This is a genomic window from Parapedobacter sp., from assembly GCF_053550995.1.
On sequence record NZ_JBMQOC010000082.1, the window covers coordinates 1 to 57,671 of the forward strand.

Consider the following 57,671-nt stretch of genomic DNA (forward strand, 5'->3'; position numbering starts at 1 on the left):
GACCAACGGCCCACCGCTGTTCCCTTTATTGATAACGGCGTCTGTCTGTATAAACGATTCCACAGCTGTGTTGACGATGGGTTCATCATCCGATTGCGGGTAGCCCCCACGCTGTTGGTACTGCCGTTGCTGCAGTTCGCGGGCGATGATCCCCGTTGAGCGGCCGGTTGCGCTGACGATCCCGGCGGTTACCGTGGATTCCAACCCCAGGGGGTAACCAACGGCCAAGACCCATTCGCCGATGCGGACTTTATCCGAGTCGCCAAATTTGACGAAAGGAAGCCCCTCTTCATTGATCTTTATCAAGGCTAAATCGGTGTTGGGGTCACGGCCGATGATTTTGGCTTCAACAATACGTTTGTCGGTCAATTGCACCTCTATTTTATTCGCGTCTTCCACGACGTGGTTGTTGGTAACGATGTAACCATCTTGAGAGATGATGACGCCCGACCCTGTGGCCTGTACCGGTCGTTGCTGTTGTTGCCGCTGGCGTGGCATACCGAAAAACTCTTCGAATAAATCCATCGGTACGGCACCCGAACTTCTACTACGGCCGGGGTAGGTGGTGGTGATGTGAACAACGGCCGGTGCAACCATGGCCGCTGCCTGGGTAAAGTCGGGGTTTCCTGTCGAAGAAACCACGTTTGGCACTGGGTTGCTGGCGTAATGCAATTGTTGCCGTTCCTCAAATGACATCTTGCTTTCCTGTTTGCTTTCAAACAGTTTATAACCGCCCACAGCAATCAAACCTCCTACCAGTGCGGTTAACAATGTTAATCCTAATTTTTTCATCTGCGTAATTTGTTTTTTAATCTGCCTCATGAAACCTGCATTTACATCGCCTTTCATTGCAAAGTCGCTCACACGGCGGGTTCCATGATAGTTCCTAAATCGTTATAAGTCGAAAAATCTTGCTTCTGCAAAACAGATAGTCAAAGGTAATACCATTTGTCATGCGAAAGCAAATGGAACGGCCTACTTTTCTGTTAAATAATGTTAAAGCGGATTCCGAAGGATACCTGACAGCCCGTGATGAATTATTGAATGGATATACCTACCTTTGACCGGTTAACGGAAATATATGGCAACATACACGTTTTACAAGTATCAAGGAGCAGGCAATGATTTTATTGTCATCGATAACCGTAACCTGTTGTTTGACAGGGATGATATCGATTTGGTTCGCCGGTTGTGCGACCGGCGATTCGGCATTGGTGCCGATGGATTGATGCTATTGCAGAATGTGGATGGATATGATTTTGAAATGGTGTATTTCAACGCCGACGGCAGGGAGGGAAGCATGTGTGGGAATGGTGGGCGTTGTATCGTCGCATTTGCGAAAGACCAGGCGATAATTGACAAAGCAACCGACTTTTTGGCAGTGGATGGACAACACCATGCCGAAATTGACGGCCGCCGGGACTATGTAAGTCTTCAAATGATCGACGTCGACGCGATCGACCGTGATGCGGATGCTTATGTGCTTGATACCGGTTCGCCCCACTACGTGGCAACAGTAGAGGGGTTGGCAAACTTTCCGGTGATTGCCGAGGGGCGCCGCGTGCGTAACAGCGAGCGTTACCAAGCGGAGGGTATTAACGTGAATTTCGTGGAAGCGGAGGGAGCAGGATATTTTGTACGGACCTACGAACGTGGGGTGGAGGATGAAACGCTGGCCTGTGGTACGGGAGCCACGGCGGTAGCTATTGCCATGGCGGCGCACGAGGGAAAGAACGGTACGCTGACCATCCCGATCCGGGTGGCTGGCGGCAATCTTACCATACGCTTCCAAAAAGACGGGGCGCGTTTCACCGATGTATTCCTAGAGGGCCCCGCCAAATATGTATTTAAAGGGGAGATAACGGTGTAGCCTATGACATTGTTACGTTTCGTCCTCTATTTCCACGGATTCTCACTTGTCATCGCGGGGATAGCCGCTGTATTGCCCGCCATCTTCACAGATACCCCGGTTTTGAGCCCCCATTTCTGGTTGCTTTTTGTCGTGGTGTTCGCTACGACGTTGGTTGCCTACATATTGAGCGATCTTGGTATCCGAAAAGGAGGGGAACTGTCTATTCTCAGTCTTATCGGGGGGCTTTTTCTGAAGCTGTTGGCCTGTTTGGTGGCCGTAGCCGTATTGATAATAAAATACCCTGAAAATAAGATGCTTACGGCATTGAATTTTTTTTCATTATATTTCTTGTTCACAACCTTTGAAGTTAGCTGTTTGTTACGTAACTTGCGCGACCAAAATCAGACGTAAAAAATTGGGAATAGATGGATTTTAGGCACTTTTTCGACTCAAAAAAAATCAGCTTCATTGCGATTTTCGCCGTTTTTACAACCTTTTCCGTTGCACAAACTGCCGATTCCACCACCACAGCCGTTGCTTCGGTAAGCCACGAGGCCCACGGCGAAGAAGAATTTAAGCCCACCGAAGTGATTATGGAGCATATCGCCGATGCCCATGACTGGCACATTGTGGGTCATTATTCACTTCCGCTTCCGGTAATTCTTTACACCGATAAGGGGTTTGAGTTTTTCCTGTCTTCCCGGTTTCACCACGGTGAGCACGATTACCAAGGGAAGCACTATACCTACCGGTTAGTGGATAAAAAGAAAATACAGGTAGTGGGTGCGGATGGGGCCGTGGATGAAGCGGCATCGAAAAAGGTATGGGACTTTTCCATTACCAAGAACGTGGCGGCCATCTTCTTGTCGATGTTTTTATTGGTGCTGATTTTCTCTTCCGTAGCCCGTGCCTATAAAAAACGGCAAGGGAAAGCGCCCAAAGGCTTCCAATCGTTCATTGAACCGATTATCCTTTTTGTGCGTGATGACATCGCGCGGCCCAACATCGGGCATCGTTATGCACGGTTTATGCCGCTCCTGCTAACGATTTTCTTTTTCATTTGGATTAATAACCTGTTGGGGTTGATTCCCATTTTCCCGGGGGCGGCCAACGTGACCGGCAATATTGCTGTGACATTCGTGTTGGCATTCATCGTATTGATTGTCGTCAACATCAATGGCAATAGGTACTATTGGAAACACATTTTGGCGCCCGACGTGCCTTGGTGGCTTTATCCCATCATGATTCCCGTCGAACTGGTTGGCGTCATCTCGAAGCCGTTTGCACTGATGATCCGTCTGTTTGCGAACATCACCGCCGGCCACATCGTTATCCTGAGCTTGGTTTCATTGATTTTCGTTTTCAAATCGTTGGCCATCGCGCCGGTTTCATTAGCCTTTGTGTTGTTCATGAACGTTCTGGAGCTGCTCGTCGGTGTTTTGCAAGCATTTATATTTACGTTGCTCACGGCCCTGTTTATCGGCATGGCCGTAGAAGAGCATCATTAACGTGTTTACACTATATATAATATACATTAAATTCAATTTGTTATGGTAGGTTCAATTGCGGCAATCGGTGCCGGGTTAGCAGTTATCGGTGCCGGACTCGGTATCGGACAGGTTGGTGGCAAAGCCATGGAAGGTATTGCACGTCAGCCCGAAGCTGCTTCAAAAATTCAGACTGCGATGATCATTGCAGCGGCCCTTATTGAAGGTGTGGCCCTGTTTGCAGTCGTGGTTTCTTTGATGGGATTGTAAGATCTTACAAAGAGGTTACTGAATAGAGGGCCGGGCAACCGACGGTTGGTCCAATGTCCGGCCTTCATTTAAACGGAATCAAATTTAACATCGTATATGAATTTTGATATTGGTAATCCTAGTATAGGATTGGTTTTTTGGACCTTGGTAGCGTTCTTCCTGCTGTTGTTTCTATTGAAGAAGTTCGCATGGAAACCCATCATGGAAGCCATCGGTGAACGTGAGCAATCGATAGAAAGTGCATTGGCATCCGCTGAAAAGGCGAAAGAAGAGATGGCCCGCCTCACCAATGAAAACGAGCAACTGCTTAAGGATGCGCGTGCGGAACGCGATGTCATCCTAAAGGAAGCAAAGGAGTTGAAAGATCAACTGGTAGCCGACGCAAAGGTGCTTGCACAGGCGGAAGGTGCCAAGCTTATCGATCAGGCGCGGAAGGAAATCGACGACCAGAAGAAACAGGCATTGGCGGAAGTGAAGAACCAAGTGTCAACACTGTCCTTGGATATTGCCCGTAAGGTACTCCAAAAAGAGTTTGAAAACGAACAACGGCAGGAGGCATTGGTGGCCGACCTGTTGAAGGACGTAAAGTTGAATTAACTCATCCGAGGCAAAGAGCAATAACGATATGTCTGAGTTTAAAGTTGCGTCGCGATATGCCAAGTCGCTCATTGACCTAGCCCAGGAACAGGGCACCCTGGAGGTGGTTAAGAAAGATATGGAGCAGTTTATAGACACGCTACGTGCCAACAGTGAACTGCAAGCTGTGCTGAAGAACCCCATCATGAAGCAGGATAAGAAGCGTAATATCCTCGATGCGTTGTTTGGTGGGAAAATCCATCCTTCCATCGTCGCTTTTTTCCATATTATGGTTCGTAAGGGGCGTGCGGGTATCCTGTACGCAACGGCGCGCGAGTTCATCAGCGAATACAACGAAGTAAAAGGTATCGTACATGCGACGGTGGTGTCGGCAGCCAAGCTTTCTGCGAAGAACCTGGATGGATTGCAAAAGGTGATCGCCAGTGAGATTAACGCCGAGGTCCTACTGCGGAACACCGTGGACCCATCATTGATTGGTGGGTTTGTGGTCAAGGTGGGCGACCAGCAGATTGATGCAAGCATCAGCGGCAAGCTGAACAAATTGAGGCGCCATTTTGAAATAGCATAGCGGCATACAGCAAAAAGCAAAATAATAAAGAAACCCCTAATACAAATAAGATGATAGAGGTAAGACCCGATGAAGTGTCGGCAATTTTGAGAGAACAATTGTCGAGCTTTAAATCAGAAGCCGAGCTTGAAGAAGTCGGTACCGTATTGCAGATCGGCGACGGTATTGCACGGATATACGGCTTAACGAAAGTCCAGTCAGGCGAATTGGTAGAATTTGACAACGGATTGCAAGGCATTGTATTGAATCTCGAGGAAGATAACGTGGGTGTGGTATTGCTTGGGAAATCCGATGAGATCAAGGAAGGCGATACCATCAGGCGTACCCGCCGGATTGCCTCTATCAAGGTAGGCGAGGGTATGTTGGGGCGTGTGGTGAATACATTGGGTGAGCCTATCGATGGCAAAGGCCCTATCGTGGGCGATACGTATGAAATGCCTATCGAGCGCAAGGCACCGGGTGTTATCTATCGGCAGCCGGTAAATGAGCCATTGCAAACCGGTATCAAAGCAATCGATGCAATGATCCCGATTGGCCGTGGCCAGCGGGAATTGGTGATTGGCGACCGCCAAACGGGTAAGACTGCGGTATGTATCGATACCATTATCAATCAAAAGGAATTTTATGACGCTGGCGAGCCGGTATTCTGTATATATGTGGCGGTAGGACAAAAAAACTCAACGGTTGCCAATATCGTCCGTACGTTGGAAGAGAGTGGCGCAATGCCGTATACTGTTGTCGTGGCCGCATCCGCTGCGGATCCTGCACCGATGCAGTTTTATGCGCCTATGGCGGGTGCTGCCATCGGTGAGTTTTTCCGCGACACAGGTCGTCCCGCGTTGATTATCTACGACGATTTGTCCAAGCAAGCGGTAGCCTATCGCGAAGTGTCGCTGCTACTGCGCCGTCCGCCGGGACGTGAGGCGTATCCGGGTGACGTATTCTATCTGCACAGCCGCCTGTTGGAGCGTGCGGCGAAAATCAATAGCTCGGATGCCATTGCGCAAAACATGAACGACCTACCCGACTCGATTAAGGGGCTTGTCAAAGGTGGAGGCTCGTTGACCGCGTTGCCGATCATCGAGACCCAGGCCGGCGACGTATCCGCATATATCCCGACCAACGTGATCTCCATTACAGACGGCCAGATATTCTTGGAGTCAAACCTATTCAATGCGGGTGTGCGCCCTGCTATCAACGTGGGTATCTCGGTATCGCGGGTAGGTGGTAATGCCCAAATCAAATCGATGAAGAAGGTAGCCGGTACGTTGAAGCTCGACCAAGCGCAATACCGTGAGTTGGAAGCGTTCTCCAAATTCGGTTCCGATCTTGATGCCGCTACCAAAGCGGTGCTCGACAAAGGCGTGCGCAACGTGGAGATACTGAAACAAGGCCAATTCGCTCCTGTTCCCGTAGAAAAGCAGGTGGCGATTATTTATGCCGGTGTACGGGGACTATTCCGCAATGTGCCTGTGGATAAGGTGAAGGAATTTGAAGCGGAGTACCTGCAACAGCTTGAACAACGCCATCCGGAAGTGTTGAAAGCCTTAAAGGAAGGGAAATACAACGATGAACTGACGGGTGTATTGGAAAAGGTTGCGAAAGAATTGGCAGACAAGTATTAATAATTGAGACGAAAGACACTAGACATGAGACAACAGACATTTCGCGGAAGTATGGTCTGCTGTCTAGCGTCTAATGTCTGATGTCTAGTGTCTAGTGTCTAAAAAATGGCAAACTTAAAAGAAGTAAGGAACCGGATTACATCGGTCACGTCTACGCAGCAGATTACGAAGGCGATGAAGATGGTTTCGGCGGCTAAGCTCAAACGGGCGACGAATGCTATTGTACAATTACGTCCATACGCTGAGAAGCTCAGAGACATTTTAGCTAATGTATCCGCTAGCGTGGAAAGTGGTGCATCTCCCTACACGATAGACCGTAAGCCCAATAAGGTGTTGGTCGTCGTTATTGCTTCCAACCGCGGTTTGGCCGGAGCCTTCAATACCAACGTGATAAAAGCCGCCAACCAACTCATAGCCCAACGGTACAGCGAGCAGTTGCATGCCGGGAACGTGAGCGTAATTGCTATCGGGAAGCGCGCACAAGATTATTACATGAGACGTAGCTATCAGGTGGTGGGTAATCACAATGATCTGTTCCTCGATCTTAATTTCGAGCATACGTCGAAGATTGCCGAAGTAATCATGGAAGGTTTCGCTGGTGGTGAATACGACCGCGTGGAATTGGTATACAACCGTTTCAAGAATGCCGCTGTTCAGCTCTTGACGACCGAACAATTGCTGCCGCTGTTGCCAACAAAGGAAATTTCCACTACAGCGGAAACGGAAGTGGATTATATCATTGAACCCTCGAAAGAGAAGATTGTAGAGGAGTTGATTCCTAAAGCCATCCGGGTACAGTTGTATAAGGCGGTGCTGGATTCGCATGCCTCTGAGCATGGAGCACGGATGACCGCTATGGATAAGGCCACTGATAATGCTGGCGAATTACTCAAGTCGCTGAAACTCTCTTATAACCAAGCACGCCAAGCGGCAATTACGACCGAACTCACGGAGATTGTGAGTGGTGCCGCTGCGCTATCTAACGGTTAGGTATCTACCGATACAAATTGCTTATTAAAAAGGACATTCGATGTCCTTTTTTTGTTCACGCTGTCTATACATGCAAAATACCTATTATTGGGTATATATTTGCGAAAACAAATCCGCTATATTTGTGTTGTTCTTCACGTAGCATGTGATACCGCTCTTTGGCAAGGTTATTGAGTCATTGGAATCGCAACGTGCGTGGGAGATCAAAGATTTTTTTGATCATTTATCTATATTTATTGTAGCAAGTGTGGGGCGACCTTGGTTATTTCCTGCCAAGAGGAGGAGGCTACATTATCCGGCTTACATGAAAGAACTAATACTTCGCTTCAAGACTGTGCCCCGCTGGGCAATATTACTCCTGGATTTACTGATATTAACCTGGTCGTTTTCGTTATCCTACTTTATAGCCAAGCAATTTAATTTCCAAGAGATTGTACGGGGACACTTCTTTATCTATACGGCAATGTATAGCAGCATTGCTTTGCCGGTCTTTTTCCTGATGCGCATACACACGGGTTTGATTCGGTATTCGGATACGCGGGATATGTTGAAGATATTTTCGGCGATGCTGTTCACTTCGGTGGCCTATCTCATGGTTGTTTATTTAATCCTCGGTCCACTTTTGGGTATTCATGATACGCAGCTGGGCTTGGTGATGCTCATCAATTTTTTTATCGCAACCTCGTTGCTCATTATGCTGCGGATTACGGTGAAGAACATCTATTTTATGCTGATGCGGAAAGCGCAGGATGTAGATACCGTGCGGGTGTTGATTTATGGGGCTGACCAAAATGCGGTCATGGCCAAGCAGGCCCTGGAGAACAGTACGGAATCGAAGTTCATCATCATCGGTTTCATAGATACCAACCGCAGTAAACTGAATAGTTATATTGAACGGAAGCGGGTTTACCATGTGAAGGACCTTTCCGCGCTGAAAGATCGGTATGCGATCGATCAGATGATTTTTGTGAAAGACCATTTGGGCGGCCGGGATAAGAAAGTCATCGTAGAACGCTGTTTGCGGCTTGGGATTAAGGTGCTAACCGTCCCTCCCGCTTCGGAATGGGTATCGGGGAGACTGCGATTGCAACAAATCAAGAATCTTCGCATCGAAGACTTATTGCAACGGGCACCTATTAAAATCAACAATGACAAGATATGTGACGACCTTTGCGGCAAGCGTATCTTGATTACGGGCGCTGCCGGTTCCATTGGCTCCGAAATTGTCCGCCAGGTGTTGCGCTACGAACCCCAGGTGCTTGTGCTTTGCGATCAAGCGGAATCGCCCATGCATGAGATCCAATTGGAAATCGAGGAAAAGTTTCCGAGCAGCAACGTGGTGGTGGCGATTGCTGATATCCGTAATTTAGAGCGGATGCATCAGATTTTCAATGATTACCGACCGGAATTGGTCTACCATGCCGCAGCGTATAAACATGTGCCGATGATGGAGCGGAATCCGGGGGAAGCGGTAAGCACCAATATCGGTGGTACGAAGAACATCGCTGATCTGTCGATCCTCTTTGGCGTGAAGAAGTTCGTGATGATATCCACGGATAAAGCGGTGAACCCTACCAACGTAATGGGGGCTTCGAAACGCATTGCCGAGATTTATACCCAAAGCCTGGATGGACAGCAATCGCTGCAATTTGTTGATTCGGCCCACGGTCGGAGTTCGACGGTGAAGGGAACCCGTTTTATAACCACCCGTTTTGGGAATGTTCTCGGATCGAATGGGTCCGTTATTCCCCGTTTCCGGGCGCAGATAGAAAAAGGGGGGCCGCTGACGGTGACCCATCCCGAGATTACACGATATTTCATGACGATACCCGAAGCTGTACAGCTAGTATTGGAGGCCGGTACCATGGGTAAAGGTGGTGAAATCTACGTCTTTGACATGGGCAAGCCGGTTAAGATCGTCGATCTGGCGCGGAAAATGATTCAGCTCGCCGGTTTGAAACCCGAGAAAGATGTCGAAATCATTTACACCGGCTTGCGGAGTGGTGAGAAGCTCTATGAAGAACTCCTGAACGATGGTGAAAAGGTATTGCCTACCCATCACGACAAGATACATATTGCCCGGGTTAACCCGGTCGACTATGAATATGCGAAGCGTATCATTTATGAACTTGTTGCATTGAACGAACGGAAGAACAGCAGTGGTGTCGTCAGGAAGATGAAAGAAATCGTTCCGGAGTTTGTCAGTAAGAATTCACCTTTCGAAGCGTTAGATTCAGTGGGCTAAGCTCGGTATTCACCACCTGATCAGTGCACTTGCCCAAGTAAATCCCGAACCAAAGGCGGCTAGGCAAACGAGGTCGCCGGGTTCTATTTTACCGGCCTCCCATGCCTCACAAAGAGCAATGGGTATCGACGCCGCCGTGGTATTCCCGTATTTTTGAATGTTATTGAAAACCTGGTCATCCGACAATCCCAATAATTTCTGCACATATTGGCTAATCCGCAAGTTGGCTTGGTGGGGTACCAGTAAATCGATGGCCTTTTCAGAAAGGCCGTTGGTAGCCAATGCTTCTTTGATCACTTCCGGGAATTTGACTATTGCCTTCTTGAATACCGCCGGTCCATCCATGTAGGGTAGGGCGGCGCCACTTTCCAACTGCTCTGCCGTAAGAAAAAGTCCGCCCAATTCTTGGTCGGGGAATGGTGCTGGATGGTCCAGCCATTTGTTGGCATGAGCGCCAGGATAGTACATCGCCAGAAGCTCTGCGTCTGAGCCGTCGCTGTGGAGATGGGTACTGAGGATGCCACTATCCCTTTCTTCGGTAGGCTGGAGCACCACGGCTCCGGCACCATCACCAAAGATAACGGATACATTGCGGCTTCGGGTCTCGAAATCCATGGCGAATGAATGTTTTTCGCTACCCACAACCAGGATGTTCTTGTACATGCCTGTTTTGATGAATTGATCGGCCACGGATAATGCGTATACAAATCCCGAACACTGGTTGCGGACATCCAGCGCCCCGACTTCGCGCATACCCATTTCTCGTTGCAGCAAGACCCCGCAACCGGGGAAATAATAGTCGGGGCTCAACGTGGCAAAGACAATGAAATCGATATCCTGGGGGGTTGTGCCAGCCCGTTCCATCGCTGCCTTGGCGGCTTCGACGGCCATGGTGGTCGTCGTTTCGCCGTATCGGTCGGCGAAACGGCGCTCCTGTATGCCTGTCCGCTCCCTAATCCATTCGTCACTCGTTTCCATGAAACGTGTCAAATCGGAGTTGGTATAAACATGGTTCGGAACATACATGCCGATACCTGCTATTTTTGATTGATGCATATGGCGCTATCTAAAACCGGGTTTCTTTGATACAATTGTACGGAAATTTTACAAAAAGACGTAACTTTGCCTATATGACGGTCGAAACGCAGGAAGAAACCTTTACACTAGATCAGATATTGGCCGCTGTTACCCCCGGTCGCCGCCTAATTCTATGGAATGACGAAACCAACACGTTTGATCACGTGATCAATTGCCTGGTAAAGCATCTCCAGTATACGGAAACCGAGGCCGAGGACATCGCGTGGAAGGTCCACAACGAAGGCAAATGCGCGGTGCTGGAAGGCAGTTATACCGAAGTGGAAGTTTATCGGAAAATACTTAAATCAGAAGGCCTCACGGTAAGCGTGGAGTAACAACCGGCGTCTTAAGGTAACAATGTAAGCGATGCAGCCCCCCAGCTGTAATAAAGCGGTTACCATCGATAACAGATTGCAATAAAAGCACAATCTTTGCGGCCGATATTCAGGTACTATTTTATGTTAGAAAACAAACGGATGAACGCTTCACGGAGGATAAGGGGAATTAAATACATTGGCTTATTACTGGTTCTCGCATGGCCCGTTGCATTGTTTGCGCAACAGACATCCGGTAGCATATCGGCCATGGTGATTGATGCGGGGTCTAAGGAGCCGGTTGGGTTTGCTAGTGCCGCGTTGCTTACGCAAACCGGTAAATCGTATGTCGCTGGGATGCAAACCGTTGATGATGGGAAAGTCGTGTTTAACGATGTCGATCCAGGTGTCTATGCCCTTAGGGTCTCGTACGTGGGCTATGATAATTACCTGAAAGAGCAGATAACGGTAGCATCAGGCAAACACGTCGATTTAGGCAATATCCTGCTGCAGGCTTCGGGGGAGGTGCTTGAGGAAGTCGTTGTGGAAGGTACGCCACCGGCCATGGAGCTGGGTATTGACCGTAAGATATTCAATGTTGCCCAAAGCACCCTGAGTGTCGGCGGAACAGCCACCGATCTCTTATCTAATGTCCCTTCCTTGCAAGTGGATATGGATGGTACGGTGAGTCTGCGTGGCTCCAGTAGCGTCCGCATCCTGATCAACGGACGCGAATCGGCGTTGGCTGGCAGTGATGTGTCCCAATTTCTGCAAGCATTGCCGGCAGATGCAGTGGAGCGGATCGAGGTGGTGACAAACCCATCTTCGAAATACGATGCGGAAGGGCAATCGGGTATTATCAATATCGTATTGAAAAAAAACACCTACCTGGGATTCAACGGCTCGGTGAATGCTTCCGGGGGTTCCTATAATAATTACATGGCTGGCCTTAATCTCAACTTCCGTAATCGGAACTTCAACTATTACGGTGGCTATACATTCAACCGCCGGAACATGATGGGTGGGGGGGTGAATAACACCGAGATATTGAGCAATAGCAGTCAAACCAATAATGTGAGCGAAAGTGCCCGGCTGGGTCTCAACCACAGCGTGCAATTGGGTGTGGATTATTACCTTGGCGAGAAGACCCTTATCGGCGTGGCGGGTAACCTGAGCCTGCGTGGAAACAATCGCGACGAGGACTTATTTTACCAATATCTTAACCACCCACAACTATCGGGTAATAGTAGTAGGTACTCCCGTCAGGATGAAGACGATTTAGGCTATGAAATTGCGCTGGATGTGAAGCACGACTTCCAGCGTGAAGGGGAAGAGTTGCTAGCCAACTTCTCATATGGGTATGACGGTGAAGAAGGTGTAAATAGGTTTAATCAGGACTATACCACGCCACCTGAGGAAATGTATGAGCGTATGCGCATCAATGACACCGAGGAAGATGGCCGCAATATCAACGTACAGCTGGATTATGTACGCCCGTTTGGCGACAACCATAAATTCGAGGCAGGTTACCAAACTACCGTACGCAGTAGTTTGGAGCACCAATATTCGCAAGTAGACTCTACCGACGGCCTGCGGCCGGATTATTCGGTGAGCAACGATTTTGACATGACGAGTAGCGTACACGCATTATATGCCAATTACCAGAATAAACTGACAGATAAATTGGGCTATCAGGTAGGCGTCCGCGCTGAGCAGGCCTATCTCGATACGGAACTTGGTTTGCTCACACCGGGTTTGTCCGATGATGAACGTACGACGAGTGGCCGGTTGGATTATTTCCGCTTGTATCCCAGTGTGTTTTTGACGCAGGAATTCGGGAACAAGAACCAGGTGCAGCTTAGTTATACACGTCGCGTAAGCAGGCCGCGCGGATGGCAGGTCAATCCTTTTATCGATGTATCTGACAACCTGAACCACCGGCAAGGGAATCCAAACCTGTTGCCCGAAGATATCCATTCATTCGAATTGGGCTATACGAAGACGTGGCCATCACTGTTGGTTACTTCCTCCGTATACCATCGCATCGTTAACGATGTAACGCAGCCGATTATCCGCGAAGTGGATGAAAATACCGGCGTTACCCTTATGCAGTGGCAGAACATCAGCCGGAATGAATCGACCGGGCTGGAACTTATCTCACGGATAGATCTCTCCAAAAAGTGGGACGTTATGGCCAATGTGAATGCTTACCACACCCGTTTCCAGGGGAGTGAGGAGTTCGATATCGACGGTTCTGAAGGTTTCAGCTGGAATGGGAATGTGATGACGAACTATCGGTTCACCCCCATATTTTCATTGCAGGCCAGGTTTGACTACCGGGCTCCCCGTATCATGGCCCAGGGAAAGATGATCGAAAACTACGTTATTGATGCGGCGCTCAAACTGGATGTGCTAAACCGCAAGGGGAGTATCATGTTTAATGCTCGCGACCTCCTGAACCAACGTAGGTTCGGTGGGTTTACCACGAGCAATGGTGTGTATCGGTACTTCGAGCACCGGTGGATGCGGCGCACCTTCACACTATCATTCAGCTATCGGTTCGGCGACCAAAGCCTCAAACGGGAGGACCGCAAGCGGCGAAACGAAGGCATGCAAGACTTTGGCGGGGGAGAAGGCGAGCAGCAGTACTAAAACAGCTGTTTGAGCGCCGACAGCGTATTGATACTTTGCTTGACGTCCGAAGGTACCTCCACATTGTTGGGATTGAAATAAATGGCATCCATACCCACATTTTGGGCGCCCCTTATGTCGGCATCCAAACTATCGCCAATCATCACGCTATTTGCGATGGTGGTGTCGGCGTTGTCGACCGCATGATGGAATATCTGAGGATGTGGCTTATGGAAGCCTACCACTTCCGATATCACAACCGTATTAAAGTATTTTTTCAGGTCGCACGTGGTGATCTTGGTCTCAGAGGCGTCGCCGAATCCATTGGAGATAAGGTGCAATGTGTATTTCTGCTGCAGATAGGCAAGCGTTTCATGCGCGTGCGGGAAGAGATTGGTTTTCTGCGGGCATAACCGGAGATAGTCTTCCTCAAAAGCTGGCGGAAACCATTTCGGATCGACGCCGAATTCGCGAAAAGTATCGGCAAACCGTGCCACACGGAGCGCTGCCTTGGTAATTTTACCATGATGGTATAACGCCCACAGGCGGTGGTTGTTGCGGTTATACGTATCGATGAACACCGTGGCAGACTCAATGCCCAAGCTGTGGAACCGATAAGTGTCGAACAGCTCCATTAGGGTCTCCGAAGCATTCTTTTCGAAATCCCAAATGGTGTGGTCCAAATCAAAGAAGATGTCGGTTTTGCCCGCGTATTGCATGAGGCAAAGATAGCTATTATACCTGGTCACCCCCGGGAGGGGAGTTTCCTAATATTGTCATAATGTAACCTGCAGTTTGTAACTAACCGATGTAAATCGATACTTTTGTAGTTGCTTTTCAGGAGTTTGCTATGCGGAAACCTTTGGTATTGTTTTATTTCCTTGTTTTTTACGCCACGGCGCAGTTGGTATGGTGGGGGGTATTGCTTATCGAGGCCCAACCCGACCGGAAGGTGATGATCATCGGCGAGGGCATATTTTTTATGCTGATTTTTGTGGTAGGGGCGCTCAAGTTGAAAAAGGCATTCGTGCGTGAGCATAAGATACAGCAACAGCAGCAGAACTTTCTTTTGGCGGTGACCCACGAACTCAAATCTCCCTTGGCTTCCATCAAACTGGCCATCCAGACCATTCTTAAGCGCAGCCTGAGTGACGAACAGCGTAACCAGTTCCTGTCTAACTCGCTAAAGGATATCGAGCGGCTGGATGATTTGGTGGGTAATGTGCTGATTGCCACAAAACTCGAGAACTTGCGCTACAACTTCCCTAAGGAAAATATCGACCTCAGTGAACTCGTAAAGAATGTGGCGGGCCGTTTGCAGATCCATTCGTGCACGACGCAGGTAATCAAAACGGAGCTCGAATCCGGCTTGCAAATCGAGGGAGACCGATTTGCCATCACGAATGTGGTGACTAACCTGATCGAGAATGCCGTGAAATACTCCCCTCCGTGCGCACACGTATCGATAAAGCTTGCCCAGGATAACGGCAATGTCATATTCAGTGTGGCAGACCACGGCATGGGGATTGCAGACAATGAAAAAAAATTGATTTTCAACAAGTTTTATCGTGTAGGGAGTGAAGATACCCGAAAGACCAAAGGAACGGGATTGGGGCTATATATCGTGAAAACGGTGCTTGAGCGTCACCGCGCACATATTTCAGTAAAAGATAATACGCCGTCGGGCAGTATTTTTGAAGTCATGTTTCCGTTAACGAATGCTGTTTTTTTAGCGGCAGCGGAAAACCGAGCTTACGAGCTCACCGACGGTAAAGCGGTAAAGTAACTTTATCTAAGTTTAATAATCATTATGCAACAAACTAAGCAACGCATTCTATTGGTAGAAGATGAGGAGCACTTGTTGGACGCCATCAAGCTCAACCTCGAATTGGAAGGTTACCGCGTGTCTACGGCCACCGATGGAAAAAAGGCATTGAAGATATTCAAGGAAGAGCGGTTCAACTTGGTGATATTGGATGTGATGATTCCTGAGATCGATGGTTTCCAAGTGGCTGAAACCATACGGTTGCAAAATACCGAAGTGCCCATCATGTTCCTTACGGCGAAAAATAGCAGCGAGGATCGTATCACTGGGCTCAAAAAGGGAGCGGATGATTACCTCGTGAAGCCGTTCAACTTGGAAGAGTTGATTCTGCGCGTAGGGATTTTGGTGCGTCGCGGGATGAAGGGAGATGACCTCAAAGAGCTCAATTCGTATCAGATTGGCGACAAAACCATCTACTTCAATTCGTTCGAGTTACACCACGCGGACGGTACGGTGACCTCGCTCACCAAAAAAGAAACGATGTTGCTCAAGCTGCTTATCGAGCGGCGCAATGAGGCGGTATCGCGCGAGCAGATACTGGAAACCGTTTGGAACTATGATGTATACCCGTCTACGCGCACAATCGATAATTTTATCCTAACCTTTCGGAAGTACTTCGAGCCCGACCAGAAACACCCGATATACTTCCATTCTATCCGTGGGGTAGGTTATAAATTTACCGACAATCAACAAGCATCATGATGACTTCCCGAGCACGTGCCATCGTATTGGTACTTGCTTTTTTTGTGCTGGCTTGGGCAATCTACACCGAAGCATACCAAGTTGCCGCGATGGTGGCCGGGGCCATGGGTTACCTGATCTGGAGCCATTACAGGGAAGGTACGGTCTTCATTGCCACCCAAGCGTTCCAGAAAAAAGATTACGAAAAAACACAACGGCTGTTGGCAGACATCAGGAAGCCCGAGTACCTACGTAAAGGGCGGCGCAACTATTACGAGTTTATGAGCGGTAATATAGCCTTGAAAGCGGAGGATTACGATGCCGCCGAGCGGCATTTCCAGATCGCTTCACGGTTGCCATTCCGCCGCCCGAACGACAAAGCCATTATCTTGGTCCACCTGGCCAATATCAATCTACGGAAAAAAGACTACGAGCGGGTACGGGCGTATGTCGAGCTGGCGCGTAAGCTGGAAGTGACCTCCCGCGTAGCACAGATCATCAATAAAATCGAAAACGAAATACCAAAAGAATAAGCGTGACAAACAATTTACAGAACGATTTGCTCATCCGGGCGGCTTTCTCGCAGCCCACTGAGCGGCCACCGGTTTGGATGATGCGGCAAGCAGGCCGGTTTATGAAAGAATATTGGGCGATCAAAAACAGGTATTCTTTCCTGGAGATGTGCAAGACGCCCGAAATAGCGGCCGATGTAACCCTATTGCCGGTGGATTTGCTGGGGGTGGATGCCGCCATTTTGTTTTCAGATATCCTCGTGACGGGTGAGGCTATGGGCGGGCAGTTAAGCTTTGAACAGGGCGTGGGCCCCCGCTTTGCCAACCCGGTCCGCACGCAGGCGGATGCGGAAGCGTTGCGTACCGATGTGCTGGACAAATTGCAATACGTTGGTGATGCTATCGGGGTTATCCAGCAGCGCTTGCAGGGCCGCATTCCCCTCATCGGGTTTGTCGGCGCACCGTTTACGGTGTTGAGTTACCTGGTAGAGGGCGGTTCATCGCGCGATTTTAAGCGCACCAAGCTGCTGCTTAATAACGAACCCGAACTGGCGCATCTCATTTTACAGAAAATAGCCGATTTGACGGTCGCGTACCTCAATATGCAGATCGCTGCCGGGGTGAACGCGGTGCAGTTGTTTGATAGCTGGGCACAAGCACTTTCGTGGAGTGATTACCAGGTGTTTGCCCATGCATATAATGCCCAAATCGTTTCTAAGTTACACCGGAAGGATATTCCCGTCATTTCTTTCTGTAAGGGGAGCTCGGTGTTTGCGCCGCTGATGGCGGAAGCTGGCCCTGACGTGGTTTCCGTGGATTGGAATGCGGATCTCCGTAACATCAAAGATAATCTCCCCCAAGGCGTGGCGGTGCAGGGTAACCTGGACCCGTTTGTATTGTATGCCGATAAAAAGGTAATCAAGGAGAAAATCTTGCAGCTGTTTGAGCGTATGCGCGGACAGGATGGGTTTATCTTTAACTTAGGGCATGGTATCATGCCCGACATCCCATTCGATAACGTAAAATACGCGTTTGAGGTGGTGAAAGAGTTTAGGTATTAGATTTTACCCTTTACGTTGGTTCCATGCTGTATCTCTACGCGAAAGCCATACACATCATCTTCGTTATCTGCTGGATGGCCGGGCTGTTTTATATGGTGCGGCTGTTTATCTACCATACGGAGGCAAAGCAGAAGCCGGCGACGGAATATGAGGTGCTGCACCGGCAGTTTGTGGTGATGGAGCGCAAGCTATGGTGGATCATTACCACACCTGCCATGTACCTCACGGTAGGGGCGGGACTCGTGATGCTCTATGTTAACCCGGCACTTTTACAGGCCGGGTGGATGCACGTGAAGCTGACCTTCGTGCTCGGCTTGGTGGGGTACCACTTCGTATGCCAGCGCGTGATGTTCAACCTGCGTACCGAAGTGAATACGTGGACTTCCACACGGCTGCGCTTATGGAACGAACTGGCTACGGTGCTGCTGTTTGCCATTGTTTTTGTGGTGGTGCTCAAAAGCACCATCAACTGGATCTACGGGGTGGTGGGCTTGCTGCTGTTCGGTGTGATGCTGATGGTTGCCGTGAAGCTCTATAAGAAAATCAGGGAGCGGGGGTAGTAGATTGCAGCGGCTTGGCTCATGAGCGGAGCGCTGTTGCTAACGAGCAAAACTTTTCCGCTCATAAGCAAAGCTTTATTGCTAATGAGCAAAACTTTTCAGCTCATGAGCGAAGCCTTATTGCTAATGAGCAAAACTTTTCCGCTCATAAGCAAAGCTTTATTGCTAATGAGCAAAACTTTTCAGCTCATGAGCAAAGCCTTATTGCTAATGAGCAAAACTTTTCAGCTCATGAGCAAAGCCTTATTGCTAATGAGCAAAACTTTATAGCTCATGAGCGAAGCCTTATTGCTAATGAGCAAAACTTTATAGCTCATGAGCGAAGCCTTGTTGCTAATGAGCAAAACTTTATAGCTCATGAGCAAAACTTTATAGCTCATGAGCGGAACGCTGGTGCTAATGAGCAAAACTTTATAGCTCATGAGCATAGCGTGGTAGTTAATACGGATTACTCATTAAAAGAGAGGTATTTGATTTCCGTGTATTCATCCAGCCCATGCTTAGAGCCTTCGCGGCCGATGCCGGACTGCTTGACCCCACCAAATGGCGCAACCGCATTGGAAACCAATCCCGTGTTGATGCCTACCATACCCGATTCTAGCTGCTCGGCTATCCGCCAGCATCGGTTTACATCCCGACTGTAAAAATAAGCTGCCAAGCCGAATTCGGTATCGTTTGCCTTGGCGACACCCGCTGCTTCGGTCTTGAAGCGAAACAGCGCACACACCGGGCCGAACGTCTCTTCATGGGCTATCAGTGAAGATGAGACTACATCCGCCAGCACCGTAGGCTGATAGAATAGGCCTTTCTTTACCTTACCACCAGTAAGGAGCTCAGCTCCGCCGTCGATGGCATCTTTCACATGTGCTTTAACTTTCTCCAGTCCGTCTTTGCTGATGAGCGGTCCTACATCCACTTCCTCATCGAGACCGTTACCGGTTTTTAGTTTCCTAACGGCCGCAGTTAATTTTTTGGCAAATGCATCAAAGGCGCCATCCTGCACGTAGAATCGGTTAACGGCCACACACGTTTGACCCGAGTTGCGGAATTTGGCCGTGATTGCCCCCTTCACAGCGGCATCGATGTCCGCATCGTCAAATACGAGGAACGGTGCATTTCCACCCAGTTCGAGCGAAACCTTTTTAATGGTGCCGGCGGCATTGGCCATAAGTGCCCGGCCTACCTCTGTTGAACCGGTGAATGACACCTTCCGCACACGCTCGTTGGTTGTCAATTCTTCACCCATGCCTTTGCTATCCTTTCCGGTCACAACATTCAACACGCCGGCAGGGAAACCTGCCTTGTGGGCTAGTTTGGCTACTGCCAATGCCGTGAGCGGTGTTTGCGAAGCTGGACGCAAAACTACGGTACAGCCGCTGGCTAAGGCGGGTGCGACTTTCCGCGTGATCATGGCTAATGGGAAGTTCCAGGGGGTGATGGCTGCTACGACTCCTATGGGCTGGCGAATGGTGATGAGTCGTTGGCCAGCTTTAGTTGCCGGAATGGTTTCACCGTAGGCCCGTTTAGCCTCCTCGGCAAACCATTCGACGAATGAAGCGCCATAGTCGACCTCGGCAAGGCTCTCCGAAAGCGGCTTGCCACTTTCCCTCGTCATCGTGCGCGCCAAATCCTGCCTATGCGCCACAATCAGTTCGTACCATTTCCGCAGGGTCCGACTGCGTTGGGTTGCATCTATATTTTGCCAGCCTAGCCAGGCCTCATGCGCATAATCGACCGCTTTTCGGCAATCTGTAACAGTAAGATCGGGAACCGACGCGATAATATCGCCCGTGGCCGGGTTAATGACATCAAAGGTTTTACGGCCTGAGATGAATTTGCCGTTGACGTAAGCATTGTTCGGGAGTGATTTCAATGTCATAACCAAAAGGTAGCACTAGTTCACTATAACAACAGCGATCCATTACGAAGGTTTTCCGGTTTCTCAAACCATTACCGGCGCAAGAGTTTTATGAAAATAGGTGGAATCAAGTCTTTGACAAATTGTTTCAGGGGATTCGGCCGGGGAATACCGCTATTTACCTGCTCGTCCCCTGCATGCCCTTCCCGCGCCTTGAAAATCGTGCTGTGTTGGCTTAAACTTTCGTCAACCTCTTCCTTGGGGCGACCGTTGGAATAATAATACAGCGCCAAGGATTTTCGGCTACGGTCTTCTGGGCAATCGAGGGGGTTGGGGTGGCCGTGATAGGAGAACGTTGTGGTAGAAAAAATAGCCAGCGTATTGAACTCAGGGAGGATTTTCTTCTCACAGTGGGTCATAGACCTGTCCCAAAGCTCGAAGTGCCCGCCATATTCCTCTTTCCAGTCTTTGTTGAGGTACACCAATGCGTTGATGCGCCTGTCTAACTTCAATATGGGGTGCTTGTTGAAATCCGCGTGGATTTTCAATAACCCACCCCGTTTGATCTCATGTAATCCACCACCGACGAAATAGGGGTCGCCGATTAACGGTTCGTGGATACCCGTGAGTTGTTGTAGGAATTCGAGGAAGGGTTGCGAGTTGAGGAAGTGCATGAATTGCTTGGTTTCCTCTCCAAACGGCTGTTCACCTTTTCCTCCCAACTTTTTTTCATTCGGATTGTCAAATTTCACAGCATCTTTCTGGGCCAAGTCCGGGAATTCCTTCAGTACTTTTTCTAACATATCGGGGTTGAAGAAATCCTTGAAATAGATATTGGGAAAGGGGGATGCGTGGGCGTATTGGCCTGCATGGTTGCCAGCAACGGTCGATAAATTCAAGTATTGCTCATTGATATAACGCTTCATTTGTAGTTATTTAAACAAGGTGTGGCGCCGGCTATGCCAATAGGGTGGTATGTTAGCGCTTTCATGTTCAAACTTAGAAAAGTTTGTGATTCAAAACAAACTTTTTGGTCGCCCAACGACCATCGAAATGGTCATGCCGATGAAATTCGCTAAAATTAGCGTTTCTTTGCAAACTGAACATTCGATGTCCGAAATAGAAAATTGAAACGGAAAACAGTCATATTATTCATTCTCCGGTTTACCAAGTTGGCCTTTTCTGTAGTCGGATTGTCATTAGCTGCCAAGTATTTTGGTGTTTCTTTAGATCGAGATATGTGGCTGATTGCGCTGAACTGTATTGTGGTGGTCAATTTGGCGGTGTGGGGCCCAATGAATGAAACCTTCCGGGCTAAATTTATTATCCTTCGCGAAGAGCAAGGGGAAAAGCGTGTTCTTGAGCGCGTCCGATCTTTATTGGTGGTCACGCTGGGCGTTACCGTGGTCTTGATTAGTTGTTTATTTGCGTTTCCATATCCGATTGCGCGTGTGCTGGCGCCTGCGTATGGGCAGGAACAGATCACGGCATTGGTATTGATGTTGCTAGTTGTTGCCCCTTCTTTGTTATTTGATCAGTTCAGCCAACTGGGTATCAGTATACTCAACGCCTATAATTCTTTTTTCGTGCCGGAAATTTCCAACTGCGTGGCGGCATTGGTCAATGTGGTGAGCATGGTACTGTTGGCTCCCCATATCGGTATCTACGCATTGGCAGTCTCCTATTATATTGGGTTGTTGTTGATGCTTTCGCTGGTGGCTTACGAAGTATACTTGCGGAAAGTGCCGATTTTCTCGGGGGGTATCAAGATAAGACTATGGGATTTCAAGCCTTTTCTTATTTATGCGTTACCCTTCTTTATTCCCTATTTCTTTATCCAGGTCAATTTCTTGGTAGAGAAGTCCTTGGGAAACCTATTGGGTGAAGGGATGGTCTCGATACTTGATTATTCGCGTAAATTTGTGGATATACCCATCAATGTGCTGACGAGTGTATTGCTTACCATGCTGGTGCCGGTATTGTCAAGCCGCTTTGCGAAGCGCGACCCTGTGGGTTTTTTGGCCGACTTTAAGCAAATTTACCAATTCGGCTTTCTCATTGTCACAGCGCTGATTGCATTGCTATGCACCTCGGCCGAAGAATTGATAGGGATAATCTTGTATCATAAAGAACAAATGTCGTTCGAGGCCATCCTGAAAATCAGTGACCTGGCTATTTATTATGCATGGTCAGCCTTGGTCAATTTTTTCTATATTATATTTGGATTGGCCCTGCTAGCAACGAATAAGGGCAAAATTTATGCTTTTTTTGGGGTGCTTGCCCAGCTGATTATGATCGGGTTGAATTTTTTGTATTACCAGACATTCGGCGTATACACATTTCCGCTCACCTTCATTGTGGCGCACAGTGTTTCCGCTGCGGCATTATTTGTTTATTTTCCCTATCCGCACCGGCGCAGCCTTTTTGCGGTTACGTTGAAGTACCTCATTTACCTGGCTACGGTAGTGGTGGGAAGCTACTTGCTGACGGGGCTTATTCCGCATAGCGTAGGTAACTACATGGTATTTATTACCAACGGCAGTATCATTTTGATCAGTATGTTGACTTTGCTGTTTATATTGCGTCTGGAAGAGCGGCTGTTTGTGGTGCAGTATTGGCAAAAGGCGGTGGGTTTAATCCAAAAAAGCAGATCAAGAAAATAGGGGAGACATGGCGGACGTAACGGTATCCTTTATCATTGTCAATTTCCGTACGCCGGATTTGGTACTGCACTGTATCGCGTCAATTCGCGAACATACCAACACGCAACCTTATGAGGTCATTGTTATTGACAATGCATCGGGGGATGACTCGGCAGAGAAATTGGCGAGCGTACCGGGTGTAACGTTGGTGGCCAATGCGAAAAATGTAGGTTTCGGAGCGGCGAATAATCAAGGCGCGAAGGTGGCGCACGGAAGATACCTGTTTTTTCTCAACTCAGATACGCTACTGTTGTGCGATGCTGCCGATAGATTTGTTCCGTTTATGGACCGTCCGGATAATGCCCATGTGGGCTGTTGTGGCGGTGATCTGCTGGATGAAAAGATGGAAAAACAAGCCTCATATGGCAATTTCCCTTCGCTTATGGGGATAATTTTCGAAATGGGTCTTCACCGGTTTTTCCGACGGAAGTTTGAAGAGGAGTTTTCGATAGGGGTTAAAAATGAAAGCTACCAGGAACGGGCCGTTGATTATGTATCGGGAGCCGATATGTTTGTTAGGAGGGAATTATTCGACAAGTTGGGCGGATTTGACGCTGATTTTTTCCTTTATTTTGAAGAAACAGAGTTTGCATATCGGATGAAAAAGGCGGGATATCTCTCCATGTTGTTGCCGGCGGTCCAGATTGTCCATCTCGAAGGGGCTTCGCACCAAACGAGGGCGCTGATGAGTCTGGTAAAGGCGAAGTATTTCGAGTCCAGTCGGCTTAAATTTTTCCGAAAAACCAAAGGTGCCGCTACAGCGCTATCGGTAAAGGTTCTACTGGCTACGCAGGCGCTGGTAAGGGCATGCTGGCACCGCGACCGTTATTACCTTAAACTATTTCGTATACTTGTAAAATCGTGACTGAGCTACGCATGAAAAGGATCCTATTGGTATTCGGTACCCGGCCCGAAGCGATAAAAATGGCGCCGGTGATAATGGCGCTTTCTAAATATCAGACGGCTATCGAGGTTGGGGTTTGCGTTACCGCCCAGCATCGTGAGATGCTCGACCAAGTACTCGGATTTTTTGACGTGAAACCTCAATTCGACCTTAACCTGATGCAACAGAACCAAAGCCTTTTTGGGCTTACTGCCGACATCATTAAGCGGATGGAAAGTGTGCTGCATGAATTCCGGCCTGATATGGTGCTGGTGCATGGTGATACGAGCACATCAATGGCGGCGTCACTGGCATCGCATTACGCGAAAATACCTGTAGGGCATGTGGAGGCCGGTCTCCGAACGTATCAACGTTATGCGCCGTTTCCGGAGGAAATGAATCGCCAGCTAACGGGTAAGCTTGCTACTTATCATTTTGCGCCAACGGAAGGAGCGAAGGCCAACTTGCTGAGTGAGGGTATTCCGTCCACGTCGATTTTCGTAACCGGAAATACGGTTGTCGACGCCCTGTATTGGTCCAGTAAGGCACTGGAACATTATGAAGATGATGAGATTGCCGCCTTGAAAGCATTGGTTAATCGGAATAAGAAATGTGTTTTGGTAACGGCACATCGTCGCGAAAACCAGGAAACCGGGTTGTACAATATCTGTGATGCGTTGGTGCGGTTAGCTGCCCACCCCGATACCGAGATCGTATTTCCCGTACATCGTAATCCGGTGGTCAGGAAAATTGTCTACGAGCGGTTGGCTCATATCGATAATATTAAATTAATAGACCCGTTGGGTTATCCTGCATTCATATGGCTCATGTTGGAGGCTCATTTCATTATTTCGGACAGTGGTGGCATTCAAGAGGAATCTGCTGTACTGGGAAAACCGGTACTGGTTATGCGTGATTTTTCGGAGCGCCCCGAGGCTATCGGTGCGGGCTCAATGAAACTTGTTGGAACCGACAAGGATCGTATTTACAATGAAGCCATGGCATTATTGGATGACGACGTGGCTTACCAGCGCATGGCCACCAAATCGTCGGTATATGGGGATGGGCAAAGTGCCGACCGCATTGCGGGGATCATTGCGGACCTAAAACATTAGACCATGTTGTTAGTGCTTGCCAATTATCCGGACGAAAAAGCGCGATACGAGGGGATGTCTCAGCGCGTCATTGCAATCGATCAATTATGCGCAACCCGGGAGCGCCGCTATTTAACGGTTTCTCACCGGTTGTATTGGAAAATGGAGACCGAACAGTTCGCTGATGGTGGGATACAGTACCGCTGCAATATTTTCCGGCACTTTTCACTGATTATCAGGTTGATTAAACAGGCCGACACCCTTTATTTTCATTCGGTTATCAATGTGTTGCCCCTTTTACCATTCCTTAGCTTTATCCGGCGAGAGGCGCACGTTGTACTAGATGCCCATGGCGTTGTTCCAGAAGAACTCCACTATCAGGGAGCAGCAAGGAGAGGGAGGCTATACGGTCTTGCTGAACAACGGATATTCCGGCGGGTAGATACCGTGGTGACGGTCTCGGATGTGATGACTGCTCATTTCCGCCGTAAATATCCCGAATGGGAAAGTCGGGCAATGCGATATCCGATATTACCGGCCCACCTGCAGCGCGAACCGCCGATGGCCGGCGCAACGCCCGACAACAAGGTGCATGTGATTTACAGTGGCAACCTCCAATCGTGGCAAAATGTTGATCTGTTGATTTCGCTTATCAAAGAGAACCGATCTGATCGCATTAAGTATACGTTGTTGACGGGGCAACCGACGGATTTGAAAAAGCGGCTGTTGGATTTGGGTGTACAGCTTGGTAGTAACATCGAGGTACTCACCGTTTCGCCCCACGAATTGCGCGGGTATTACCAATCGGCGCATTACGGATTTATACTGCGAGACGATATGTTGATTAACCGGGTAGCATGCCCCACAAAGATGGTCGAATACCTTTTTTATGGCATTACACCGATTGTCAAAAGTAGTCACATTGGTGATTTTGAGGCAATGGGCTATGAATACCTCCGTTATCAGGATTTTTCGGCAAATTTGCTGGTTAGGAAAAGTAAAAAGAATAGGGAACTGATGATGCGGTATGTTTCCGATTTACGCATGGTCGACTTCGAACAATTGATTGCTTGTGAACGATAGTCCGGTAGTTTCTATATTGATGGCTACGTTCAATGGAGGGACGTACCTCCGTGAACAACTTGACTCGCTGATTGGGCAGACCTATACATCTTGGCGCTTAATTGCGCACGATGATGGATCGACCGACGATACGTTGTTGATACTTGAGGAATATCAACATAGGGATCCGCGCATTTCGATCATGGATGATGGTGTGACCAATCTAGGATCTGCGGCCAATTTTCTGCATCTCATGCGGCATGTAGAAGGCAAATTCTATATGTTTTGCGATCAAGACGATATCTGGCTTCCGGAGAAGGTGGGCCGGATGGTCGCGGGTATTGCCAAATATGAAGGTCCTACGGCGTTATACACGAATTCTTATTTGTATGAAGGAGGTAGTACGGCGATTTCACAAAAATCAACGGTAATTCACCCCCATACGCTCCGTGATACGTTATTTTTCAACTCAGGTATCCAAGGATGTGCGGTGATTTTCAACCATCAATTAATGGATATCTTGCGGCCTTTTCCCGATATTGTTGCGATGCATGACCACCTCATAACGATGGGTGCCGTAACGTTTGGCCAGATCGTTTACCTGGACGAAGTATTGGTTTGGTATAGGCAGCATAGCCAAAATGCGACAGGCAACCAGCCGCGTGGCACCTTTGGCAAACTGGCCTCTTTTTTAGTGGAAAGGAGGCCGGTAATCAGTCGGCTTCACTATCATGCAAATGAGGCATTCTACACGCACTACCGGGAGTTGATCGATAGGGCCAAAAGCAAACTGTTTCAGGCCTATTTCCGATTTGCTTCCAGCCGATCGGTGGCGGAGCGATTGTTCATTGTACTGAAGAATAAATTTGAGCTCGGCAATAAAAAGGGGCTTCTCCTGTTTAAAACCATGATAAGGACACCAATTGGCTAACTTGATAATGAGCGGTAAACCCAATCCCTACGTCACTGTCTTTACACCCGCTTACAATAGGTGCGGTTATCTTGGTCTGCTTTACGGAAGTTTAAAAACGCAGGATTTTGACGACTTTGAATGGGTAGTCGTTGACGATGGGAGTACTGACGGCACGGGTGAGGTAATGGCTCGTTTTATTGCTGAAAACCAGATCAACATCCGCTACCATTACCAACAGAATTCCGGTAAGCATGCCGCGGTAAATAAAGGGGTGCAGTTAGCCCAAGGGGAACTGTTTTTCACGGTGGATAGCGATGATACGATCGCTCCACATGCGTTATCAGCCATCGTGCGACAATGGCAGGCCGTTCTCGAATTATCCGATGCGGTTAAGTACGCTGGTGTTTGCGGATTACGGGTGCACGCAGACGGTCGGGTAATCGGTGGAGACGTGGACTACGAGATACTGGATGTTTCGCCGATCGATTACCGATTTAAATGGGGTTACAAAGGGGATAGGGCCGAAGTAATCCGTACATCGATTATGGCGCAATACCCTTATCCGGAGATTCCGGGCGAACGGTTTTGTGCCGATGCATTGACCCTTAACCGTATTGGCCGTAACTATGTACTGCGCTATTTCAAAGATGGTATTTACAGCTGTGAATATTTGGTCGGAGGGATTACCGATTCGTCAGTGCAACTTCGAAGAGATAGCCCGAGAGGCGCCTGCCTGTATTATGCTGAAATGGCGGCCCTTCCGGGGCTGACAAAGGTCCAACGGCTGAAAGCCGCATTGAACTATTGGCGGTTTGCCGTGTACGATAAGCAGACTTCATTTAAGGAACATCGGAGGGCCATAGGCTCATCTTGGTCTTATATCATGTATCCAGCGGCATGGGTATTGAAATTTGTTAGTAGTTGAGCTGTCATTTTGAACGATGGTACCGTACTATATATTATTTGCTGTCACGTTCTTGTTTGTCGTCTTTGATTTTATCGAGGCACGGTATATCAGACTGTGTGCTTATATACCGCTCTGTTTGTTGTTGATTGGTTTCGTGGGTCTCCGTGCTTTGGGTGTCGATAATGATGGGATTGCCTATCAGGATGCTTTCCGTTTGGTGGGTGAAAAATATACCTGGCTCGATCTGCTGCTTGGAAATTATGACGAAACGATGGAGCGGGGATACCTGCTTTTCAATAAGTTGGTTTTTACTTTGGGCGGCAACATCCACGTCGTTTTTATGGTCATGGCGATCCTTACCGGCTTGTTGAACTTTACGTTGTTCTACAAATACAGCCCCATGCCGTTTCTTTCCGTTTTAATATACCTGTGCTTTTTTTACCTCTATCGGGATTTCACTCAAATCCGGTATGCATTGTCGGCGGCAATGGGCTTTTGGTCAATTTGTTTTTTCGTTGATAGAAAGTACTGGTGGTCTTTCTTCTCGGTTTTCTTCGCTGCTTTTATACATAGCTCCGTACTCATTGTGCCCCTGTTTTACTTATTGTATATAGCGATACGGAATTATCCGTTTTACCTGGCTTTGCCGGTGGCAGGGTTGATCATTGGTTTTTTCGATCCTGTTATGTATTTATTCATGTTGGGTGGGCTCCCCCCAACGCTGGCAGGCTATGTAGAGCAAGGAGAGTTCGGGAAGAGTGGTTATATGCTCTCGGCGATAGCGGAAATTTTTATGCTTGGCATATTTTATTACCGGAGCAAGTTGGCAGCGTTCTATGGTGAACGGACGCTCGACCTTTTCATGGTCGCCTTATCCTTGGGCTCATTCATTAACCTGATGTTTATTTCGTTTGCGATAATGCAACGCTTATCTTCGTTGCTTTTTACGGTTATCGCCTTGGTGATGCCTTATCTATTCAGTATGATAGAGGACGACATAAAGGACCGAAATGTCGGTTTATTTATCAGGTTGGTTTTTATGATATTCGTGCTTTACTACGGATTGAAAATGATCGATATGGAGTTGGTTAGGCCTTACGCTATCGTATGATTCCTAAAATAATACACTATTGCTGGTTGAGCGACGATCCTTATCCGGAATTGATTGAGCAGTGTTTTGCCAGTTGGAAGCGGTATTTGGTGGGATACGAATTGTATCGGTGGGACATTGGAAATGCACCGAACGTGCCATGGGTACACGAAGCCTTTGAAGGTAAGAAGTATGCCTTTGCAGCAGATTATATCCGGTTTTATGCATTGTATCAAATGGGGGGGATTTATTTGGATGCCGATGTGGAAGTCTTCAAGTCATTCGATGCGCTGTTGGAAAACCGTTCGTTTATCGGGTACGACTCGATGGGCGATATCGAAGCAGCAGTGATAGGGGCCGAAAAAGGATCTGGTTGGGTCAAGGCCTGCTTGGATACCTATGCGGGTAAGCATTTTAAACAGGAAGACGGTCGTTTGGATATGCATACTGTCCCGTTCTTAATCCATCGCATGCTTCGACAACGCTATGGCCTGCCGCCAAACGCACCCGGTGTGGTTCGGCATTATGAAGATTTGACGACTTTCCCGGCCGTGTATTTCTCTCCGAAGAACTTGTTTACGAAGGGAATGGAGACCGGGACGGAAACGGTGTGCGTACATCATTTCGAAGGGCAGTGGGTGAAACGTACGCCATGGTTCGTCATGAAACATATGATGCACCGAGCCGTGTTGCTCCTGCTTGGGGAACGTACGCACCGAAAAATCGCCCGTACCTTCAGGAAGTTTTTGGGGATAAGCTAACTCGAATCGGGCTAATATGCTATTGATGGATATTCTGCTATCTTTGCGGGGTAGCGGATGAGTTGGTGTGGAGCAATTTAATGCAGGCTTATCGCGGCAATCAATCATCATGTCGATTAAAATATGTTTGGTTTCTAATACGTCTTGGAGTTTCCTCCGCTTCCGGACAGATGTGATCAGGTCACTGGTACATGCCGGCCATGAAGTGGTATTGTTGGCCCCGCCCGACGAGCATACGAAACCATTGGCCGAGTTGGGAGCTCGGATCATCTTGCTAAAATCGCTGTCAAGAAAGGGACTCAACCCCATAAAGGACTTTATGTTGTACAAAGAATTTAGCCAGATATACGCAGCGGAACGGCCTGATTTGGTGTTTCAATACACGATAAAGCCCAATGTCTACAGCACGATGGCGGCAAGGCGTTACCGCATACCAGCCATTGCCGTGATAACCGGCTTAGGCTATGCATTCATCAACAAAGGGGTGGTCACCTTCATAGCCAAGCAGCTTTATCGGCTAGCGCTAAGGCATACAAAATGGGTTTGGTTCCTCAATCATGATGATTTTCATTTTTTCGTGGCGCGAAAGTTGGTAGATAGGGCCAAAGCAAGGCAAATTCCGGGAGAGGGGATTAACTGTTTTGATACCTTTAATCCCGAGCTCATTACCGTCGCAGATGATGGCGACGCGATGGTTAGATTCTTGTTCATCGGTAGATTGCTTTATGACAAAGGGGTAGCCGAGTATGTGGCCGCCGCGAGAAGGATAAGAAAGAAATATCCCGATACCGTATTTTGGATCATGGGGTATCTAAACGTTGACAATCCTACGGCCGTTCAACAAGCACAGTTAGACGATTGGGTGGCCGATGGCACAATAACCTATTTGGGGGCAATCGATGACGTAAGGCCGGTGATTTCCTCGTGCGACTGTGTGGTCCTTCCGTCATATCGCGAAGGCATGTCGACTACATTGCAAGAGAGTGCTGCCATGGCTAAGCCGCTTATTGCCAGTGACATTTCGGGCTGCAAGGAGTTGGTCGATGACGGTGTAAACGGTTTTCTGTGCCGGGTAGCAGATGTAGATAGCCTCGTGGCGTGCATGGAGCGGATACTGGAGTTAACGCCAATGGAGCGCCAGACAATGGGTGTAAATGGCAGGAAAAAGATGGTCAATGAGTATTCGGTCGACCGCGTGATCAGCATTTACCATGAGGCGATAGCTGACATTATACAGCAACAAAATGATAAGAAAATAAAGCAAATCTCTTAGTACGCAGCAAAAAAAACAGTTTATTTGTGGTAATTTAGAAGAATGGATTTTGGTTTTGAGTTTTAAAGGTAAGCAGATCAGGTTGATGAAGTATAGCTATATTCATGTTGCAAGTATTCTTCTGATGGTTTGGGTTGGGTTGTTTGGCGGTCCTTCCCTCGGGCAAAGTATCAGCGCCACAGATTTGTCTAATGTCCGTATCGATGATTTGACGGACGATCAGATTCGTGCCTACCTGAAACAGGCGGAAACATCGGGTCTGAGCGAAAGCCAGATGGAAGCGATTGCGCGTGAGCGTGGAATGCCGGCTACCGAGATCCAAAAACTGCGCGATCGGATAGCCAACCTCGATGGAACCGAAGCAGACCAGCGCACATCGGCGGCGTCGTCGAAAATACGAAGCGAACGAGAGATCATCGATTCGTTATCGGCCCCCACTACCGCGGCCCCCCCGCCCATGGACTCGGCGCGTAATGGCGGCTTACGTATTTTTGGTGCCACTTTGTTCCGCGGAGCTTCGCCTGTTTTTGAACCGGGTTTGCGCATTGCTACTCCCCGGAGCTATGTAATCGGTCCGGGCGACCAGATTTTGATTGATATATATGGTAAGTCGGAAGAAGACCATACCCTCTCTGTTAGCCCTGAAGGCACAATTAATATCCCTTATATCGGCGTCGTTTCGGTGGCGGGGATGACGATGGAGCAGGCCACAGCCCGGATTGAATCATCGCTTGCAACGGTCTATTCGGCGATCCGAAGCGGCGATACTAAGGTGAGCGTGGCACTTGGTGACATTAGAAGTATCCAAGTGACGGTGACGGGTGAAGTGGTACAGCCGGGTTCTTACACATTACCCTCGGTTGCGAATGCTTTTAATGCACTGTATTTTTCGGGTGGCCCCACCGAAAATGGGTCGTTCAGGGATATCCGTGTAATCCGGAATGGGAAGGAAGTGGCCGTACTCGATATCTATGATGTGTTGATGAATGGTTTTTTTTCGACCAACATCCGATTGGAGGACCAAGATGTGCTTATGGTGCCACCTTATCAAAATAGGGTTTCGATACTTGGGGAAGTGAAAAGGCCAGCTATCTTTGAATTGAAAGAGGGTGAAACATTCGATCATCTATTAGCCTATGCGGGTGGTTTTACGGAGGAGGCTTACCGGGCCCGCATCAAGGTGACGAGACAGACCGATAAGGAACGGCGTATTGAAGATCTTTTGCAAACACAATTTGCGCACTATACGCCCCGATTGGGCGACCGATACGAAGTGGCGCCGATATTGAAACGTTTTGAAAACAGGGTGCGGATTGAGGGGGCGGTGTTCCGGCCGGGCGATTATGAGCTGAGTCCCGGACTGACATTATCGATGTTAATCAAAAAAGCGGATGGACTGAAGGAAGATGCTTTCCTGAATCGGGGTTATATTCTTCGACTGCAAGATGATATGCAGACCGAGCAACTTTCTTTTAATGTGGCTGGGATTATTGCGGGAACCACGCCCGATGTCGAATTGAAACGTGAGGATGTGGTGACCATAGCTTCCATCTTCGACCTGCGCGAACAGTACACGGTGGATATTGATGGCGAAGTGCGCTTCCCGGGACAATTTTCATTTGCAGAGGGAATGACACTGCAAGATTTGATTATTAAAGCGGGCGGCTTCCGCGAAAGTGCGACAAGTAGTCGAATAGCGGTATCTAGACGCGTGAAAAATGCGGACCCAATGTCGCAGTCCGCTCAAACCGCGGAGGTCTTTCACGTGGCCACAGGCGGCGAATTGAGTAAGGCTGACCAGGATTTTGTATTGATGCCTTTTGACAAAGTGGTTGTCCGTACGGCCACCGGTTATGAAACCCAAAAAACGGTTTGGGTGGAGGGCGAAGTGCTTTATCCTGGTGAGTATACCATTACGAGAAAAGATGAACGTATTTCTGATATCATCAAACGGGCGGGTGGTTTTACACCGTTTGCATACGTTGAAGGAGCATCATTGAAACGAACTGGCGCGCCAGATACATTGCGGCCAGCGGAAACAGGAACGGAAAGGACCAGGAAAGAATTGGCACAACAAGATGAATATAAGCGCATGCTTACTTTAAGGCAATTGCAAAACGATGAAAGTGTGATTGACGAATTGGCCATTGATAGGAATACCAATAATGAATTTGTAGGAATTAACCTGGAGCGTATCATCAAGAATCCGGGCTATCGCGGCGATTTGATCTTGCAAGATGGTGACGTGGTTAGGGTACCCAAAGAATTGCAGACCGTGAAAATTTCCGGTGAAGTGCTTGCGCCTTCCATCGCGGTATACGCGCCATCAAAAGGGTTTAAGCAGTATATTTCGCAAGCGGGAGGGTTCTCGTCACGTGCCTTACGGAAAAGCGCATATGTATTGTACGCCAACGGCTCGGTGAAAAGTACCAACCGGTTTTTATTTTTCAATAACTATCCACCAATAAAGCCGGGAGCTGAGATTTTCGTCCCCCAGAAGGAAATAAAAGAACCATTAACCCCGCAACAATTGCTCGGAATCGGATCTGGTGCTGCTTCTCTGGTAGCTATTATACTAACCATGTTGCGCTGATTATTTAGAAAAGTAAATGGGTGATACAAACATGAATGCCGGGCACGGTCAATATAATAAGGTCGGTTTGAGGGAGCTGATCATAAAGATGGTCGCTTTGATTCGGTATCTGCTGAATAAATGGCTGATCATCCTAATGATCGCGTTGTTGGGCGCTGCACTTGGTCTTTGCTATTCCTTGTTCAAGAAAACGGACTACACCGCGACATTAAGTTTCGTTATGGATGAGTCGAGCGCATCCCAAGGAAGCTTGGGAGCTGCCGCAACGATCGCCGAGCAGTTCGGCTTCAATTTAGGCGGCATCGGCAGTATCGGCGGATTTTTCAAGGGTGACAACATCATCGAGTTTTTGAAATCGCGTTCGATGGTCGATGAAACATTATTAACGGAAGTAGCGTTGGATGGTAAAAAGACGTTATTGGTCGACCGCTATATCGCCTACCATAATCTTCGCGAAAAATGGGCGTCAAAGAAGCCGCAATTGGTTGATCTGCAATTTCGCGATACCACCGGTGTTTTTTTGCAGGATAGCTTGATGGCAACGTTTTACAAAGCAATTTTGAGGGAAAACCTGGTTGTCGAAAAACTCGATAAGAAGTCTAACATCATTACCATTGAGGTGGAAAGTCCGGATGAAGGGTTTTCGAAAGTATTTGCAGAGATGTTGATTAAGAATGCGACGGATTTTTACGTTCAAACGCGCACACAGAAGGCAAAGGAGAATTTAGACGTACTTACTCATCAAGTGGATTCGGTGCGGAGGGAACTCAATGAAGCAATCAGTGGCGTAGCGGCTGCCACGGATGCCAATCCGAATCCGAATCGGGCATTCCAAAGCCTGCGCGTTCGATCGCAGCTGCACACGGTAGATGTCCAAGCCAATACGGCAATCTTAACCGAACTAGTAAAGAACCAAGAACTTGCGAAAATTACCCTGCGTAACGAAAAACCAGTTATCCAAGTTTTGGATAAGCCTATCCTTCCACTGGAAAACGACAAGCTAGGGAAACTGAAAGCCGTTATTATTGGTGGTTTCCTTGGCGGCTTCCTGGCATGCTTGGCATTGGTATTGATGCGGCTTTACCGCCAAATCATGAGTGGCGATCTCGCATGATGGTATGCCCCATGCGGTCTCGTTTGGCACGGAGATACTGTTCGTTAAAAGGATTGGGAGCGATTTCGATAGGCACGTTTTCTACAATTTCCAGTCCATAACCAACAAGCCCAGCCCGTTTAGTAGGGTTGTTGCTCATTAGCCTCATTTTCGTTATGCCTAGGTCTCTCAATATTTGCGCACCAATACCATAGTCCCGATGATCGGGCTTAAAGCCCAACTCCAGGTTAGCATCTACGGTATCCAGCCCGTTTTCCTGTAGGTTATATGCGTGAAGTTTATTTACTAAGCCAATACCTCGTCCTTCTTGGTTCATATAGACAACCACACCTTTACCTTCCTCTTCAATCATTTGCATCGCGCGGTGCAATTGCGGTCCACAGTCGCACCGGCAGGAACCGAAAATATCACCGGTTACACAAGAGCTATGCACACGTACCAAAATAGGCTCATTCGGTTCCCATTCGCCCTTATAAAGGGCTACGTGCTGTTCACCCGTGTTTTTCTGTGTATACGCCGTAAGGTTGAACTGTCCCCATTCGGTGGGTAAGCTGACAGATACCTCGCGGGTAATCAACGAATCTTTGCTGAGCCGATATTCAATCAGGTCTTGGATGGAGATGATTTTCAAGTCAAATCGCTTAGCAACTTCCATCAAATCCGGTAGCCGGGCCATTTCGCCATCATCTTTGAGGATCTCGACCAACACACCGGCCGATTCGAATCCCGCGAGCCTAGCGAGGTCGACCGCTGCTTCGGTATGACCTGCACGGCGAAGTACGCCGCCGTCTTTTGCAATCAATGGAAAAATATGCCCCGGTCGGCCAAATTCTTCGGGTTTAATGTTTGGATTGATAAGTGCTTTGATCGTCTTCGAGCGGTCCGAAGCCGATATCCCGGTTGTACAACCATAACCCTGCAAGTCTACAGATACGGTAAAATTTGTTTCATAGACAGCGGTATTGTTACCCACCATCAGGTTCAGATCGAGGGCTTTGCAACGTTCCTCGGTAAGCGGGACACATACCAGACCGCGCCCATGGTTGGCCATGAAATTGACCACTTCAGGCGTAGCGTTACGAGCGGCGGTAACGAAGTCCCCTTCGTTTTCACGATCTTCATCATCTACCACGATAACCACTTTGCCAAGTTGTATCTCTTTGATCGCCTCTTCTATGGTATCTAGCTTGCTACTCATTTATGTGCTTTTTTATGATACAAAGGTATCCTTTCTTAAGACGACTTTATATAATCGTCTTGTAAAGATTTAGGCAGCGAGGGTTGCGCCCGGTCGACCATGCCTAAACGTGCCTTAACCCAGCCGAGTGCTTTGTTTATTCTAAGGCGATACTGCTCAATATCAAATAACGCCGAGTCCGAGGCCGCTTTGTAAGCGAGAAAAATTGCCAATGGAGATAATACGAAGATAGCCATCCACATGCCCCAAAAGGTATCGATATTACCCTCTTTGGCCGATTTCTCACTAACGGTTGAAATGATGTGATAAATAAGGAAGAAGATAATGGCAACGACCACCGGCAAGCCTAGCCCGCCCTTGCGGATAATCGCGCCCAATGGCGCACCGATGGAAAATAACAACAGGCACGATACGGCCAGGGTGAACTTACGCTGGAACTCTACATTGTATAGGATATTCTTATTGCTGTAAAAATCATCTTCATCCGCTTTAAGCATGACGACATCCTTGATATAGCGTACTTGGCTCAGGGCGCTGCTGATCATCATGCTGCGCTTTTCAGTTGGAATAGTTGAGATAAAGTCTTTTTGGTAATGTATGGGCCCCGCAAGTGTCGCGGTAGTGTCTTTCGCTTTATAATAATCGTTGAAATAATAATAGTAGGATTTGATTTCCGGGAATACAGTATTCCGCAGGCTGTCCATCTGGTGCGCGTTGGAGTCTGTATAATGCTTTAGCTGCTTTAAGTTCAGCATGGCATGGTGGCTCTTGAATAAGTTTTCGTCCGTTCGTTTCATTTGGAAGGCAGACATGTCAAACTTCTGCTCGGTTTCGTCGAAATAGAATCGGGTAAACTGCTGCCGGGGGTTATACACGCGCGCATCCTTTGCCCGGCTATCCTCATAGCGTACACCATTTTTAAGCTTGAGGATCATGGTGTTGTTGTCCGGCGAATTGTAGATGTATCCCTCTTCGGCCAACAGTACGTTATTAGCGGTACTGTTCTTGCTGTGGTCATAAATCATCAAATCGTATAGGATTTTTCCGTCCTTGCTTTTGCCTTCGGCTCGAATGGAGTATCCCGGGATGGTGTTGTTGAAAATGCCCGGCTTGATAAAAAAGTCTGCTTGTTTAATCCGGACATCATAAAGCAGAGACCCCATTTTGAGATTCGCGATGGGCATGATATAATCGCTGAATAGAAATGCGCCGGCACTGAAGAGGCCAACGAGGAGAAATAAGGGAGCCATCGCTTTCCGTAACGACACCCCAGCCGCTTTGATTGCTACCAATTCATAGCTTTCGCCCAGGTTTCCGAATGTCATGATGGATGACAATAACATGGATAGCGGCAAGGCCATGGCTACGTTGGTCGCTGCTGCATACCAAAGCAGTTCTAAGATGACATACCATTCGAAACCTTTGCCAATGAGATCATCGATATACTTGAAAAGGAAAAGCATAAGGAGGACAAACATCACGATAAAGAACGTGACGATAAATGGCCTGATGAAAGATTTCAGGATGAGAAGATGGATTTTTTTCATCAAAATACGTGCCCCTGACTACCTTAAACGCAAAGGTACGATTTTTTAGGCACCTATAACGCTTTGGAGATATTCGATTTGATTGTCCCAAATGAGCTTGCGGTCATCGAGGGTCTCTTCCCACGAGAAATCAGTGATGGCAAGCGCAACGTCGTTGGTGAGTTCATCCTGCACGATTTCCATTTCGAAATGATACGGCTCATCATCCAGCCATTTATACTTTACTAGCTTATTCTCCTTTAAGCTGATTAATTTGGCAATATGCAGCTCACCATCCCAACTGAACTCATAAATGCCATCCTTGAAGTTTACGTCGTCGGCAAACCATTGAGCCAACGCATTGGGTTCGTGCAAGAAAGAAAATAGAATTTTCGGGGAGGACTTGATTTCGTATTCCAAATGGAATTTGATTTTTTCTGCCATGCCTATTTTGATGATTAAGCGGTTATGTCGTTTCTATAGCTTTAATAACTTTTTTTCTAAAGAAAGGGAAAATAAACTATATTTGCAAACAATTTTTGGCGGGGTAGCTCAGATGGTTAGAGCGCAGGATTCATAACCCTGAGGTCGGCAGTTCGATCCTGCTCCCCGCTACAAGGCTGGTACGGATGTACCGGCCTTTTTATTTTTGGGGGGTGCCAGCGGATTTAAATAGGCTTGCAAGGCGGTAACTCCAAGCCTCAACGGTTTGTTTTTTTGGAAATATCGAATCGTACGAGATGTAGTAAATTATCTACAACAAATGGAGGAAAGGTTTTGTTTTTTGTTACTAAACACTACCTTTATTCCATTGGGAATTAGCGGTCTCATCCATTCAATTTGAAGGGCTTAATGTATCCCATTTTATCCGCTAGGTGAAAGCTCATACCTGTGTTCATTATGATGTAGCACAGGTAAACGGGTGTTACTCATTTGGGTAAGCAATCGGCGCGATTAATCTGAGTGACCGGTTGAATGCGGGGCGTTATGTACCCGCGAAGTGTAATGATGCCGGATACTGGCTAACGAATATGGAGAGGCTTTTGGCCTTAGAACGAATATTAATTTGGACATGACCAATCAACGACAAGAGGAGGCAACATACCGGCCTCTTTTCTTTCGTTTATCTACTAAAGAAGATAAACAGGCATTCGATGCATTATTTGCGCAAGATCCCAAAATAAAACGACATGACACCATACGGCAGCAGTTAGACGAGTTGATGCGTATTTCTTTTCCGGGAAAGATATGGGGAGATGCAGAGCGCCAGGCTTTTTACGCTGAACGAACAGGTGGGCGGGGATTCGACGAGTATGGTGTATGGGTGTATTTCCCATGGAATAACAACTGCGTACATGTGCTTGATGAAGAAGAATTCGTACGGGTACGTACAAATCGCAATGTGTATAAAATTGATTTTCATGAGATTGATGTACTGAGGACGAAGAAGATAGGTGTTATCGGATTATCGGTTGGGCAAAGCATTGCATTAACGATAGCGATGGAACGGACCTGCGGAGAAATCAGACTTGCAGATTTCGATGATGTCGAATTAAGCAATATGAACCGGATACGGACCGGCATTCAAGATCTCGGCCTTAACAAAGCGATTATTGCCGCTAGACAAATAGCTGAAATCGATCCGTTTATCAACGTTATTTGCTATACGGAGGGGGTGAATGATCAGAATATCGATGATTTTTTTTGCAAAGGTGGAAAGATTGATGTATTGGTGGAAGAATGCGATGGGATTGACGTAAAGGTACAGAGTCGGTTGAGATCACGATCCCTCCGGATACCCGTGGTGATGGATACGAACGACCGAGGGATGCTGGATATCGAGCGATTCGACGTTGAAAATGAAAGACCAATCTTGCACGGTGCTGTTGCGGATTTGGAACGGATTCCAAGCCCTGAATTGGCGCATAAGCTAAAAAACTTAAGTCTTGATGAAAAAGTCGAGTACCTGGCTAAGTTCATCGGGATGGGTAATGTTTCGGAGGAGATGATGCGATCATTGGGAGAACTGAACAGGACCATTGTTGGATGGCCCCAACTGGCATCGGCGGTGGTGCTAGGGGGAGCAATGGTGACGGAGGCGTGTAGGAGGATTTTATTGGGTAAACAGATGCCTTCAGGTAGGTATTTTGTTGATTTCGAAGAGTTATTCAGGGAACCATCCATTCATCAATGATTCAAATAAGGACTTTTAAGGCGCCAAACGACCCTGAAGCTTGCGAAAAATTTATTGTTGGGCACCGAAAGCTGCTAGAGATATTCGGGATTTCGAAAATTACCTCGAATAGGCAGGACTGGGTAGAAGATAATAATACAATAGTCATCTTGGTGGAAGATAAGGACACGCGGACCGTTTATGGTGGCGCAAGGTTACAGATTGCCACGGGTGAATATATGTTGCCCATTGAAATTGCGTTGGGTAAATACGATGCCAAGATTTTTCAAATGGTAAAAGAAGATCAAATTAACGGGGGGACCTGCGAATTGTGTGGGCTTTGGAATTCAAGGGAGGTTGCCGGTATGGGAATCGGAAGTTACATTCTCGCTAGGGTGGGGGCTGTTGTTTCCACTCAACTTCCTGTTAAAAGTATTTTTGTGCTTTGCGCCCCTATTACTGTACGGATGGGAAAACGTGTCGGGGCCGTAGTGGAATCCGATTTAGGCAACCGTGGTTTGTTTTATTACCCAAAAGACGATTTGATCGCTACGGCCATGAGATTGCGGGATATTCGTGATTTAAGCCATGCTGATGAGGCAGAGCAGCGGAAAATTATATCATTGAGGGAGCAGCCGCACCAGTTGCACGACGAGCGGGGACCGAAGGGCACGTTCAAAGTGGAGTATAACCTTTTAATTCCCTAGCCGTGGTAAATGTTGCGGGCAATTTGATGATAATCTTTATGATAAGCCTCCTAGCTTATCAACAGGATGGTGGTGAGACGAGTGGGATGCAACCGGCGGTTTATGTGTATGAGGGTGGTTCTCAGCCACTCCTAATAAATAAAGGGATTTCTTATTTTTTAGATGATTCGGATACCCTATCCGTAGAAACGATATCGAATAATCGGTTCGTCACGTTGGTTGAAGATATTCCTAACCTCGGGATCACCAAATCAACGGCGTGGTTAAAATTCTCTTTAATTAACGAAAGTGCGTCACCGGATTTATTGGTATCTATTGACCAGCCGTCGCTGGATTTCGTCGCGCTGTATACCGTGGGAAATGATGGCGGTATTTCCCATATGGGAACTTCCGGAGAAACTTTTCCTTTTTCTCATCGGCTCTATGATGATAATCCGAATTATGTTTTCCCGATTACGCTCAAAGAAGGGGAAATTGTCGACCTCATATTAGAGGTCCGCACCGTAGACCAGCTCCAGTTGCCTATTTACGTCGGTACCGAGAAAAGTATACTTGAGTTTTTTGCGTTCGGTCAGTTGTTATTCGGAATTTACTTGGGCGTTATCGGTATCATGGTTATTTATAACCTATTCGTCTATCTCTCCGTGCGGGACGTTGCTTACCTGTATTACATAGCTTACATCATCTTTGTCGGTTTGAGCCAGGCGTTATTCAAAGGGTATACCACGCAATACCTATGGCCGGATAATGTATGGATGGCCCTTCATGCTTCACTGATTATCCCGGTGTTGTCCGGAGTTACAACCGGCTTTTTTACGAAACAGTTTTTGCAAGTAAGGCGATATTCGCTGAAACTTGATTGGGGGATTAATATCTTTATCGGTTGTTATTTGATCGGCTTTGTCATTGGAATGATTGATTCGACGCAGACGGGGGTTGAAATCATTCAATTTTGTGCAATGGGTGGCTCGGTTTACTTGCTTTGGGTTGCTGAGAAGATAAGGCGAAAGAATAACCGTGCGGCCTATTTTTACCTGATTGCCTATTCCATTTTCTTAGTTTTTGTAGTCATCTTTGTTTTAAGAAACTTCAACGTCGTACCTTATAACACATTTACGGCTAATATTCTGGAGATTGGGTCGGTAATACAAGTCACCCTCCTTTCATTTGCCCTGGCGGATCGGATAAATACCTATAGAAAAGAAAAAGAAGAATCGCAAGTTAAGGCAATAGCGATTGCAAAGGAAAATGAGAAGCTAGTACGCGAACAGAATATTGTTTTGGAACGGCGGGTAGAGGAACGTACTTATGCACTGAAGGAATCCAATGCGTCATTACAGGAGACTTTAGCGCACCTGAAGGAAACGCAGTCCCAACTTGTTGAGGCAGAAAAGATGGCGTCTCTTGGCCAACTTACTGCCGGGGTGGCCCACGAGATAAATAACCCGATAAATTTCGTAACGTCCAATGTTGCGCCACTTAAACGAGATATTAACATGATTTGGGATGTGCTCGACGAGGTGGAGCGCATAGCGCTGGCTGACGATATACCGTTTGACGAAAAAGCGACGCGTATAGACGCATATAAAGAAGAGATTGACGTACCTTACCTCAAAACGGAAATAGATTTTCTCATTAAGGGAATGCATGAGGGAGCTAGTCGAACAGCTGAGATTGTTAAAAGCCTGCGCATATTCTCACGTGTCGACGAAGAATCCTTGAAATTCGCGGATATCAACGAAGGACTGGAATCCACATTGGTCATTCTCAACAGCGTGATCAAGGAAAATATTACCGTTGTAAAGGAATTTGGTGCTTTACCACCAGTGGAATGCTATCCGGGTAAGTTAAACCAGGTCTTTTTAAACATCATTACGAACGGGATTTATGCCATCAATGAGAAATTTGGCGGGAAGCCGGGAGGTATTTTGGAGATCCAAACGACTGTTGATGCCGAAAATGCCGTAGTAGCTATCCGTGATAATGGGGTAGGTATGTCTGATCAAGTAAAAGAGAAGATGTTTGAACCTTTTTTCACCACAAAAGACGTGGGAGAGGGCACCGGCTTGGGTATGTCTATTGTCTACAATACCATCAAAAAGCACGGCGGTGAAATCAAAGTCGACTCCTCGGTTGGTGAGGGGGTTTCTTTTTTAATCGTTATCCCGCTTAAGCAACAGATGTAATAAGTTTACGTTATTAAATCAATTATGCTATTTTTGCTAAATAGAACATTAACCATATAGACTTCTCCTTGTGTGATGCTCCAATCTCCGGAAATACTTTACATTGACGACGAAGCCAATAACCTGATCAGTTTCAAGGCGACTTTCAGGTACCGGTATCCGATTCATACGGCAATAAGCACGGATGAGGCGAGAGCGGTTTTGCGTTCGAACCCGAATATACGGGTCATTTTCTGCGATCAGCGCATGCCGGGAGAGACCGGTATTGAATTTTTGCATGAGGTTAAGAAAGACTTCCCGCTTCCTGTACGGATTCTGCTGACCGCTTATGCTGATTTGGAAACGGTTGTAGACGCGGTAAATAAAGGGCATATTTTTCGGTTTGTACGCAAACCATGGGTAGAGGAGGAGATTATTTCATCCATCGAAGAAGCCAATAAATTTTTCATTACGGATTCGATGTTGGCGTTGCGAAACGATGAATTGCAAAAAGCCTATGATGAACTTGATAAGTTCGCATATAGCGTCAGCCACGATTTACGCGATCCGTTGACAGGTGTCTTGTCTGCTATCAAGCTGGGGTTGGAGTTCGATTCCGTTGAACGCATCCATGAAATTCTTGCGCTTATGGAGAGCTCGGTGTTGAGGCTGAACACTTATATCAATAGCCTGCACGATTATTATCTGCTGAAGCGGGGTGAATTGACCATTTCCGATATTGATTTTAAAAACCTCTTCGGGTACTTGAAAAGCTTTTACAGTATTTATACGCAGAATAACCATGTGACTTTCTCGATTGAAAGTAATCAAAAAGAAGAATTCAAGAGCGACGAAACGACGTTGAAACTTATTTTACATAATCTGTTGTCCAATGCATTCAAATATCAAAAAAGAGCACATGACAACAAGACCGTCCGGTTATCGGTGGTTGTGGAGGGTGGAAAGGCAATTATCGGTGTGACGGATACGGGTATAGGTATTGCCGCGGGAGACCTTGGTGAGATCTTCAAGTTATTCTTTAGAGGAAACGACCAGGCGGAGGGTACTGGGTTTGGGCTTTATAATGTGAAAAGTGCGTTGGCCAAGCTCCGCGGTGAGATTGAAGTTAACTCCGTGGAAGGGGAAGGAACAACATTTGTAGTGACCATACCCAGTAAATAGAATTAGCCAAACGGTGGGGTCTTATGAGAGCAACTTTTGGCGCAGCAAGAATTCAAGTTGCTCATTTGTGATTTCGAGTTGCGAAAAAGATTCTTTTATTTTTTTCCGTTCGGAGAATATCGCATACGCTCTCTGTATCGTTTCATCCAGCTCTTCTTCGCTCCAGGGTTTGCTCAAGTAATGGAATATCTTTCCTTTATTCACCGCGTCTACTACAGCACTCATATCGGCGTAGCCGGTCAGTAGTATTCGCATGGGGTCAGGATAAACTTTTATAACCTCTTCAAGGAATTCAACCCCTGTCATTTGGGGCATCCGCTGATCGGTAATGATGATATCTATAGGATGCTGCTCGATGATCTGCATGGCATCAATACCATTCAAAGCGGTATATATTTTATATTTAAGACGGAAGGTGGCTTTGAAAGAAATCAAATTGTTCTCTTCGTCGTCTACATATAAGACGGAAATTTTCGTTTCCATGTTTCAGCGGATTTAGAACCCAGGATGCTTTTTTGGCACATCACGGTAATCAATGCCTTGTCAAATTTTTTTAAAGGAAATAGTTAGTCATTTCAACAACCCAAGTTACTAATTTTCGGCTGCAAATAGTCAAAAATCAATAATATTTTAAATGATTATTCCAACGGGGCAATATTAAAATGCCACCTCCCGTTCTGAACCGGAGGTGGCATCAATAACTATGTCGGTGGCTTACGCGCCCAATTGAACCCGCTTGAACACCGTAACCGTTAATCCCTTAGAAACACCATCTAAGAATTGTGCGATGTTCTTCGAGGAATCCTTCACGAATTCTTGGTTCAAGAGCGTAGACTCTTTATAAAACTTGTTAAGCTTACCTTGAGCGATCTTTTCAACCATCTCTTCCGGTTTGCCTTCCGCCCGGATTTGCTCTTTTGCAATCTCCAATTCGCGTTCAATGGTGTGGGTGTCCACATCACCTTTGTCGATAGCCACGGGATTCATCGCAGCAATCTGCATAGCGACGTCTTTTCCGGCTTCATCCGCGCCGTCAGCTGCACTGCTGAGGCCAACCAATACGCCTAAACGATAGTTGCCGTGGATATAGGCAACGACCTTTTCTGCTTCAACTGTCTCATATTTTGAGACATCGATCTTTTCACCGATTTTACCGGTTTGATCAAGTAATAAGTCGGCGATTTTTACGCCATTTATTTCCAGCTGCTTCAGCGCGTCAAGGGAAGCGGGGGCATGGGCTACCGCTTGATCTGCAATGCTCTCACCGAAAGCGACGAAATCCGCATTCTTCGCTACGAAATCGGTTTCGCAGTTGAGTTCGATGATAACACCCTTTTTTCCGTCGGTGGTAGTTTTTGCGATCACTATGCCCTCGTTGGAGTCGCGGTCTTGGCGGCTAGCAGCCACTTTGGCTCCTTTTTTACGCAGATAATCGATTGCAGCTTGGAAGTCACCATTCGCTTCGATTAGTGCTTTTTTACAATCCATCATGCCGGCACCGGTTTGTTGGCGCAGCTTATTTACATCTGATGCTGAAATTTGTACTGTGGACATGCTATTTTCCTTATTTTGTTATGTACGATTGATTTGTTGGTCTTTAACCCTCCATATCTACATGGCGCTAAGCTTCGTGGCGCCATAAATGTAATGGATAAAAAAACCGGATGGTACATGGGTTGACGGAAGTTGATATCTCTTCCAGCGCCCCCTGTCCATCCGGTTTAAATATGCGGTTATTCTCCGTCTTGGCTGCCTTCAGCTTCGGCAGTGGCCTCGGCTTTTGCTTTGCGGGGGCGTTTTCCGTCGGTATCGGCCTTGGCTTCTTCTTTCGCTTCGACTTCAACTTCCGCTTCTTCGCCGTTGTCTATCTTGGCTTTTGCAGCTGCGGCTTCTTTTTCAGCTTCCTCCTCTTTGTCGCGTTTGCGCTCTTCAAGCCCTTCCTGAATTGCCTTTCCAATGATTTCCGTGATGAGGGCAATCGATTTGGATGCATCATCGTTGGCAGGGACAGGGAAATCGATGTTGGAAGGGTCCGAGTTGGTGTCTACCATAGCAAACGTTGGGATATTCAGCTTCATGGCTTCACTTACGGCAATATGCTCTTTCTTCACGTCGATGATGAAAAGGGCAGCCGGCAAGCGGTTCAAATCGGCGATACCCCCCAAGAGGTTTTCCAATTTTACGCGTTCGCGCTGTATCATCAATTTTTCTTTTTTCGATAATACATCGAAGGTGCCGTCTTTGGTCATTTTGTCGATGTTTGACATCTTTTTGATCGACTTGCGGACGGTGGCGAAGTTCGTAAGCATCCCGCCGAGCCAACGTTCGGTCACAAACGGCATGTTTACAGCCTTCGCTTGTTCGGCAACAATTTCCTTCGCTTGCTTCTTGGTGGCTACGAATAGCACTTTTCTTCCTGATTTCACCACCTGCTTGATTGCGGAAGCCGCTTCCTCCAGTTTGGTGAGGGTTTTATTTAAGTCAATGATATGGATGCCATTGCGCTCCATGAAAATGTACTTGGCCATTTTCGGATCCCATTTGCGGGTAAGGTGACCGAAGTGTACACCTGCATCCAACAGCTCTTGATATGTCGTTCTTGCCATTTTTTTGTTCTCCTTAAAAGATTAACGTTTACTGAATTGGAACTTCCTACGTGCTTTGCGGCGTCCTGGTTTCTTACGCTCTACCATCCGGTCGTCGCGTGTTACCAATCCTTTCGCGCGTAGCGCAGGTTTCACCTCGGGGTCTAGGGTAATCAATGCCTTGGCGATGGCTAGGCGAACTGCTTCTGCTTGCCCTTTGATGCCGCCGCCGGCTACGTTAACCTTTACATCATAGTTGCCAGTTGCTCCAGCTACTTCTGTACTTTGGGTCACAATGTATTGTAATGGCAATGTAGGGAAATACTCCTTATAGTCTTTGCCGTTTACGGTAATATTACCGCTGCCTGCGCTCAGGTAAATGCGGGCTACTGCGGTTTTTCTTCTTCCTGAAGTGTTTGTTGTCGACATTTCTTTACTCCTTAGAATTTAACAGTTTTTGGATTTTGCGCTGCATGGGGGTGTTCGTTGCCTGCATATACATACAGGTTCTTGAACAAGACGCGCCCCAACCGGTTTTTGGGTAGCATGCCACGTACGGCCTTTTCCACGATACGCGTGGGGTGCTTCGCCAATAATTCTTTCGGAGAATTGAAACGCTGGCCACCCGGATAACCGGTGTACCGCTGGTACACTTTGTCTTCGAGCTTGTTGCCAGTCAACCTTACTTTGTCTGCATTGATCACGATCACGTTATCGCCGCAGTCTACGTGTGGGGTGTACGATGGCTTGTGTTTCCCCCGGATTACCTTGGCAATCTGGGATGACAAGCGCCCCAAAATCTCGCCCTCAGCGTCAACAACAATCCACTCCTTGTTGACGGTGTTTTTGTTGGCAGAGACAGTTTTGTAACTTAACGTATTCACTTGCTTTGTTTTGAAATAATTAATAAATATATTTAACCCCTTTATTTTAAGGGACTGCAAAGGTACAACAATAAAATTTATTTTTCAAAGTTATGTGGCGAGTAATGATTAAGGTTTCCCGGGTTATGGTTGTGGTTAGCAGCGTATGGTGCATGGTTGGGGTTACCATCGCCCAAGAGACGAAGGTGGCCGGTACCGGGCATACTACCGATAGTTTGATAGTCAAAAACCTGTATGATAAGGGAATGAAGCAGAAGGCATCGGGGCAATTGGCACTGGCGGAAAAGACGTTCGAAACAGTAATCCAGCTACAGCCTGACAACGATCTAGCCCATTCCCAACTGGCTCAGATATACGCGGAAAATGAAGATTTTGCCGCCGCCAGCCATGCCGCATTACGGGCAGCCGAGCTTAAGCCGGACAACGAAAATTATTGGAACATCGTACTGGAAGTATACCGGAAAACCCGAAACGTAAAAGCCATCCCTGTCGTATTGGATGAGCTTATCCGGCTTAATCCCGGAAATGCTTCCTTCTATCACGAGAAGGCTTACGCGTTATTCCTAGACAAAAAGTATGAGGCTGCCTTGGCCACGTGCGACACGATAAGCGCACGATTCGGGAAGACCGATGATCTATACCTCACGAAGCATCAAATTTACCTGGCTCAAGGCAACACGGAGGCAGCCATCGCTGAGTTGGAAGACCTGGTTGCTAGAAAGCCCCGTGAGAGCAAGGCTTATATATTGCTGGCGGAGATGTATACGAAGGTGGACGAAACCAAGAAGGCCATTGACCTTTTGGATGAAGCGATAGCTATCTTCCCCAACGAGCCGCTCGTACTACTTGGCAAATCGGATGCTTACTTGGCCATGGGGGAGCAAAAACAGGCGTATCGTTATCTTAAGGAGGCGTTTGGCAGCGACAGCTTGGGCATGGATGCCAAAGCGGGTATACTGTACAGCGCGCTTGCCAATAAACGACACTCGCTCGATGAGATTTACGTTGCCGAATTGGCCGATTTGTTTACACAGAATTATCCAAAGGAAGTTAAAGCCCATGCGGTGCGGGGTGACATCTACATGCAATTGCAGCAACCGGATGTGGCCCGTGACGCCTATTTGGCAGCGCTGGATATCAACCAGTATATCGAAGGTGTTTGGCAACAGTTGCTGCAAGTCGAACTGCAGTTGGGCCGGTATGACGATGTCGAATCCCATGGAAAGGAAGCGCTGGCGCTCTTTCCCGGTAAGCCGCTCATCTTATTTTTTACCGGTCATGGCTATCTGGCGAACAAGCACTATCAAGCGGCACGTACGCATTTGGAGGCGGCCCTAAATAATGCAAACGGGGAAAATGAGCGGCTCTTGACGCAATTGTACAGCAGTTTGGGCGATGTTTATAATGCGATGGATATGCATGCCGAGTCAGATGTGGCATATGAGGAGGCTATCGCGTTAGACAGTACCAATGCCTATGCTTTGAATAACTATGCTTATTATCTAGCCCTCCGTAAACAGAAGCTACCGCTTGCGGCCGAAATGTCCCGGCGGTCTAATGAATTGGAGCCCGATTACCCGTCGTATCAAGATACGTATGCATGGGTCCTCTTCCAACAGGGCGACTATGAAACGGCGTTGTCATGGATTGAGAAGGCGATAGAGCGCGCTGGCTCCGCATCGGAAACCTTGCTGGAACACTATGGCGATATCCTGGCGAAACTGGGGCATGTAAACAAAGCCGTCGCCCAATGGAAGAAGGCCAGAAACCTTTCCCAAGCGGTTGGCAAGGATATTGATAAACTATCCCAAAAAATCGATGCGAAGCAATACATTGATTAGGTGGGCCGGGTGTTACCTCGTATTGGCGCTGGTGTTTTCATGTGGGCCGAAGAAGCGGGTTGTTTCATCGGGAAGCAGTGAAGAGGAAGTATCAGGGGCGGCGAAGGTGGAGGTGATGGACCGTATTGCCGAACAGCAACTGCACTACAATACGTTCAGTGGCCGCGCCAAAAGTATGCTCACCGTCAATGGGAAGGAACGTTACGATGTGACAGCCAACGTACGTCTGGTACGCGGCGAGGCCATCTGGATTTCAATGACGGCCCTCATGGGCATTGAGGTCGCACGCGTGCTCATTACCCCCGATAGCATTAAAGTCATCAACCGCCTGCGATCCGAATATATCAGAAAGCCTTTTGTATACTTACGTAATTTTACAGGCAACGGATTGGACTTTGCCAGCTTGGAAAGTTTGTTGGTAGGTGATGTGCTTCACCAGATGGCGGGTGATGGTTTGGCGGTTTGGCAGGGTGCCGATGGTTATCTGCTGCAAAGGCAGTCGGAAGGGTTGGGGTATTCCGTGCGCGTGGGTACTGATTACCAAAATAAATATACCGCGATATCGGCGCCGGCACGTAACCAACAATTGGAGGCGTTTTATTCCGATTACCGGTTGGTCGCTGGAAATTTCTTTCCCAATCATATGGAGATTTCGATCACTTCATCTCATCTGACCCTTCAATCCGAGATGCGGTATAGCAACGTGGTTTACGATGAGAAGGTTGAAATGCCTTTCACCGTTCCATCGAGATACACGGAAGTTCAATAATGCAGAACGATGCATAATTATCGGTGTAGATTTATTACTTTCGCAGACAATAATGGGCTGCGAGCTGAGGTTTTAAGTGGTATATAGATGAGTTATCTAAAAGGAACATTAAGCGTAATTGTATTCTTCTTTTTAACGCTGGCTGCTGTCCATGCACAGAGCAGTGCCGAGTTGCGGAAGCAGCGGGAGCAGTTGAATAAGGAGATTGAACGCCTTAACCAAAGCCTGAAAACCACGTCGAGTGATCGAAGCTTATCGCTCAAGCAAGTAAACGCCCTGAATACCCAGTTGCGCCTGCGCGAAAAGAAAATCAGTACCATTAGCAGCGAAATCAAACTGATCAACAATCAGATTGCATCCCACAACAAAACCATTCAGGGCCTTCGTGACCAGCTTGAAAAGTTGCGAAAAGACTATGAGCGCATGATCATGTTCGCCTTCCGCAACCGGAATGCATATAATAAGATGATGTTTATCTTCGCCTCGAAAGATTTCAACCAGGCGTTCAAGCGCGTCAAATACCTTCAGCAATTCAATGACTCGCGAAAGCTGCGCGCCCAAGAAATCGAAGAGACGCAGAAGGAAATTGCCCTGAAAGTGGCGCAACTGGAGGCTAGCAAAAAGGAGCAGGCTTCATTGCTTGCCGAGCAAGAGAGCGAAAGGAAGACCATTGCCCAGGAACAGGGTGCACAATCCAAGGTATTGCAGGCACTTACGACGCAAGAGAAGAAATTCCAGCAGGAGCTGCGGAAGAAGCAGCAGGAGGATGAGCGTTTGGCACGTGCCATCCGAACCGCTATCCAGCGAGAAATTGCGGAACAGCGCCGCATAGAAGAAGAGGCTCGTAAGGCTGCGCTGGCACTGGAAGCCGAGCGGACAGGGAAAACCGTGGCAGAAGTAGAAGCGGAAAAGCCTGCTGTACGCAAAAGCGATACGGAAGTGCTGGCCAATACACCGGCAGCTGCAAAGCTTTCGGCCGACTTCGCCGGCAATCGTGGGCGCCTGCCGTGGCCTGTGCAGCAAGGGATCATTACGCAGCGCTTCGGGCGGCACACCATCGGAAGGAACGTTACCGTTGAAAATGCTGGAATCACTATTCGAACGAATAACAATGCGCAGGTGCAGGCGATTTTCGACGGGACGATCATTCAAGTGGCCAATATGGCTGGATCGTACGCGATTATCGTGCAGCACGGTAAATACTTTACGGTGTATACAAAGCTTGGAAACCCTACGGTGAAGCGTGGGCAGACCGTTCAGCGAGGCCAAGCGTTGGGAACGGCATTGGTGGATCCGCAAGACGGAACATCGGAAGTGCATTTCGAGATCTGGGAAGGGGCGGCCCCGATAAACCCGGAACCGTGGTTAGCCAAGTAGTGCGCGGGTAGTGCGCTTATCGATGCCTTAAGAGCAAATAAGGAATCGATAAACAAAAAATAAACAGTGGAATTAAATATTATACGTACATTTGCAACATCGCCCTGTTTGTGAAGGCAGGGTGGATTAAAAAAATTTAAAACAACGGTTATGGTAGATTCAGTGTTGTTATTTCTTGGTGCCCAAGAGATTATCCTGATTGTTTTAGCGCTTCTCTTATTGTTTGGCGGTCGGAAAATCCCCGAATTAATGCGTGGAATGGGGCGTGGTATCCGGGAGTTCAAAGAAGGACAGAAGGAAAACCCCAAAGCGGAAAGCCCTAAAGAAGAGTTGGAATCGAACAAGCAATAAAAATAACCCGTATCCAATACGGAGAAGGACTTTATGCCAAACTTCTGCCTTGGTGTAAAGTCCATTGATTTTAGCGGCTACTTGTTCAATGATCCATTTTTTATTGATGGCCGTACAATAAAAAATAAATCCTTACGTTTTCACGTAATATATACTTACCCAGTATCGTATTGGTAATTCACTAATAAGCTAACCTATAGCTGAGATGTGAAATTTATGGCATGTGTAGACCAACGTAGTAAAGCATGGTGTTAAATAAGATTTCGGCGATGGCCGTAGGTGGTATGTTATGTGTCCAAGTGGCACTATCCGAAACCCTCCCCATTAATGATCTGTTGTCTGATACATTAACCGCAAAAAATAGTGCCGAACGGACGATTGATATACGACTGGAACTCATAGCAGACAGTATCAATTTCGTTGACCTCGAAGAGGAAGTGGAGTTGTCGCCCATGTTTGAATTCGTGCCGGAAACGGTGGAAGGACGCTTAATATATCTGCAGAAAGAGGTTCCACTTACCTATAATGCCCAGGTACAATCTTATATCGATGCGTACAGTACCGCGCGGTACAAACGGCATCTTGAACAAATGATGGGGCTATCCCGTTATTATTTCCCGATATATGAGCGGGTGTTTTCGCAAGCGGGTATCCCCGAAGAAATTAAATACCTATCCATTGTTGAATCGGCATTGAACCCACATGCCGTGTCACGGGTCGGTGCCACGGGGTTATGGCAGTTTATGTTTGGGACCGCCCGGATGTATGATCTCGCCATGGATAGTTATGTCGACGAGCGGAAGGACCCGATTGCCGCGAGCCGTGCAGCCGCAGCGTATTTTTCAGATGCGTACAACGAATTCGGCGATTGGTTGTTGGCGATCGCTTCTTACAATTGCGGTAAGGGGAATGTATTGCGTGCTATCCAACGGTCGGGGTTAGCCGATCCCGATTATTGGGCCATCAGCCGTTTCCTGCCACGCGAGACCCGCAATTACGTGCCTGCTTTTATTGCCATTACTTACATGATGGAATATGCCGAAGAGCACGGTATTGTTCCTGCGTCGCCGGCTATCCCCCTGCAAACCGAGATCGTATGGGTACAGAAACATGTGCCGTTGCGCGGTGTCGCTCAAGCATTGGACGTGGAAGAAGAGGTGATCAAATCGCTGAACCCGGCCTATAAACGGGGGGTGGTGAACGGCACGGACGATATGCCCAAAAGATTGATACTGCCGGAAGCCCCGCCGCAAGCATACCCGGCATTATATGCTATATTGAATACCCCCAATAAGATGCAAGCATTTTATGCGGCGAATGAAGGCGCTACTAGGGAGGCTGAGAACGCCGTTACCCACCGCGTGCGAAAGGGTGAAACACTCGGTGAGATAGCCAACCGCTACCATGTGAGCGTTCAGGATCTAAAGGTGTGGAATAGGCTAAAGAACAATACCATTGTACCAGGGCAACCGCTTCGCGTGATGGCCTCGGGCGGGAAATCCACTAAATCCTCTGCGGAGTCGCCTGCCAGTGCTTCCTATATCTCCTATCGCGTAAAAAGGGGCGACACGCTGTCGGGCATTGCCCAGCGGCATCAATCGACAAGTGTTGCGGCGATCAAGTCGGACAATGGGTTGCGGAGCAGCCGGATTAAACCGGGGATGACGTTGAAAATAAAAGTAAAGTAGCCTTTGGAATCAGGTTTAGATTAGATAAGCCATGCAGCATCCTCACCGCCGTCATGTTCGCGGAGTTGGACCGTAACATGCTCTTTGAGGATGGTAGAGAGCTTCAAGCCTGAGAAATCACTGAATATCGGAAACTTATGGTGGCTCCTGTCGATCAATACGGCCGTACGCATCTTCTTTAACGGCACATCGAAAAATACACCGATGCCATAGGCCAGTGTACGCCCACTGTTTAATACGTCATCTACCAACACGACGACTTTGTCTTTTGCCTGTTCAATGGGGATATCCGTCTCCGCACGTAAAGTACTGCTCGTTTTGTCCAGGGTAACTTTTATAAGTGTTATTTCGAAGGAGGAGATCCGTTCCAGTTCTGTTTTCAGACGTTGGGCAAATACATAGCCACGATCAGCGATGCCCACCAAGACAATGGCGGTTTCCTCGAAATTGTCTTCCACCAATTGATAGGCAATGCGGGTAATCTTTTTTGCTATCTGCTCTTGGTTGAGGATTAATACCTTTTTCGTAGACATGTTCCTAGTTGTCAGTGCGATGGCCACCCCCGACTTTCAATGCACCGATGGTGATAGTGTCTGTTCTTCGCTTGATCCGCTGGTTTCGGCCGCAGCCAGCATTCGGCCGCCATTGTAGTAGTAGCGTTTCCAGTAGGCATCATTCAAGTCACTGATCATCACACCGCGGCTCGAGGAAGCATGTGCGAATTTATCATCGCCGATGTAAACGCCTACATGGGTAATATTACGGCTGCGTATCTTAAAAAATACCAGGTCACCCGGCATCAGTTTGTCTTTTGCTATGGGGTCCACCTGCGTGTAGGTGTTGCGGCTATTGTGGCCCAGTGTGGTGTTGAAAACTTTATCGTATAACTCATATGCAAATTTCGAGCAGTCCACTCCGCGTTTGGTCTTTCCGCCCAAACGATAAGGGGTTCCTATCCATTCGTATATAAACTGGTAAAGTTTTGTATTCGTAGAAGCCGATACCGCGACGCCCATTATTTGGGAGAAGTAATCTTTAGCTAGATTGTCTGGATCGGAAGGGTTTACAGGCTGGTCGGCCGACGTTTGTGCTTGCGATACAGTAAATAGGCAAGCAAATAGCAGGCAGGCTACTGATATTTTCCTCTTCATGAAATGGCCTTTTTATGAAACATGCAGACATTGATCGATTACAGCATATTACACAGGTAAACCGTGTGCGGGCAAATCTATGCTAAAAATTCCATTGATGCAAAGAAAAAAGTGCTTATAATTGGACATGTTTCAAATCACTCGTTTTTTACTGATTATAAGCTTTTTTGTAGGGATTGCCTATGGCGTAAATGCTCGGGAACAGCCCGATACCTTGAGGGTATTGGCTATTGGCAATAGTTTTTCGCAAGATGCTGTTGAACAATACCTGCACGAGTTGGCGGTGGCGGCCGATAAGCCGATGATTATCGGCAATATGTATATCGGGGGAGCGCCCCTATCGTTACATTGGGAAAATGCACAGGCAGACAAGGCAGCCTATAGTTACCGCAAGATAAATGTTGACGGGGTAAAAACCACCAAAGAAGGCGTTAGTATACGCACGGCGCTGCATGATGAACAGTGGGATTATGTGTCTTTACAACAGGCCAGTCCGCTATCAGGCCGGCCCGATAGTTACGCGGCGCCACTCCCCAAACTGCACCGTTACATCGATAGCGTAACGGATCGCAGCGTGAAACATATCTGGCACCAAACATGGGCGTATGCCGCTAACTCCACCCACCCAGGTTTTGCGAACTATCACAACGACCAGCATGAAATGTACCACGCTATCATGGAAGCATCCGCGAACACGCGGAAGTTGGTTACGATTGATAGGGTGGTGCCCTGCGGTACGGCCATCCAGAGTGCGCGTACCAGTTTCATCGGCGATCACCTTACGCGCGATGGGTATCACCTCGATCTCCACATCGGTCGGTTCATCGCGGCATGTACATGGTTCGAAACATTGTTTGGTGAGCAGGCACCTGTTGAACGCTATCGGCCGGAGGGCGTTACCGTGGCACAGGCGGCTGTAGCGAAGCAAGCCGCTCACGTAGCCGTTCAACAACCCTTTGCCGTTACGGAAATAGCGTCGGTGCAGCGCCCCAATATCCTGCTTATTGTGTCAGACGACCATGCTTTCCAGGCCATCGGAGCCTATGGCCATGGCTTGGTGGCGACCCCCAATATGGATCGGATTGCCCACGAGGGGGCCCGCTTTACGAGCGCATACGTAACCAACTCCATCTGCGGCCCCAGTCGCGCTACCTTACTCACGGGAAAATACAGTCACAAAAATGGCTTCAAAGATAACGCAACGTCTACATTCGACCACGGTCAGGATCTGTTCGTGAAGGGGCTGCAGAATGTCGGCTACCAAACCGCGTGGATCGGCAAGCAACACCTCGGGAATAGTCCGCAAGGTTTCGACTATTACAGCATCCTACCCGGCCAAGGGGCATATTATAATCCCGATTTCATCAACACGGGTGGCGAGCGGGAACACGTAGAAGGCTATGTAACAAACATCATTACCGATAAGGCCGTGGCCTGGCTGGATGGGCGCGATCGCAGTGAACCGTTCTGCCTGGTAATTGGCCATAAGGCAACGCACCGTACCTGGTTGCCGGATACCGCGGATTTCGGCCGCTACGACACGGTCGATTTTCCATTGCCCGAAACGTTCTACGATGATTATGCAGGCCGGAAAGCGGCATCGGGACAGGAAATGAACATCGCCAAGGATATACGGATGGGCTACGACCTGAAGATGGAGCCTGTGGCCGCGGCCGACCGCGAGGGGGCAATCAAGCGGATGAATAGCGAACAACGGCAGAAATTCGATGCGTATTATCAGCCGATCTTTGCAGATTTCAACGCCCAAAATCTTAGCGGCCGAGCCCTGGCGGAATGGAAATACCGGCGCTACATGCGTGATTACCTCAGCACGGCGGCATCGCTGGATCGCAATATCGGACGGATATTGGACTATCTGGATGCAAACGGATTGGCCGATAACACGTTGGTGATTTATCTTTCCGACCAAGGGTTCTATTTGGGTGAGCATGGGTGGTTCGATAAGCGGTTTATGTATGAGGAGTCATTCCGTACCCCGATGTTGGCCCGGTTCCCGGGTACGATTGAGCCGGGATCTGTGGTCGACGGGTTTGTGGAGAATACCGATATCGCACCGACCCTCCTCAAGCTGGGTGGTGCGGAGATACCACAAGATATGCAGGGGTTGCCACTGCAACCTTTGTTCCGCCACCCCGACAGCACCATCCGGGATGCGGTTTATTATCATTATTACGAAAACGGCGAGCACGCCGTTTCGCCTCACTTCGGCGTACGCAATGCGCGGTATAAACTTATCCGCTTCTATGAGCGGGTGGATGCTTGGGAGCTTTTTGATCTCAAGGAAGACCCTCACGAAATGCATAACCTATACGGCAAAAAAGGGTATGAGGCGGTTACTGCCGAGATGAAGCGACTGTTGAAATCGCAGATCGAGAAATTTGAGGATCATGAGGCGGCTGCACTTTTCGCTGCGGATGCAACATAATCAAGTGCCTGCGGCAATGAAACCGTCTGCACATTCGCATAACGGAAAGCACTGAAGGAGATGACAGATACAATGGTGACCATTATCGGATGGCTTGGGTTTATTTTTTGCTCATCGGCATACTTGCTCCTTAATCTGAAAGTGTTGCGATTTGATAGCCCGCTTTATCAGGTGTTAAATGTAATCGGCGGGATAGGTTTGGTTATAAGTGCCTTCTATTTTAAAGATACCCCAAACCTTGCCGCAAATGGTATATGGGTGCTCATTGCACTATTTGGGATCGTCCGGTATTCACAGCGGCGCTCAAGCTTAAGACGACGGGGCCGTCAAATCACCAAGACCAAGTAAGCGATAAGCTTCGGCCTTATAATCAGTTATTTTTTCGTTGAAGGTCTTGGGGTTGGTTGAAAGACTTAAATAAAAATAAGAACCGTCAATCAGTGCAAAAATGAGTTCGGCAATTCGGACCGGATTATTGACATGGGTAACGCCAGCCGCATTGCAGCGATCGATAAGCGCTGCAAGCTGCGCTCTAAGTGAATCTGTGAGTTTTTTATATTTCGTTTTGACTTTTTTGTCACGGAATGTCAGTGCATAGCAGCTGTAAAATAGTCCATCGTCGAATAATTTATTCCACTTCCTCGAAAACAAATCGTCGATCACCGTAACCAATGCCTCACGGAGGGGAATATCGTTGTTTTTTCCGGCGCGGTAAATAAGCAGATATTTGTCCAATATATAGTCAATCAACGCATAAGTAAGGTCGTCCTTCGTTTGGAAATAGTGAATGATAAGGCTAGGGTTGATATCCATCACCTTGGCAATCTTTGCAATGGACGTATTTTCGAGCCCTTCCCTTTTAGCCACTTTATAAAAGACCTTGATGATTTCTAACTGCCTGGCTTCTTTTAAGCTTTTTCTTCCCATGGGTATGTGTCAATAATGGTTTGCGAAATTAGTAAAATTATATGAACTAGTTATTTACATTTGATTAATTGTATGTTCATTCAATTTTTTGTTACAGAAATCAATTGTCGCAATCGATTGATTGATAATATACAATCGATTGCATGAATTTTTCTC

54 protein-coding genes and 1 tRNA gene are annotated in these 57,671 nt (G+C 47.7%); 39 read left to right on the plus strand and 16 right to left on the minus strand.

What is annotated here, in order from left to right:
• The coding region (locus tag ACO1NT_RS11400) for a S1C family serine protease (RefSeq protein WP_449048754.1) at positions 1-792 on the minus strand (792 nt) is incomplete at its 3' end.
• Positions 793-1,081: 289 nt separating this feature from the next.
• On the opposite strand from ACO1NT_RS11400, the gene dapF reads away from it, so the two are divergent.
• The 9 genes from dapF to ACO1NT_RS11445 all read left to right on the plus strand — a co-directional run bounded on the left by dapF (position 1,082) and on the right by ACO1NT_RS11445 (position 9,634).
• Positions 1,082-1,870: a diaminopimelate epimerase gene (gene dapF / locus ACO1NT_RS11405; protein WP_449048755.1), complete on the plus strand. Its 789-nt coding sequence runs from the start codon at positions 1,082-1,084 to the stop codon at positions 1,868-1,870.
• Between the two features lie 3 nt (positions 1,871-1,873).
• Positions 1,874-2,263, plus strand: coding sequence for a hypothetical protein (locus ACO1NT_RS11410; protein ID WP_449048756.1), 390 nt, complete (start codon positions 1,874-1,876; stop codon positions 2,261-2,263).
• Positions 2,264-2,277: 14 nt separating this feature from the next.
• Positions 2,278-3,360, plus strand: a complete 1,083-nt coding sequence (gene atpB / locus ACO1NT_RS11415) for a F0F1 ATP synthase subunit A (RefSeq protein ID WP_449048757.1) — start codon at positions 2,278-2,280, stop codon at positions 3,358-3,360.
• 42 nt (positions 3,361-3,402) lie between these two features.
• Positions 3,403-3,609 carry an ATP synthase F0 subunit C gene (gene atpE, locus ACO1NT_RS11420; protein ID WP_449048758.1) on the plus strand — a complete coding sequence of 69 codons (207 nt, stop codon included), beginning with the start codon at positions 3,403-3,405 and terminating at the stop codon, positions 3,607-3,609.
• Between the two features lie 96 nt (positions 3,610-3,705).
• Entirely contained in the window at positions 3,706-4,206 is a 501-nt protein-coding gene (locus ACO1NT_RS11425; protein WP_449048759.1) for a F0F1 ATP synthase subunit B, read from the plus strand.
• 28 nt (positions 4,207-4,234) lie between these two features.
• A complete protein-coding gene (atpH, locus tag ACO1NT_RS11430) occupies positions 4,235-4,774 on the plus strand; it encodes an ATP synthase F1 subunit delta (protein WP_449048760.1) in 540 nt (179 codons plus the stop codon).
• A 50-nt stretch (positions 4,775-4,824) separates the two neighbouring features.
• The gene (atpA, locus tag ACO1NT_RS11435; RefSeq protein ID WP_449048761.1) at positions 4,825-6,399 is read left to right on the plus strand and encodes a F0F1 ATP synthase subunit alpha; all 1,575 of its coding nucleotides are present in this window, start codon (positions 4,825-4,827) and stop codon (positions 6,397-6,399) included.
• Between the two features lie 105 nt (positions 6,400-6,504).
• Positions 6,505-7,389, plus strand: coding sequence for an ATP synthase F1 subunit gamma (gene atpG, locus ACO1NT_RS11440; protein WP_449048762.1), 885 nt, complete (start codon positions 6,505-6,507; stop codon positions 7,387-7,389).
• Positions 7,390-7,693: 304 nt separating this feature from the next.
• Entirely contained in the window at positions 7,694-9,634 is a 1,941-nt protein-coding gene (locus tag ACO1NT_RS11445; RefSeq protein WP_449048763.1) for a polysaccharide biosynthesis protein, read from the plus strand.
• A 9-nt stretch (positions 9,635-9,643) separates the two neighbouring features.
• On the opposite strand, the gene ACO1NT_RS11450 is transcribed toward ACO1NT_RS11445, so the two are convergent.
• On the minus strand, positions 9,644-10,690 hold the full coding sequence (locus ACO1NT_RS11450) for a 3-oxoacyl-ACP synthase III family protein (protein ID WP_449048764.1): 1,047 nt from the start codon (positions 10,688-10,690) through the stop codon (positions 9,644-9,646).
• Between the two features lie 74 nt (positions 10,691-10,764).
• On the opposite strand from ACO1NT_RS11450, the gene ACO1NT_RS11455 reads away from it, so the two are divergent.
• Together ACO1NT_RS11455 and ACO1NT_RS11460 are read left to right on the plus strand one after the other, a co-directional pair.
• Entirely contained in the window at positions 10,765-11,046 is a 282-nt protein-coding gene (locus tag ACO1NT_RS11455; RefSeq protein WP_449048765.1) for an ATP-dependent Clp protease adaptor ClpS, read from the plus strand.
• Positions 11,047-11,187: 141 nt separating this feature from the next.
• Entirely contained in the window at positions 11,188-13,677 is a 2,490-nt protein-coding gene (locus ACO1NT_RS11460) for a TonB-dependent receptor domain-containing protein (protein ID WP_449048766.1), read from the plus strand.
• Here the strand turns inward: ACO1NT_RS11460 and ACO1NT_RS11465 are convergent.
• Positions 13,674-14,375: a YjjG family noncanonical pyrimidine nucleotidase gene (locus ACO1NT_RS11465; protein WP_449048767.1), complete on the minus strand. Its 702-nt coding sequence runs from the start codon at positions 14,373-14,375 to the stop codon at positions 13,674-13,676. The genes ACO1NT_RS11460 and ACO1NT_RS11465 overlap by 4 nt on opposite strands.
• Positions 14,376-14,506: 131 nt before the next feature.
• On the opposite strand from ACO1NT_RS11465, the gene ACO1NT_RS11470 reads away from it, so the two are divergent.
• The 5 genes from ACO1NT_RS11470 to hemJ are packed head-to-tail and all read left to right on the plus strand — an operon-like array spanning position 14,507 to position 18,295.
• Complete coding sequence (locus ACO1NT_RS11470; protein WP_449048768.1) at positions 14,507-15,442, plus strand: sensor histidine kinase; 936 nt, start codon at positions 14,507-14,509, stop codon at positions 15,440-15,442.
• 24 nt (positions 15,443-15,466) lie between these two features.
• Positions 15,467-16,183, plus strand: coding sequence for a response regulator transcription factor (locus tag ACO1NT_RS11475; protein WP_449048769.1), 717 nt, complete (start codon positions 15,467-15,469; stop codon positions 16,181-16,183).
• Complete coding sequence (locus tag ACO1NT_RS11480) at positions 16,180-16,695, plus strand: hypothetical protein (protein WP_449048770.1); 516 nt, start codon at positions 16,180-16,182, stop codon at positions 16,693-16,695. Before ACO1NT_RS11475 ends, ACO1NT_RS11480 begins: the two co-directional genes overlap by 4 nt.
• Before the next feature lie 2 nt (positions 16,696-16,697).
• Positions 16,698-17,735, plus strand: coding sequence for a uroporphyrinogen decarboxylase (gene hemE, locus ACO1NT_RS11485; RefSeq protein WP_449048771.1), 1,038 nt, complete (start codon positions 16,698-16,700; stop codon positions 17,733-17,735).
• A gap of 23 nt (positions 17,736-17,758) precedes the next feature.
• Entirely contained in the window at positions 17,759-18,295 is a 537-nt protein-coding gene (hemJ, locus tag ACO1NT_RS11490) for a protoporphyrinogen oxidase HemJ (protein WP_326326522.1), read from the plus strand.
• A gap of 448 nt (positions 18,296-18,743) precedes the next feature.
• Here hemJ and ACO1NT_RS11495 read toward each other — a convergent pair whose 3' ends face one another.
• Together ACO1NT_RS11495 and ACO1NT_RS11500 are read right to left on the minus strand one after the other, a co-directional pair.
• The gene (locus ACO1NT_RS11495; RefSeq protein ID WP_449048772.1) at positions 18,744-20,174 is read right to left on the minus strand and encodes an NAD-dependent succinate-semialdehyde dehydrogenase; all 1,431 of its coding nucleotides are present in this window, start codon (positions 20,172-20,174) and stop codon (positions 18,744-18,746) included.
• A 71-nt stretch (positions 20,175-20,245) separates the two neighbouring features.
• Positions 20,246-21,079, minus strand: a complete 834-nt coding sequence (locus ACO1NT_RS11500; protein ID WP_449048773.1) for a 2OG-Fe(II) oxygenase — start codon at positions 21,077-21,079, stop codon at positions 20,246-20,248.
• A 267-nt stretch (positions 21,080-21,346) separates the two neighbouring features.
• Here ACO1NT_RS11500 and ACO1NT_RS11505 point away from each other — a divergent pair, with 267 nt between their 5' ends.
• From ACO1NT_RS11505 to ACO1NT_RS11555, 11 genes are all read left to right on the plus strand, one after another.
• The gene (locus tag ACO1NT_RS11505; RefSeq protein WP_449048814.1) at positions 21,347-22,816 is read left to right on the plus strand and encodes a lipid II flippase MurJ; all 1,470 of its coding nucleotides are present in this window, start codon (positions 21,347-21,349) and stop codon (positions 22,814-22,816) included.
• Positions 22,817-22,823: 7 nt separating this feature from the next.
• On the plus strand, positions 22,824-23,720 hold the full coding sequence (locus ACO1NT_RS11510; protein ID WP_449048774.1) for a glycosyltransferase family 2 protein: 897 nt from the start codon (positions 22,824-22,826) through the stop codon (positions 23,718-23,720).
• A gap of 11 nt (positions 23,721-23,731) precedes the next feature.
• A complete protein-coding gene (gene wecB, locus ACO1NT_RS11515; RefSeq protein ID WP_326326532.1) occupies positions 23,732-24,853 on the plus strand; it encodes a non-hydrolyzing UDP-N-acetylglucosamine 2-epimerase in 1,122 nt (373 codons plus the stop codon).
• A gap of 3 nt (positions 24,854-24,856) precedes the next feature.
• The gene (locus ACO1NT_RS11520; RefSeq protein WP_449048775.1) at positions 24,857-25,915 is read left to right on the plus strand and encodes a glycosyltransferase; all 1,059 of its coding nucleotides are present in this window, start codon (positions 24,857-24,859) and stop codon (positions 25,913-25,915) included.
• Between the two features lie 19 nt (positions 25,916-25,934).
• Complete coding sequence (locus ACO1NT_RS11525) at positions 25,935-26,825, plus strand: glycosyltransferase family 2 protein (protein WP_449048776.1); 891 nt, start codon at positions 25,935-25,937, stop codon at positions 26,823-26,825.
• A 7-nt stretch (positions 26,826-26,832) separates the two neighbouring features.
• A complete protein-coding gene (locus ACO1NT_RS11530; RefSeq protein WP_449048777.1) occupies positions 26,833-27,732 on the plus strand; it encodes a glycosyltransferase family 2 protein in 900 nt (299 codons plus the stop codon).
• Positions 27,733-27,748: 16 nt separating this feature from the next.
• Positions 27,749-28,825, plus strand: a complete 1,077-nt coding sequence (locus ACO1NT_RS11535) for an EpsG family protein (RefSeq protein ID WP_449048778.1) — start codon at positions 27,749-27,751, stop codon at positions 28,823-28,825.
• Positions 28,822-29,565: a glycosyltransferase family 32 protein gene (locus ACO1NT_RS11540; protein ID WP_449048779.1), complete on the plus strand. Its 744-nt coding sequence runs from the start codon at positions 28,822-28,824 to the stop codon at positions 29,563-29,565. Before ACO1NT_RS11535 ends, ACO1NT_RS11540 begins: the two co-directional genes overlap by 4 nt.
• A gap of 109 nt (positions 29,566-29,674) precedes the next feature.
• Complete coding sequence (locus tag ACO1NT_RS11545; protein WP_449048780.1) at positions 29,675-30,838, plus strand: glycosyltransferase family 4 protein; 1,164 nt, start codon at positions 29,675-29,677, stop codon at positions 30,836-30,838.
• Between the two features lie 124 nt (positions 30,839-30,962).
• A complete protein-coding gene (locus ACO1NT_RS11550) occupies positions 30,963-33,431 on the plus strand; it encodes an SLBB domain-containing protein (RefSeq protein WP_449048781.1) in 2,469 nt (822 codons plus the stop codon).
• A gap of 16 nt (positions 33,432-33,447) precedes the next feature.
• A complete protein-coding gene (locus tag ACO1NT_RS11555; RefSeq protein WP_449048782.1) occupies positions 33,448-34,545 on the plus strand; it encodes a Wzz/FepE/Etk N-terminal domain-containing protein in 1,098 nt (365 codons plus the stop codon).
• Here the strand turns inward: ACO1NT_RS11555 and ACO1NT_RS11560 are convergent.
• From ACO1NT_RS11560 to ACO1NT_RS11570, 3 genes are read right to left on the minus strand one after another with little or no spacing between them, the layout of a single operon-like run.
• On the minus strand, positions 34,523-35,743 hold the full coding sequence (locus ACO1NT_RS11560; RefSeq protein WP_449048783.1) for a bifunctional 3,4-dihydroxy-2-butanone-4-phosphate synthase/GTP cyclohydrolase II: 1,221 nt from the start codon (positions 35,741-35,743) through the stop codon (positions 34,523-34,525). The genes ACO1NT_RS11555 and ACO1NT_RS11560 overlap by 23 nt on opposite strands.
• A gap of 35 nt (positions 35,744-35,778) precedes the next feature.
• Complete coding sequence (locus ACO1NT_RS11565; protein ID WP_449048784.1) at positions 35,779-37,290, minus strand: LptF/LptG family permease; 1,512 nt, start codon at positions 37,288-37,290, stop codon at positions 35,779-35,781.
• Positions 37,291-37,335: 45 nt separating this feature from the next.
• A complete protein-coding gene (locus ACO1NT_RS11570; protein ID WP_449048785.1) occupies positions 37,336-37,713 on the minus strand; it encodes an START-like domain-containing protein in 378 nt (125 codons plus the stop codon).
• A 97-nt stretch (positions 37,714-37,810) separates the two neighbouring features.
• On the opposite strand from ACO1NT_RS11570, the gene ACO1NT_RS11575 reads away from it, so the two are divergent.
• From ACO1NT_RS11575 to ACO1NT_RS11595, 5 genes are all read left to right on the plus strand, one after another.
• Positions 37,811-37,884, plus strand: a tRNA-Met gene (locus ACO1NT_RS11575).
• Positions 37,885-38,341: 457 nt separating this feature from the next.
• Positions 38,342-39,463 (plus strand): ThiF family adenylyltransferase, encoded by a 1,122-nt coding sequence (locus ACO1NT_RS11580; RefSeq protein ID WP_449048786.1) that lies wholly within the window; start codon positions 38,342-38,344, stop codon positions 39,461-39,463.
• Positions 39,460-40,149, plus strand: a complete 690-nt coding sequence (locus ACO1NT_RS11585; protein ID WP_449048787.1) for a hypothetical protein — start codon at positions 39,460-39,462, stop codon at positions 40,147-40,149. The genes ACO1NT_RS11580 and ACO1NT_RS11585 overlap by 4 nt, the downstream gene beginning before the upstream one ends.
• A gap of 38 nt (positions 40,150-40,187) precedes the next feature.
• Positions 40,188-42,335, plus strand: coding sequence for a sensor histidine kinase (locus ACO1NT_RS11590; RefSeq protein WP_449048788.1), 2,148 nt, complete (start codon positions 40,188-40,190; stop codon positions 42,333-42,335).
• A 75-nt stretch (positions 42,336-42,410) separates the two neighbouring features.
• A complete protein-coding gene (locus ACO1NT_RS11595; protein ID WP_449048815.1) occupies positions 42,411-43,496 on the plus strand; it encodes a hybrid sensor histidine kinase/response regulator in 1,086 nt (361 codons plus the stop codon).
• Positions 43,497-43,517: 21 nt separating this feature from the next.
• Here the strand turns inward: ACO1NT_RS11595 and ACO1NT_RS11600 are convergent, their stop codons facing one another.
• From ACO1NT_RS11600 to rplM, 5 genes are all read right to left on the minus strand, one after another.
• Positions 43,518-43,979: a response regulator gene (locus ACO1NT_RS11600; RefSeq protein WP_449048789.1), complete on the minus strand. Its 462-nt coding sequence runs from the start codon at positions 43,977-43,979 to the stop codon at positions 43,518-43,520.
• A 231-nt stretch (positions 43,980-44,210) separates the two neighbouring features.
• On the minus strand, positions 44,211-45,050 hold the full coding sequence (gene tsf / locus ACO1NT_RS11605; protein WP_449048790.1) for a translation elongation factor Ts: 840 nt from the start codon (positions 45,048-45,050) through the stop codon (positions 44,211-44,213).
• 179 nt (positions 45,051-45,229) lie between these two features.
• Positions 45,230-46,102 carry a 30S ribosomal protein S2 gene (gene rpsB, locus ACO1NT_RS11610; RefSeq protein WP_449048791.1) on the minus strand — a complete coding sequence of 291 codons (873 nt, stop codon included), beginning with the start codon at positions 46,100-46,102 and terminating at the stop codon, positions 45,230-45,232.
• Between the two features lie 21 nt (positions 46,103-46,123).
• A complete protein-coding gene (gene rpsI, locus ACO1NT_RS11615; protein WP_262249355.1) occupies positions 46,124-46,510 on the minus strand; it encodes a 30S ribosomal protein S9 in 387 nt (128 codons plus the stop codon).
• 11 nt (positions 46,511-46,521) lie between these two features.
• On the minus strand, positions 46,522-46,965 hold the full coding sequence (gene rplM / locus ACO1NT_RS11620) for a 50S ribosomal protein L13 (protein WP_449048792.1): 444 nt from the start codon (positions 46,963-46,965) through the stop codon (positions 46,522-46,524).
• Positions 46,966-47,069: 104 nt separating this feature from the next.
• Between rplM and ACO1NT_RS11625 the strand changes: the two genes are divergently transcribed.
• The 5 genes from ACO1NT_RS11625 (at position 47,070) to ACO1NT_RS11645 (ending at position 52,991) form a co-directional block, all read left to right on the plus strand.
• On the plus strand, positions 47,070-48,806 hold the full coding sequence (locus ACO1NT_RS11625) for a tetratricopeptide repeat protein (protein WP_449048793.1): 1,737 nt from the start codon (positions 47,070-47,072) through the stop codon (positions 48,804-48,806).
• Complete coding sequence (locus tag ACO1NT_RS11630) at positions 48,784-49,575, plus strand: DUF4292 domain-containing protein (protein WP_449048794.1); 792 nt, start codon at positions 48,784-48,786, stop codon at positions 49,573-49,575. Before ACO1NT_RS11625 ends, ACO1NT_RS11630 begins: the two co-directional genes overlap by 23 nt.
• Before the next feature lie 87 nt (positions 49,576-49,662).
• Entirely contained in the window at positions 49,663-50,952 is a 1,290-nt protein-coding gene (locus tag ACO1NT_RS11635; RefSeq protein ID WP_449048795.1) for a murein hydrolase activator EnvC family protein, read from the plus strand.
• A gap of 150 nt (positions 50,953-51,102) precedes the next feature.
• On the plus strand, positions 51,103-51,303 hold the full coding sequence (gene tatA / locus ACO1NT_RS11640; protein ID WP_449048796.1) for a twin-arginine translocase TatA/TatE family subunit: 201 nt from the start codon (positions 51,103-51,105) through the stop codon (positions 51,301-51,303).
• Between the two features lie 245 nt (positions 51,304-51,548).
• Entirely contained in the window at positions 51,549-52,991 is a 1,443-nt protein-coding gene (locus ACO1NT_RS11645) for a LysM peptidoglycan-binding domain-containing protein (protein WP_449048797.1), read from the plus strand.
• 20 nt (positions 52,992-53,011) lie between these two features.
• Here the strand turns inward: ACO1NT_RS11645 and ACO1NT_RS11650 are convergent, their stop codons facing one another.
• Positions 53,012-53,524, minus strand: coding sequence for a phosphoribosyltransferase family protein (locus ACO1NT_RS11650; protein ID WP_449048798.1), 513 nt, complete (start codon positions 53,522-53,524; stop codon positions 53,012-53,014).
• Between the two features lie 36 nt (positions 53,525-53,560).
• The gene (locus tag ACO1NT_RS11655; RefSeq protein ID WP_449048799.1) at positions 53,561-54,142 is read right to left on the minus strand and encodes a C40 family peptidase; all 582 of its coding nucleotides are present in this window, start codon (positions 54,140-54,142) and stop codon (positions 53,561-53,563) included.
• A gap of 127 nt (positions 54,143-54,269) precedes the next feature.
• Here ACO1NT_RS11655 and ACO1NT_RS11660 point away from each other — a divergent pair, with 127 nt between their 5' ends.
• A complete protein-coding gene (locus ACO1NT_RS11660; protein WP_449048800.1) occupies positions 54,270-56,588 on the plus strand; it encodes a DUF4886 domain-containing protein in 2,319 nt (772 codons plus the stop codon).
• A gap of 72 nt (positions 56,589-56,660) precedes the next feature.
• Positions 56,661-56,936, plus strand: a complete 276-nt coding sequence (locus ACO1NT_RS11665) for a CBU_0592 family membrane protein (RefSeq protein ID WP_449048816.1) — start codon at positions 56,661-56,663, stop codon at positions 56,934-56,936.
• Here the strand turns inward: ACO1NT_RS11665 and ACO1NT_RS11670 are convergent.
• Positions 56,898-57,515, minus strand: coding sequence for a TetR family transcriptional regulator (locus tag ACO1NT_RS11670; RefSeq protein ID WP_449048801.1), 618 nt, complete (start codon positions 57,513-57,515; stop codon positions 56,898-56,900). The two genes, ACO1NT_RS11665 and ACO1NT_RS11670, sit on opposite strands and share 39 nt — an antisense overlap.
• Positions 57,516-57,671 lie beyond the last annotated feature (156 nt).

Bases quoted from the DNA above. Each gene is read 5' to 3' on its own strand.
- dapF (WP_449048755.1), top strand. From the start codon at position 1,082: ATGGCAACATACACGTTTTACAAGTATCAAGGAGCAGGCAATGATTTT.
- ACO1NT_RS11410 (WP_449048756.1), top strand. From the start codon at position 1,874: ATGACATTGTTACGTTTCGTCCTCTATTTCCACGGATTCTCACTTGTC.
- atpB (WP_449048757.1), top strand. From the start codon at position 2,278: ATGGATTTTAGGCACTTTTTCGACTCAAAAAAAATCAGCTTCATTGCG.
- atpE (WP_449048758.1), top strand. From the start codon at position 3,403: ATGGTAGGTTCAATTGCGGCAATCGGTGCCGGGTTAGCAGTTATCGGT.
- ACO1NT_RS11425 (WP_449048759.1), top strand. From the start codon at position 3,706: ATGAATTTTGATATTGGTAATCCTAGTATAGGATTGGTTTTTTGGACC.
- atpH (WP_449048760.1), top strand. From the start codon at position 4,235: ATGTCTGAGTTTAAAGTTGCGTCGCGATATGCCAAGTCGCTCATTGAC.
- atpA (WP_449048761.1), top strand. From the start codon at position 4,825: ATGATAGAGGTAAGACCCGATGAAGTGTCGGCAATTTTGAGAGAACAA.
- atpG (WP_449048762.1), top strand. From the start codon at position 6,505: ATGGCAAACTTAAAAGAAGTAAGGAACCGGATTACATCGGTCACGTCT.
- ACO1NT_RS11445 (WP_449048763.1), top strand. From the start codon at position 7,694: ATGAAAGAACTAATACTTCGCTTCAAGACTGTGCCCCGCTGGGCAATA.
- ACO1NT_RS11450 (WP_449048764.1), bottom strand. From the start codon at position 10,690: ATGCATCAATCAAAAATAGCAGGTATCGGCATGTATGTTCCGAACCAT.
- ACO1NT_RS11455 (WP_449048765.1), top strand. From the start codon at position 10,765: ATGACGGTCGAAACGCAGGAAGAAACCTTTACACTAGATCAGATATTG.
- ACO1NT_RS11460 (WP_449048766.1), top strand. From the start codon at position 11,188: ATGAACGCTTCACGGAGGATAAGGGGAATTAAATACATTGGCTTATTA.
- ACO1NT_RS11465 (WP_449048767.1), bottom strand. From the start codon at position 14,375: ATGCAATACGCGGGCAAAACCGACATCTTCTTTGATTTGGACCACACC.
- ACO1NT_RS11470 (WP_449048768.1), top strand. From the start codon at position 14,507: ATGCGGAAACCTTTGGTATTGTTTTATTTCCTTGTTTTTTACGCCACG.
- ACO1NT_RS11475 (WP_449048769.1), top strand. From the start codon at position 15,467: ATGCAACAAACTAAGCAACGCATTCTATTGGTAGAAGATGAGGAGCAC.
- ACO1NT_RS11480 (WP_449048770.1), top strand. From the start codon at position 16,180: ATGATGACTTCCCGAGCACGTGCCATCGTATTGGTACTTGCTTTTTTT.
- hemJ (WP_326326522.1), top strand. From the start codon at position 17,759: ATGCTGTATCTCTACGCGAAAGCCATACACATCATCTTCGTTATCTGC.
- ACO1NT_RS11495 (WP_449048772.1), bottom strand. From the start codon at position 20,174: ATGACATTGAAATCACTCCCGAACAATGCTTACGTCAACGGCAAATTC.
- ACO1NT_RS11500 (WP_449048773.1), bottom strand. From the start codon at position 21,079: ATGAAGCGTTATATCAATGAGCAATACTTGAATTTATCGACCGTTGCT.
- ACO1NT_RS11510 (WP_449048774.1), top strand. From the start codon at position 22,824: ATGGCGGACGTAACGGTATCCTTTATCATTGTCAATTTCCGTACGCCG.
- wecB (WP_326326532.1), top strand. From the start codon at position 23,732: ATGAAAAGGATCCTATTGGTATTCGGTACCCGGCCCGAAGCGATAAAA.
- ACO1NT_RS11520 (WP_449048775.1), top strand. From the start codon at position 24,857: ATGTTGTTAGTGCTTGCCAATTATCCGGACGAAAAAGCGCGATACGAG.
- ACO1NT_RS11525 (WP_449048776.1), top strand. From the start codon at position 25,935: ATGGCTACGTTCAATGGAGGGACGTACCTCCGTGAACAACTTGACTCG.
- ACO1NT_RS11530 (WP_449048777.1), top strand. From the start codon at position 26,833: ATGAGCGGTAAACCCAATCCCTACGTCACTGTCTTTACACCCGCTTAC.
- ACO1NT_RS11535 (WP_449048778.1), top strand. From the start codon at position 27,749: ATGGTACCGTACTATATATTATTTGCTGTCACGTTCTTGTTTGTCGTC.
- ACO1NT_RS11540 (WP_449048779.1), top strand. From the start codon at position 28,822: ATGATTCCTAAAATAATACACTATTGCTGGTTGAGCGACGATCCTTAT.
- ACO1NT_RS11545 (WP_449048780.1), top strand. From the start codon at position 29,675: ATGTCGATTAAAATATGTTTGGTTTCTAATACGTCTTGGAGTTTCCTC.
- ACO1NT_RS11550 (WP_449048781.1), top strand. From the start codon at position 30,963: ATGGTTTGGGTTGGGTTGTTTGGCGGTCCTTCCCTCGGGCAAAGTATC.
- ACO1NT_RS11555 (WP_449048782.1), top strand. From the start codon at position 33,448: ATGGGTGATACAAACATGAATGCCGGGCACGGTCAATATAATAAGGTC.
- ACO1NT_RS11560 (WP_449048783.1), bottom strand. From the start codon at position 35,743: ATGAGTAGCAAGCTAGATACCATAGAAGAGGCGATCAAAGAGATACAA.
- ACO1NT_RS11565 (WP_449048784.1), bottom strand. From the start codon at position 37,290: ATGAAAAAAATCCATCTTCTCATCCTGAAATCTTTCATCAGGCCATTT.
- ACO1NT_RS11570 (WP_449048785.1), bottom strand. From the start codon at position 37,713: ATGGCAGAAAAAATCAAATTCCATTTGGAATACGAAATCAAGTCCTCC.
- ACO1NT_RS11580 (WP_449048786.1), top strand. From the start codon at position 38,342: ATGACCAATCAACGACAAGAGGAGGCAACATACCGGCCTCTTTTCTTT.
- ACO1NT_RS11585 (WP_449048787.1), top strand. From the start codon at position 39,460: ATGATTCAAATAAGGACTTTTAAGGCGCCAAACGACCCTGAAGCTTGC.
- ACO1NT_RS11590 (WP_449048788.1), top strand. From the start codon at position 40,188: ATGATAAGCCTCCTAGCTTATCAACAGGATGGTGGTGAGACGAGTGGG.
- ACO1NT_RS11595 (WP_449048815.1), top strand. From the start codon at position 42,411: ATGCTCCAATCTCCGGAAATACTTTACATTGACGACGAAGCCAATAAC.
- ACO1NT_RS11600 (WP_449048789.1), bottom strand. From the start codon at position 43,979: ATGGAAACGAAAATTTCCGTCTTATATGTAGACGACGAAGAGAACAAT.
- tsf (WP_449048790.1), bottom strand. From the start codon at position 45,050: ATGTCCACAGTACAAATTTCAGCATCAGATGTAAATAAGCTGCGCCAA.
- rpsB (WP_449048791.1), bottom strand. From the start codon at position 46,102: ATGGCAAGAACGACATATCAAGAGCTGTTGGATGCAGGTGTACACTTC.
- rpsI (WP_262249355.1), bottom strand. From the start codon at position 46,510: ATGTCGACAACAAACACTTCAGGAAGAAGAAAAACCGCAGTAGCCCGC.
- ACO1NT_RS11625 (WP_449048793.1), top strand. From the start codon at position 47,070: ATGATTAAGGTTTCCCGGGTTATGGTTGTGGTTAGCAGCGTATGGTGC.
- ACO1NT_RS11630 (WP_449048794.1), top strand. From the start codon at position 48,784: ATGCGAAGCAATACATTGATTAGGTGGGCCGGGTGTTACCTCGTATTG.
- ACO1NT_RS11635 (WP_449048795.1), top strand. From the start codon at position 49,663: ATGAGTTATCTAAAAGGAACATTAAGCGTAATTGTATTCTTCTTTTTA.
- tatA (WP_449048796.1), top strand. From the start codon at position 51,103: ATGGTAGATTCAGTGTTGTTATTTCTTGGTGCCCAAGAGATTATCCTG.
- ACO1NT_RS11645 (WP_449048797.1), top strand. From the start codon at position 51,549: ATGGTGTTAAATAAGATTTCGGCGATGGCCGTAGGTGGTATGTTATGT.
- ACO1NT_RS11650 (WP_449048798.1), bottom strand. From the start codon at position 53,524: ATGTCTACGAAAAAGGTATTAATCCTCAACCAAGAGCAGATAGCAAAA.
- ACO1NT_RS11655 (WP_449048799.1), bottom strand. From the start codon at position 54,142: ATGAAGAGGAAAATATCAGTAGCCTGCCTGCTATTTGCTTGCCTATTT.
- ACO1NT_RS11660 (WP_449048800.1), top strand. From the start codon at position 54,270: ATGTTTCAAATCACTCGTTTTTTACTGATTATAAGCTTTTTTGTAGGG.
- ACO1NT_RS11665 (WP_449048816.1), top strand. From the start codon at position 56,661: ATGGTGACCATTATCGGATGGCTTGGGTTTATTTTTTGCTCATCGGCA.
- ACO1NT_RS11670 (WP_449048801.1), bottom strand. From the start codon at position 57,515: ATGGGAAGAAAAAGCTTAAAAGAAGCCAGGCAGTTAGAAATCATCAAG.